This is a genomic window from Mesorhizobium sp. LSJC285A00, assembly GCF_000503155.1.
Classification (GTDB): domain Bacteria; phylum Pseudomonadota; class Alphaproteobacteria; order Rhizobiales; family Rhizobiaceae; genus Mesorhizobium.
Genome location: NZ_AYVK01000042.1, coordinates 1 through 52,246 on the forward strand (window position 1 = coordinate 1; position 52,246 = coordinate 52,246).

Below are 52,246 nucleotides of genomic sequence, written 5' to 3' on the forward strand. Positions count from 1 at the left end.
TGGCCGGCAGCCTCGCGGCTGCAGCCGAGGCGGCAAAGGCCGGCGCGGAGGCGACCAAGGCGATGATCGCCACCAAGGGCCGGGCCTCCCGCCTCGGCGAACGCTCGCTTGGCCATATGGATCCAGGCGCGGCGTCCGCCGTAACCGTCATCGAGGCGATGCGGATCGCCTTGACCGGCTAGGTCGGGAGCGGATCCTCAGCGCTTCGCGTCGAGCTTGTCGACAGCCTGCACGTTGGCGGCAGAGGGACCGTTCGGATCGAACTCCGAGGCCAGCCAGGCGTCGGCGATCGATTTGGCCAGTTCGGGGCCGATGACGCGCGCACCCATGGTGATGATCTGGGCATTGTTGGATTTCGCAGCGCGTTCCGCCGAATAGGTGTCGTGGGTTAGCGCGGCACGGATTCCGGGCACCTTGTTGGCCGAGATGCTGACGCCGATGCCGGTGCCGCAAAACAGGATGGCGCGGTCGTAATTGCCGTCGACAATTTCGTGGCCGACCGCAGCGGCAATATCGGCGTAGAATCCGGCCTGGCTGAGATCGACGACCTGCAGTTCTGGCTTGGTGGCGAGATGCTTGGCGATGACATCGAGCAGCGGCTTGCCGGCGCTGTCGGCTCCGAGTGCGATCTTCATGGCAATGAACTCCTTCGTTTTCGTGGTCAGCGCGCGATGGCGGCCGACGCCTTTTTGAGAATGTCGATATAGTCTTCCGCTTGCCATGCCGAGCGGCCGATGAACAGCCCATCGATACGCGGCTGGCCAATCAGTTCAGCCGCGTTGCCGGGATTGACGCTGCCGCCGTAGAGCACAAGCGGGGCGGTCGGCAACCGGGTTGCTGCGACCTGCTTGATCAGCGCCTGCTGCTTGTCGGCATAGTCGGCGCTGGCCGGAATGCCTTTCTCGCCGATCGCCCACACCGGTTCATAGGCAAAGAGTATCTCTGCCGACAACTCATTGTTTGCGAGACCCTGCAGCGCGCCCAAGACCTGCGCGGTCAGAATTTCGTCGGCGCGGCCGCCCTCGCGCTCGGCCAGCGTCTCGCCGACACAGATCAGCGGCACAAAGCCGTGCCTGACCGCCGCCGCCGTTTTCAGTCCTACGGTCCTGTCCGTCTCACCAAAATGCTCGCGGCGTTCGCTATGGCCTAGTTCGATCAGGTCGAGCCCGCAATCCCTCAGCATCACCGGCGAAATCTCGCCCGTCCAGGCACCGGCATCGGCCCAATGCATGTTCTGGGCGCCAACCTTGACGCGGGTGTTGGCGAGCGCCGCCTTGACCTGCCGCACCGCGGTGAAGGGCGGAATGACGAAAGGCTGTATCGCCGGATCGAAGCCGGGCACGAAGGCAGCCAATGCCTCGGCGAACTGCAGCGCCTCCGCCAGCGTCTTGTTCATCTTCCAGCTCGTGCCGACCCAATATGGGGCCATTCTTCTCTCCTTCGATCCGAAATTCGAATGATGCGTGTTTCCGGGTCTGCGCCGGCCTTCGGGCCGGCGGTTTGCCTCAAGCGCGAGGCTTGAGACTTTCGCGGCCGCTGTCGATGTAAGGCGCCCAGAAATCCACCGACTCACGGATCATTGCAATAACCTGATGATCGACCGGTTCCCTCTCCCGGAAGGAAAGTTCAAGGCAGATTTCATTGTCGGTTCCGCCACCCGCCCGCACGGCGTCGAGCAGCTTCTGCGGGATGATGCGGCCATCCTTGTTGTAGGCGGCGGTGAACGGCCAGTGCCCGCCCTTGTTCATCGACGATTGCTTGATGTGGATGATCGGCGATTGCAACGGGAACGCTTTCGCCCAGGCATAGGGATCAGTGTCGTCAGGATTGGGCGAGGTCACGTCGCCATGGTCGATGTCGACCATCATCTGCATCGGGATCGGCAGCTTGGCCGCATCGATGGCGCCCTGCAATTCGACGCAGCTTTCGATCGTGTGGCCAAACTCGCGGCCGACCGACATCGGTTCCCAGAAAAGGTAGGTCAGGCCCGCCGCCTTGGCGTGCTCGGCCACTTCGCGCCAGCATTCGAGCGCGATGTCGAGAAGCGCCGCGCGCCGCTGCGGATCGTCAAAATCCTTGTAGGTGAATATGGCGAACTGCGTGCCCATGCCCGACGCGCCGAGTTCGGCGGAGATGTCGGCGAAGGTCTTGAACCAATCGACATAATAGCGGCGCACATCCGCGTCCGGATGGCCGAAATGATTGAGCCGGCCATAGGGACCGGTCATACCCGAAGTGATCCGCACGCCGGTCCGCGCCAGGGCGCTGTTGAACAGGCGAACGAACTTGGCGATCGTTGCCGCCGGCCAGCCCGGATTGACGAATTCATGCGTCAGTTGCACGTCGCGGATGCCGATGCCATAGGCAATGGCGTCGATCAGATCGTCGGGATCGGCGAAGCGATTGACCAGCGGGTTGGTGTTCAGCGAAAGCGTGAAGGCCATCAGTTCACCGCCGCCATTGTCTTTGTGCACCAGTCTTCGAATGTTTTCCGCTCGGCCGCATTGATATGCAGCCCGTGTTTGGTCCGGCGTTCGAGAACGTCGGCGGCGGTCATCGCCCATTCGGTCTCGAACAGGAAGACAGCTTCGAGCTCATAGAAATCCGGGCCGAAACGACGGCCGAGATCGGCTTCGCCTTTTACGCCTTTCAGCAAGGCGCGCGTGCGCGTGCCGTAGCTGCGGGCATAGTGCTTCACCAGCGACGGGCTAAGCCACGAAAACTCGGCGTGCAGATCGCCCAGGAACTGCTCGAAATCCGCGTTGGGCAGGTCGCCTCCCGGCAGGGGAATTTTGGCTGTCCAGGCCTTCTTCATGGTCGGAAAGAAGGGCTGGATCTTTTCCAGCGCATGTTCGGACAGTTTGCGGAAGGTGGTGATCTTGCCGCCGAACACAGAAAGCAGCGGCGCGCCACCGTTCGGGGCGTCGAGTTCGAAGATGTAGTCGCGCGTCACCGCGCTCGGGTTGTCGGCATTGTCGTCATAGAGCGGCCGCACGCCCGAGAAACTGTAGACCACGTCCTGCGCGGTGAGTTGGCGCTTGAAGTAGCGGTTGACCACCTTGATCAGATAATCGATTTCGCTGGCTTCGGCCGCCACTAGCTCAGGCCTGCCTTCATAGGGTATGTCGGTGGTGCCGATCAGCGCCAGATCGTTCTCATACGGATTGACGAAAATCACCCGCTTGTCGTTGTTCTGGATCAGATAGGCCTGCCGTCCCTCCCAGAATTTTGGCACGACGATATGGCTTCCTTTTACCAGGCGAACGTTGCGGGTGGAATTCTGTCCGGCGACGCGGCTGACGATGTCATTCACCCATGGCCCGGCCGCGTTGACCAACCCGCGTGCGCGGACCCTCGTCACAGCGCCCGTGCGGCCGTCCTGCATGTCGATCGACCACAGGCCGTCTTCGCGCCAGGCAGCAATACAGGCAGTGCGAGTGAAGACTTTTGCGCCGCGCTGACTGGCATCGAGCGCATTGAGCAGCACCAGCCTGGCGTCATCGACCCAGCAGTCGGAATATTCGAAGCCACGCTTGAATTCGTCCCTGATCGGCGCCCCTTCCGGCGCCGTTCTCAGGTTCAGTGTCCTCGTTCCCGGCAGCCGCTTGCGGCCGCCAAGATGGTCGTAGAGAAACAGCCCGAGCCGCACCAGCCATGCCGGCCGGTCCTCGGGGCTGTGCGGCAGCACGAAACGCATTGGCCAGATGATGTGCGGCGCCGCCTCAAGCAGCACCTCGCGCTCGATCAGCGCTTCGCGCACCAGCCGGAACTCGTAATATTCGAGATAGCGCAGGCCGCCATGCACCAGCTTGCCGGAACGCGAGCTGGTGCCTTGCGCCAGATCGTCCTTCTCGCACAGGATGACCGACAGCCCGCGACCCGCGGCATCGCGCGCTATGCCGGCGCCGTTGACGCCACCGCCGATCACGAAGAGATCGACAATATCCGTTGTATCGCTCAAGACTTAGCTCCTGTGCGGTGCGCCATCGATTTCCACACCGGATGCAGCGCCTGACGCGCCGCGACAAAAGACGGAAACAGCGCATCGTAGGTTTGCGAAAGCGCCTCGTCATAGGCGTCGCATTCGCCCAGAAGCGGCGTCACCCATTCGGCGCAGCAATCATCCATCGAGCGATAAAAGCCGAGCCCGACCGCGGCCATCATCGCCGCACCCGCGGCACCTGCTTCTTGGCGGCTGCTGGTTCTGACCTGCGCGCGGGTTGCCGCGGCGATAATACGGCGCAGCGACGGACTGCGCGCCGCGCCGCCAGACAGGCGGATCTCGCTGGGCATGCTGCCCATGGCCTGGTAGCAATCGCGGGCCGCGAAGGCCAATCCCTCGAGAACGGCGCGCGCCAGATCGCCAAAACCGTGCTTGACCGAGAGGCCGATGAAGCCCGCGCGTGCGTCGGGGTCAACGAACGGTCCGCGTTCGCCGGCGAGCGAGATATAGGGCTGATAGACCAGCGATCCCGGCTCCGATCCTTCGACCCAGACATCGAGCGCTTTCAGCAGCTCGTCGCGCGAAGGTTTTGCGCCGCTGGCGGTCAGCACGTCGCGCGCCAGGCCAAGCAGCCAGTCGATGTTGAGCGTCGCCGCCATATTGGATTGCAGCTGCGCATAGGCGCCCGGAACCGGCATGGCGATCGTGTAGCCGGAGGCATTGTCGTTGAGGACGACATCATCAGGAGTGCGCGCTAGGCGTGTGTGGATGCCGGTCGAGCCGATGACCGTGCAGCCGACATTGCCGCTTGGATCATAGAGGCCGGCGCCGAGCGCGGTGCTGACCATGTCGACGTAGCCCAGCACCACCGGCGTGCCCGCAAGCAGGCCGGTCTCGCCTGCTGCCGACGCAGAAAGCGGATGATGGTCGGTCGTGCCTTCGAGCATGGGGGGCAGCAGGCGGCGGTGCGACGTCAGATCCAGAATGTCGAGCACCTCGTCGGAATAGCTGCGCGCGCGGAAATCGCCGAAGGTGAATGTTCCCTCCGAAGGATCGGTGGCGCGCTCGCCGGTCATCTTGAAATAGAGCCAGTCCTTGCAGTGAAAGGCAGTGGCGGCGCGCTCCAGGATTTCCGGGCTGTTTTTCTTCAGCCAGCTGAGCTGAGCGCCCTGCTGGCAGGCGTTGAGCCCGGTGCCGGTGATCTCGAACCGCGTGCGATCCCGGGGATCGCCGCGCATCTCGTCCACCAGATGTCCGGCGCGCGCATCGAGCCAGAGCCACGCGCGCCCGACCGGCATGCCGTCGCCATCGATCAGCCAGGTGCCGTCGCCCTGCCCGGTGACCGCGACGGCCGCGGTTCGCCGCGCGAGGTCTGGAATTTTCGTCGCCAGATCGAGAACGGTCAGCACCATGTCGCGCCAGGTCTGATTAAGGTCCTGTTCGGCGCCGCCGCCTTCCAGCGTGACGAAGCTGTTGGTCACCGATGCCATGGCGAGCTGCCGCCCCGATAGATCGAAAGCGACCGATTTGATCACGGACGTTCCCGCGTCGATCCCGATCAGCAGGTCTTTCATGCCGCAAGTTCCGGATGGTTATGAAGGCAAGTCACAAGGAGCAGTCTTTGTTGTCTCGAAGCCATGGAAGAGCCAGGGAGTGTCCGCGAAGGACACCCCCTGAGCAGGTTTTTATTCCGACAGCACGAAGGGTGCGGTGTACTTGTCCACATTGTCCTTGGTGATGAGCAGGCAATCGAACAGTTGCTTCTCGCTGGTGGCGCCGGTAGCGCCCGTCTTGATGAACGAGTCGGCCTGCTGCACGGCCTTGGCCGAGAAGATGGCCACCGGCTGAAGCACGGTGTACTGCAGTTCGCCGGACTTGATGGCCGCAACCGCATCCGGGGAGCCGTCAAAGCCGCCGACCTTGATGCCGGCGAGCTTGCCGGCTTCCTTCAGCGCCGCAACCGCGCCAAGCGCCATTTCGTCGTTGCCGCTGATCACCGCGATGATGTCGGGATTGGCCTGCAGCATGCTCTGCATCTTGTCGTGTCCCTGGGTACGATCCCAGTTGGCGACCTGCGAAGCGGCCTTTTCGAGATCCGGATACTGGCTCAGCACAGTCGCGTAGCCGTTCGAGCGCGTGGCGGCGTTGTTGTCCGAGGGGGCGCCGAGCAGTTCGACATACTTGCCCTTTTCACCGACCGCCTGCACCCACTGCTGGGCGCCGAGAGCCGCACCCTGGGCGTTGTTGGAGACGAGCTGTCCCTTGGCAAGACCTTCCTGGTTGATCTCGGCATTGACGAGGAAAACCGGGATGTTGGCGGCAATCGCCTTCTTCACCGCGCCGACCGAACCATCGGCATTGGCCGGGTCGAGGATGATCGCCACCGACTTGTTGGTGATGGCGGTGTCGATCAGATTGCTTTCGGTATTGGTGTCGCCCTTGTGGGCGGCGACGTTGGCTGTATAGCCAAGCTTTTCGGCTTCGGCCTTGGCGACGTTGCCTTCGGTCAGCCAGTAGGGGTTGGCCGGATCGTTGACGATGATCGAGATCAGGCCCGCGGCCGATGCGGCTGCGCTAAACCCGACCACCATCGCGGCGGCAAGCAAACTTCTAAGCACGATTTTCATGTACATTCCTCCAATGATTTTACGCGGTCTTGCTGCCAGTCAGCTGGCAGTCTTCCCTTGGGCAGGATTGGCCGGTTCGGCCTTCCCCCGTTTCTGAGAAGTCGGTTGGCCGCCCGTCGAAGCTGGAAGCTTGCTACGGCGGCGATACTGAACGGCATTGAGGAGCACGGCGAGCACGATGACGGCGCCGGTGAACACTGTCTGCCAGTAGGATGAGATGCCGATGATCACCAGACCATCGGATAGGAAGCCGATGACGAAGGCTCCGAGCAAGGTGCCGCGAATGTTGCCGCGCCCGCCGGTGAGTGCGGCGCCGCCGATGACCACGGCGGCGATGGCCGTCAGTTCGTAGGTGGTGCCGGCGGTCGGCCCGGCCGAGGTCAGCTGCGAGGACAGGATCAGGCCGGCAATGGCGGCGCAGATGCCCGACAGCACATAGACCGAAATCTGCACGGTCTTGACCGGAACGCCGGAGAGTTCGGCGGCGCGCTCATTGCCGCCCGAGGCGTAGAGCCAGCGTCCAAAGGCGGTGCGGTTCAGGACGATGCTGCCGATCAGCGCGATAACCGCCAGCACCACCACGCCGGTCGGCACGCCGAACAGGCGGTTGAAGCCGAGAGCATCGAAACCGGTGTTGCCCAACTCCGGCTTGCCGCCGAGATTGTTGTAGGTCAGGCCGCTGGTCATCAGCAGTGCCAGGCCGCGCGCCATGTACATGACGCCGAGCGTGGCGACGAAGGCCGGAACCTTGAACCGCGCGATCAGCACGCCGTTGATAAGCCCGACGGCCGCACCCAGCATGCAGGCCAGCACCGCGACCATCCAGACCGGCGGGTAGAGAACGACGCCCAGCCAGGTCAGCGTCACGCCCTGCATCAGAAACCCAGCGACGACGCCGGCAAGCCCGAGCGTCGACCCCACCGACAGGTCGATGCCGCCATTGAGGATGACCAGCAGCATGCCGACGGCGAGAATCCCGAAGATGGCGACATGCGAGGCCATGGTCAGGAAATTCGCCACCGAGAGGTAATAGGGCGACAGGATCGAGAAGACGACAATGATGACGATCAGGGCAAAGAAGGCCCGGCCTTCGAGCAGCAGCTTGGCCACGTCGAAGCCCTCGCCGCCCGCATTGGGGCTGGACTGTTTGCTGGCCTGGCTGACATCGCTCATGGGTCGGGGCTCCGAAATTCTATGGTCAGGCGACCACGGCTTCGCCGGAGGCGGCCATGATCTGCTCTTTGGTGGCGTTGGCGCCGAATTCGGCTGAAATCTTGCCGCGCCGCATCACGACGATGCGATGGGCGATGCTGAGGCACTCATTGACCTCCGAGGTCGAGAAGACGACCGCCAGGCCTTGCGCGGCACGCTCGCTGAGCAAGCGAAAGACTTCGGCCTTGGCGCCGACATCGATGCCGCGGCTCGGCTCGTCGAGAAGGATGACCTTGGGATCTGTCGTCAGCATCTTGCCGATGACGACCTTCTGCTGGTTGCCGCCCGACAGCGATCCGATCATGGCGTTGCCGCCCGCGGTCTTGATGGTCACCTTGCGGATCGAATCGTCGATCAGTGCGCGTTCCCTCGGCCGGGAGAGGAACAGGCCTTTCGCGAACGCCTCGATGCTGGCAAGCGACAGATTGCGGCCGACGGTCATGGTCTGAACCAGGCCGTCGCGCTGGCGATCCTCGGGGACCAGAACCAGACCTCGGGCGATGCGCTGGGCAATGGTCAGCCCCGAAACGTCCTCACCCTCCAGCAGCGCCCGCCCGCCCGCCATGGGCACACGGCCGGCGACGGCCTCCAGCAATTCCGTGCGGCCCGCGCCCATCAGCCCATAGATGCAGACGATCTCGCCCGCTTTGACATCCAGCGACAGATGATCGACGACGTAGCCTGAACCCGAAGCGTCGGTGACGCTGACATCCTCGATCGACAGCGCGACCTCACCAAACGCATGGCCGGTCGGCGGCGAGCCGAGGTCGAAATTCTCACCCACCATGTTGCGGACGATCCATTCGAGGTCGATGTCCTTGGCTTCGGCCGTCGCCGTGATCGCCCCGTCACGCAGCACGACGGCGTAGTCGGTGATCTGCAGCGCCTCTTCGAGGTGATGCGAGATGTAGACGATGGAGACACCGCGGCTGGTCAGATCGCGGATCACCTTGAACAGCACTTCGACCTCCGTGGCGCTCAGCGCGGAGGTCGGCTCGTCCATGATCAGGATGCGGCTGTCGACCGATAGCGCGCGTGCGATCTCGACGATCTGCTGCTGCCCCAGGCGCAGGTCCTCCACCAAGGTCATCGGATCGATGTCTTCTTCGAGGTCGGCCATCAGCGCCCGCGCCTGGCGCGACTCCTCGGCGAAGTCGAGGCCGGTTCTGGTGCGCAGTTCGCGGCCCATGAAGATGTTGTCGCGAACGCTCAGATTCGGCGCCAGGCTGAGCTCCTGGTGGATGATCGAAATGCCGCGGTCGCGCGCGTCCGAAGACGAGGAAAAGCTGACGAGATTGCCGTCGAGCACGATGTCGCCGGATGTCGGCGTGACCACGCCGGACAGGATCTTCATCAGCGTCGACTTGCCGGCGCCATTCTCTCCGAACAGGGTGGTGACCTTGCCGCGATGGATGTCGAAGTTGACGCCCTTGAGCGCGTGGACGCCGCCATACGACATGACGACATTGCGCGCCGAAAGCACGGCATCGCCAGTCGCGGGTTCTGTGCCGGCAGCCATTGTCATTTGACGTCCAGCCTCACCGGCGTGACCAGCCAGCTCTTCGGATTGACCAGCTTGAAGACGCCGACCACCGCTATTGTCTTGCCGGTCAAGTCACTGGTATCGACTTTCGCCAGCACCTCCTTCTTCATCTCGTTGTTCAGCGCCGAGCCGGCGTCCTGATACTCGATCTGGTTGGTGAACTGACCAAAGGTGATCTTGCCGGTGGCGTCGCGAAGCTCGGTGCCGTTGATCGCCGGCCCAGTCTGTACGCGGACGGTCAACGTGTCCGGCAAACCGTCGACCGCGACCTTGTAGATGCCCGATTTTCCCTCGCCGACGACGCCGGTGAACTTGACCGAGATGACCGGTCCGACTCCCGCCGGCACGCCATATTCCTTTTCGGCCGTCGCCCTGTCCTTGGCGATCGCCGTCGCCACCGTTGCGGCGTCGGCGGCACGCGCTTCGACATCGGCCTGCACCTTGGGAAATTCAGACTTGCCGTAGTCGGCGGCCGAAAACACCGCGTTGCGAACATCGCCGGCAGAGCCGATCTTGATCACCTTGGTATCGAGCGCCATGGCGCCGAGCAGAACCACAACCGCAGCGCCGGCAAGCACCCGGCGCAGGCCGGGCGAAGCTTGCCGGGCGGTGGCCTTCGCGCTCATGATGCAACCACCAGCGGTGCGGATTGTCCGTTGTCACGCATTCGAAGTTCCTCCGTTCACGCAGCGCTTCGCGGTCCCGGCTGCATCGTCGAGCTCGACCAGCGCGCGGGCCGTGCATTCGTCGGTGATCAGGCCGCTGAGATAACGGCTTTCGAGTACTGCCTTGATGGCGCGCACCTTCACCTTGCCGCCGGCGACGGCAACGATCCTGCGGCCCTTCAACTGATCGCGCGGAAGCGCCAGTATTCTTTCCGACAGCGCCGTTTCGACCGGACGCCCCTTGTCGTCGAAGAAATGCGCCAGCAATTCACCAACGCCGCCGTCACGCTTGACCTCGTCGATTTCGGAAGGCTCGATCATGCCGGTGGCGACCAGCGACGCCTCCCGCTCGGCCGTGCCTATTCCGACGAACATCAGGTCGGACCGGCTGGCGAGAGCGAACACATCGCTGATGCCGCGCTGGCCAAGCAGCACTTCGCGGTCCTCGGCGGTATTGGCGACAAAAGGCACCGGCATGACGAAAGCCTGCGCGCCGGTCCGCTCTGCCAGGCGATGCATGACGTCGTGCGGGTTGGCGGCGAATTTGCGCGTCACGCCGCCAAGCAGCGAGACGAAACGGATGTGAGCAGCAGTTGCGCGCGTCAGATATTCGACGCTGGCGGCAAGCGTGCGGCCATGGCCGACGCCGATCAGCATGTCTTCGCCGCGATCGATTTCGCGCTTCAGGAACTGGGCGCCGGCAATGCCCAGCCCCTTGAGCGGCAGTTCGTCCTGATCGAGATCGGGAACCACCTCGCAATAGTGGAGCCCATAGGCGGCGATCAGGCGCTGTTCCAGGTCGACGCATTCGGCGACGTCGCCGTCGATGAAGACCCTGACCAGACCTTCCTGGTTGGCCTTGGTGATCAGCCTATGCGCCTTGAGGCTGGTCAGGCCAAGCCGCTTGGCCACCTGGGCCTGGGTCAGACCACCGGCATAGTGCAGCCAGGCCGCGCGCGTGGCGAGGCTGGATTCATGGTCGCGGTTTGCGCTTCCGCCGGAATTCAAGCCATCCCCTCCCCAGGGTGATAATATTATCTTTGTGTGCAAAAATTTTCATACCTTTGCACCGCTGTCAATCCCTCCGCAGATGGTTGCCTCAGCCGACGTTCGGCAGCCAACGCGAGCCTATTAGAAGGTAAGCATACAATATGACCATACGGTAGTGTTAATTTAACGTCAATTTGTGTTACCGGATCCAGTGACGGCATGAGCCCGTAGGCGCCGGCAAATCCCAATCCGGGTGCAAAATGGGAAGGTTGATGCACAGGGCGCAACAAGGGCAAATCGATCGGATTGCCTCAGGAAAAGCTAGGCGTCGGCGATCAAGCGATCAGTCCAGCCGCATCAGGTTCCTGCCTTCGAGCTCGACAACAGCGGCTTCGACCTCCCGCGTGAGGCGCTCGGTGCTCCACCCCAACGCCCGCCCCGCGATCGCGGCAATCTCCTGCAGGTCGCGGCTCGTCAGCGAGCCGCCTATCGCCAACGTGCTGCGGCGCATAACGACATCGGCCAGATGTTCGACGAACTCGTTGCGCGCGATGTAGTCGATTTCCGCCTTGCCGTAGCCGCCGGAGTCCGGCAGGCAACCCTCATCATCCGACCCGTGCCTGGCGATCTCAACGGCTCTGGTCCCGTAGCGCGACAGCAATTGATCAAGGCGCCCTTCCCCGGCGCCCGTTGCCTGCTGTGCCTCAGCCAGCCAGTCCGCGCGCGCGGCGGCATTGGCCGGAAAATCCCGCCCACCGCCGATCGGCATCGACTGAGTCGACATCTTGCGGCTGCGCTGCAAGCGCTTGAGTACGGTATCAGTGACTTCCTCGGCAAAGCCGCGGAACGTCGTCCATTTGCCGCCGACCAGCGAAATGACTGCAAAGGGCCTGTTGCCGTCCGGCTCGGCAACGGGCGCCGAATGATCGCGGCTGATCAGTCCGGGCGTCGCTGCTTCAGACGTCGGCAGCGGCCGGATGCCGCTATAGGCGTAGACGATCTGGTCGCGCTCGAACGCCATGCCCGGCAGCAGCGTTCGCACGCTGTCGAGCAGATAGTCGACTTCTTCGGGTTCGCAGCGGACCGCGTCCGGATTGTCGGCCTTGATGTCGGTCGAGCCGACCAGCGCCAGGAGATCGGAAGAGCACACGTCTGAACTCNGGACCGCGTCCGGATTGTCGGCCTTGATGTCGGTCGAGCCGACCAGCGCCAGGCCGAGATAGTCGTAGACCAGGCAGATGCGGCCGTCATCGGCCTCGAAATAGAGCATGCGCCCGGCGAGGCTTTTGACCAGTTCGTCATGCCTTAAAAGGATATGCGAGCCCTTGGTGCCGCCGATCATCTTCGATGGAGCACCAAGCAGCGCGTTGACGTCGTCGATCCACGGACCGGCGGCGTTCACCACCAGCTTCGGCCGCACCGAAAAGGCCGCGCCGTTTTCCGGCTGGAAGGTGAGCACGCCATTGGCTGAAGCCGCCAGTGTCGTGTAGTTGGCACCGGCAGACGCCGCGTGAGCCTGCAAGCCGTCGAGGATCAGTTCCAGCACCAGCCTTTCCGGGTGACTTATCTTGGCGTCGTAGTAGGTGCCGGTGGCGACGATCGCCGGATTGAGCGCCGGCATCTCAACAAGCGCCTGCCGCCGCCCGACCATGCGGTGGCGCGGCATGACCTGGTTTCGTGAACCGTAGAAATCGTAGATCATCAAGCCGATCTTGATCAGTATGGCGCCGCGGCTGCGCGGCGCGCTGGTCGAGCCGAACAGCGTTCGCAACGCCGCGAGCATGCCCTTGCTCCACGAGAAGATCGGGATGACGGTCGGCAGCGGGCTGACATAGTGCGGCGCGTTTTGAAGAAGCAGATTGCGTTCGAGCGTCGACTGCGCCACCAGCCCGAACTCGCCGGTCTCGAGATATTTCAAGCCGCCGTGGATGAGCCTCGACGGCGCGGCACTGGTGCCCGAGCCGAAATCCGCCTTTTCGACGATCAGGCAGCTGACACCTTGCGCGCACAGATCGCGAAACAGCCCAGCCCCGTTGATGCCGGCGCCAAGAATGACGACGTCGACTTCGCCGGTCCCGGCCATCGCGGCGAGACGCCCTGCGGGATTGTCCGCCCCGGCTCCATCTGCTGGGTTCATGGCGCCTTCGTCTTGACGATGCGCAACTTCACCCCCGCCCGTTCGAGGCTCTGCGCCTGCGCATCGCCCAGGCCCTCGGTCACCAGCACGGCGTCGAAACTGGTCAGATCGTCGAAGACATGCAGCGCGATCCGGTCGAATTTTGCGTGGTCCACCAAAAGGATGCGCTTCACGGAGGCGGTCATCATCGCCTGCTTGACCCGCACGACATTCGGATCCTGGATGAAAGCAGTGGTTCCGGTGACGGCCGAAGCCGAACAGATCAGCACATTGGCGCGCAACTGCGCCACGGCGTTCTCGCAGACAATGCCGATATAGGCATTGTAAGTGGGATGATACTGGCCGCCGAGGCAGATGAAATCGATATCGTCCACATTGATCAATTGGCCCGCCGTCGAAACGCTGTTGGAAATGACGGTCAGCGGCTTGACGTCGAGCAGCAGCGTCGCGACCGCGTTTGCCGTCGATGAATCGTCCAGCATCACCACCTGGCCGGCCTCGATATAATCCAGTGCCGCCCGCGCCAGTGCATCCTTCTCGGCTCGATTGACGGTCACCCGGTAGCGGAAAGCGCTCTCGTAGAGGCCGGAAGGCTGGACCGTCACCGCACCATGCAGCTTGCGCAGCACGCCCTGCTGCGCCAGCCGGTCGATATGCCGGTGGATGGTCATGCGCGACACGCCGAAATGCTCGACCAGATCATCGATGCGCACCTGGCCGAGCTTGATCACATAATCGGCGATCTCTTCGCGTCGTTCGTCGGCCTTGATCATGCGTTTACCCCCGGCCGCGCCAGCCTTTCGATATCAGGCCAATGCCACTTCAGCTGCTCGGCTATGCGGCAGTAGAGCGAAAACCGCTCATTGAACACAGCACTGGAGGCGGGCACGGTTTGGTACGTCCGCTCCGTCATGCCGACCTGCCTGGCGCCCTCTTGCGGCGTCTTGAACAAGCCGACCGCAGCACCTGCGCAAAGCGCGGCACCGAGGGCCGCGGTCTCATCCGTCGAGGTGACGGTGACCGGGGCGTTCAGCACGTCGGCAAACATCTGGACGAAAGCAGGATTACGCGAGCCGCCCCCGGTCAGGCGGATCTCGCTGACGGCAAAGCCGTCGCGCAAGGCCTCGACATGGGTGCGGTGATTGAAGGCGATGCCTTCCAGAACCGCCTTCAGCATGTCGCCGCGATTGTGCCAGCCATGCAGGCCGACAAAGCTGCCGCTGGCCAAATCGCCATAGGGAGAGCCGAACAGATAGGGATGAAACAGGATGGTCGAAGGCTTCTTCAACGCCGCGTCGATCTCTCCCGCCAGCAATTCGTGGAGGGAGCCGCCATCCGCGTTTGTCATGTCTTGCTCCAAGCGACAGAAGGTGTCGAGAAACCAGTCGTAGTTCGCGGTCGAGGCCGGCGAGATCGACATGTTGTTCCAACGGCCCGCATCGATGGCGTTGCGGCAGAACCAACGTCGGTCGACGCGCGGTTGCGAAGAGACGACTTCGTTGATGGAATAGGTGCCGGCGACGATGGCGAGCACGCCCTCCTCATGGCCGCCCATGCCAAGCGCCGAGGCGGCCACGTCGTGCAGGCCGCAGGCGACCGGTGTTCCCTTGCGAAGGCCGGTCCTTTCGGCGGCATCGGCGGTGACTTGACCGGCGATTTCAGCGGAATGCGCCACCGGCGGCAGCGCGTCGAACAGATCCTCCAACCCGAAGATGCGCAGCGCTTCAGGCGCATAGGCTTGCGTGCGAAAATCCGTGAATGAGGTGCTTGCCTCCGTGCGGTCGGTGCCGATCGTGCCGCTCAGGCAAAAGCGCAGCCAGTCCTTGCAGGCCAGCACATGGCCGATGCGGCCATAGCGATCAGGATCGTTCTGCTTAAGCCACGCCAGCAGCGCCGACGGCGCCGAAACATGCGGCGTCTGGCCTGTCGTCGCCAGCGCATCGGTGAAAACGGTACCGGCGGACCACCTGTCGACAATGTCGCCGGCCCGGCTGTCGAGCGAAAGGATGCCTGGTCCCAAAGGCTGACGATCATGATCGAGCACATAGAGACCATCGCCATGCGCGGTCGCCGCCACCGCCTTGATGTCTTCCGCCGGCCTGCCGGAGAGCGCGATCGCCTCCTTGATGGCGTCGGCTGTTGCTTGCCACAGGCCTGACATGTCGCGCTCCACCCAGCGCGCGTGGGGCATCGATTGCGGCACCCGGCGACGCGCCACGGACAATTGCGTGCCGTCGGCATCGAAGATGACCGCCTTGGTGACCGTGAGGCCGTTATCGATTCCGAGCAGGCTGGGCATGATCACCGCCTCTTTCAGCAACTGGCGATTGCTACAGGGCGATCCTGCAGTCTGATGCAAGGGCGAAACACATGGCGACAACCCCGATTGAGCAAGGGGGACAAACGGCAAAAGCACCTCGCCGCAACAAAGAACTCATATCTTTATGTGAATTTAACGTCAACATGCGCGACAAACCGCTACGGCGCCGTTAGAGGTCATGAATGGATCTCGCGGTTGCCAGGCGACGCGTAATCAGCTGCTAAGGCCGTCGCGGATGGCGCTGAAATAGCGGTCGGTTCCGACCTGCCCGCCCTTGAGCGCCACCTCCAGCCCATCGATCGGCTCAATACGCGAGTGAGCTACGCAAAGCGGCGAGCCCGGCGATGCCGGCAGCGGCATTCGCACCGTCAGCGCATCGACACCCATCTCGCCGAGCGCGTGGCTCGACGTATCGCCGCCGGCAATGACCACGCGCTGCAACTTCTGCTCGATGGTCAGCGCGCGAAGCAGTTCGCCGAGGCCCCGCCCGAGCTTGTGGCGGGCGCCTTCCTGGCGGTCGATTTCGCCCCCCCTATCGGCCGCGGGTCCAAGGGCCGTGTAGAGAACGACGCTGCGCCCGGCTTCCAGACTGGCGCGACCGGCTGCCGTCGCGCGTGCGATCGCATCTCCGGAAGCTGCGGAGATCAGTTCGACGGGATCGACCTCGATGCCATCGAAGCCGTCGGTCAAAGCGTGCCGGATCTGTCGTTCGGTCGTCGGCGAACAACTGCCCGAGACGACCGCGATCCGGTCGGCAGCACCCGGCGGTGAAAATTTTGGTTCAGCTCTGACCGTCCCATTCGACACCCATTCGGCCAGCAGCGCATATTCGATTCCGGACGAACCGACGACGAACGAACCGCCCGGCGTGCGGGCGCGCCATATCTCCTTGCCGGCGAGCGCCTGCGTCTCCAGGCTGTCGACATCGACAAGTACGATGTCGGTGCCCTCGGCGAGCAAGCGGTCGAACGCTTTCGAGCGCGACGCCGACTGCAACGTCGCGAGATCGACCAGCCCCGACGTGAGCTCCGTCTGCCGCGACAGATGGATCAGCAGGTCGGATTCATCCATCGGCGTCGTCGGGTGGCGGCTCATCACCGGATGGCGGTCGATGCGGAAATACTTGTCACGATAGGCGGCGAACAGATGTCCAAAGGCGGTGTAACGCTTGAGCTGCGGCGCCCCAACCAGCAGCGGCACGCTGTCCTGAGCGAAGACCGAGCGGCCGATCTCGATGGCGCGACCGATGCTGCCGATCGTCGGACTGGAATCGAAGGTCGAGCAGACCTTGTAGTGACAGAGAGCTGCGTTGAGCGTCTTCAGCCAGACGAAGGCACTCTTGAGATGGGTGTCCATCCATTGCGGGGTTTCGCTGCGGCTGGTGCCGGCCAGGCCAACGGCTCGGCAATGTGCGAACTGCGCAAGCATGGCCGCGTCCGGCTGGCGCATGAACAGCACGGTCGGCACGCCGCCGAGTTCGAGCGCTTCCATGACGTCGGTCGAACCGGTGAGGTCATCGCCATAATAGCTGAGAAGCAGATCTTGCATCGCTTCAGGCCGCTTTGCCGTCGCCGAATTTTTCGATCGACCGCGCCAGTTCGGGATGGCTCAAGGCGAAATCCGCCAGCGGAATGCCGTCGACCGCAGCTTGCCAGGCCTGCTGCACGGCACGCACCCCGGCGCCCGGCCCGTCCGGATGGCTGACGATGCCGCCGCCGCACAGATAGAGCAGATCGACCGTCCGGCCGGTCCGTTCATAGGTCTCGGGCGCCTGCCCGCCCCATTGGCCGGAACCGGCGACCGGCAGAGCGCAATCCTCAGGCGCAAAGATCGGGGTCGTTACCGCCTTGAAGGACTCGACGAAAGACGCGTCCGGCTCCCAGTATTTCGATTGGATGCCGTTGATCTGGAACTGGTCGACGCCGAGCAGCCGCCAGAACTGTTGCCAGACCTTGAAGTCCATGCCGAGGCCGGGATGGCGAGTAAGAATGTCCCAGCCGTTGCGATGGGCATGCAGCACCAGGCTGGAGCGTTTTCTAAGAAACGCCATGCCACCGAAGCCTATCGAATTGATGTTGACCACCGCGCAATTGCCGCCCGCCTTGGCCACCAGATCGTGGTTGCGCATCATCTCGTCCGGGTCGGCATGCGAGATGCCGAAGGCATACATCACCTTCTTGCCGGTCCTCTGCTCGTGGTCGAGGATCAGCGGCATGATTGCCTTCACCCGCTCCGCCAGCGGCGAATAGGCCGGGCTCATCAGCTTCTCGTCGTCCTTGATGAAATCGACGCCGGCGGCGATCAGCTCCCCCACCATTGCGGCGGTCTCGTGTGGCCGAAGCCCCAGCGCCGGCTTGACGATGGTGCCGATAATCGGTCGGTCCGCAACACCTGTCAGCCTGCGGCTGCCGGCGACGCCGAACTGCGGACCCGGATGGGCGCCACTGAATTCCCCCGGCAATTTCATGTCGACGACGCGAATGCCGGACAGGCCCTTGATCGAATAGGCGCCGCCGATGGCAATCGTCATCAGCGCCGACAGGTCGGTCCCGATGGCATCGAATGGAAAGGCGATGTCGACATCCGCGCGCTTGAACGGCCCGTCACCGGCCTCGGGAAGCCATGGCCTGTCAGCCTCAGGCAAATGCCGAATGGTCAGGACACGCGCGGCCACCCGGGCTTTCAGTTCCTCGGTCTCACCGGGCAGCGCGACGAAGGTTCCAGTCGACTGGTCGCTGGCGATCTTGGTCGCCAGCGCCTCGATGCTACCTGACGTTTCGATGCGGTAGGTGAGCGTGATCATGGTTCGTTGTCTGAGGCCGCGGAGGTTCGAAATGAGTTCCTTGATCGTCAGAATCTGGTATAATGAGTACATAAGCTTTGCAAGCAATATCCTGTCTTGCGGCTATGGCCGATCGGGGCGACGGCCATTCCGGGAATGGCTGTGGCAATGCTAGATAGAGACAGGTCAAGGGAGTGATTCGCGACGATGAACCGTTCGGAGCCGATCGTCCGGCGCAAACTTTCCGACGAAGTGTTTTTGCGGCTGAAGCGCCTGATCACCAGCGGAGAATTGACGCCGGGCGACGACATGCCGTCGGAGCGCGAGTTGATGGAGCGCTTCGAGGTCGGCCGTCCCGCGATCCGCGAGGCGATGCAGGCGCTGAGCAATATGGGCCTCGTCGCGATCTCGCATGGGGAACGCGCCAAGGTGCTGCAGCTGACCGCCAAGTCGATCATCAAGCAGGTCGACGGCGCAGCCAAGATCATCCTGTCGTCGTCGAAGGACACGCTGGAGCACCTGAAAACGGCGCGCATCTTCTTCGAGCGCGGCATGGTCAGGGAAGCCGCCGAAAATGCCACTGCCGAGGACGTTGAGCAGCTGCGGGCCACAATTGCCGAACAGCGTGGCTTTCGCGGCGATTCCGAGGCTTTCATTTCAGCCGACATGAAGTTTCACACCCAGATCGCGGCCATTTCAGGCAACCCGATCTATATCGCCGTCAGCGAGGCGATGCTCGGTTGGCTGAAGGAATATCACACCGAAATGCTGATCTGGACCGGCAAGGAACAGTTCACGCTGACCGAGCATGAAGAGATCATCGGCCGCATCGAGAAGAAGGATGCCGACGGCGCCGAGAAGGCGATGATCAAGCACCTCGAGCGCTCGCGCGCGCTTTATGTGATGAACTCCGGCAACTGATTTCAGCCGATCCGCGTGATCGCGTAAGGGGTCATCACCAGTTGGCCTCGGCCAAGCGCTGAGATGTCGACCGTCACGTCGTCCGCCGTCAGGTTCGCCAGCCACGCCACGGTCTTGCCCGAAGCGGAGCGGCCGGCCAGCGCCAGCACCTTGGTCTCGTCGCTCGTTTTCGTCGCCACATACGTAAGGCCGGCCAGTTCGCAAAGCCCCTTGATGGCATCGAAGATCGGCCGAGGCGATCCTTCCGCGACGGGTTCGCCGGATGCTGCGAGCACGCCGAAGGGCCCGGCGAAGCCGGACAGCGTGAGCAGTTCCAGCCCGGCCGGCGCGACACGCGCGGCATAGCCGATCGTCCATGCGGCAGCGAACAGGCCGGCATGACGAGGGTCGCGATCGGCCATGGCGATGCGCTGTCCCCCGGGATTGCCCTTGGTCGCGCCGCCATAGGGGTTCTGGCGCATGGCGAGCGTCGACGGACCGATGCGGTAGGGCTTTGCCCCGAAGATCGCCCGCGTCGACGCGGTGATGAAGGGCAGCGCCTCCAGCGACTGCATGACGCTGAGATCGTCGGCAGCGTGCACGATCGGGCACGTGCAGTGGGTGACGAAATCGAGCAGGCCCCCCGGCACGCGCTTGCGGTTGAGCTCGGTGAAATAGCTGAACATGCCGCCACCAAGCCGGATATCGGGAAAGGCGCGCCGCGCCGCGTCATAGACGTCTTCGAGCGGCGGACAGTCCGGCCACGCACTGCCCGGCGGTGTCGACTGCCGGTCAACCGAAGGCGAGACGGCAATGGCCGAAAGCTTCAACCCGGCTTGACGCACAATGTCGGCAACGCCTGACAGCTCGGCATCGAGGTCGCCCGCGCAGGCAACGACGCATTCCAGCGTCGTCTGCACCGGATAGGCGGCGGTGAGCCTTGCATAAGACTGCAATGCTTCGAGACCGTGGCCGCGCGTCGGATCGTAGTGGAAGACAAGTTGCTGCGGGCCGAGCTCGGTCAATGTCGAAAGATTTGCGAGCGCTGCTTCGACCTCATCCGGGTAGATGATCACGCCGAGATCCGGCAGCCTCTGCCCGGTCTCGCCGAGTTCGACGCTGACCGGTTCGGCGGCAGATGCTGCGGCCGGCATTCCCCCCTCGCCGGTGATGCGAAGCCTGACCGTCTGGCTTACAGTTTGGCCGGCCGGCAGCACATAGGGCCAAGGCAGCGCCAGTGGCCGCACATAGGTCTTGTAGGACGCGTCCGACCAGTTACGCTGGTCCTCCATCTCGAAAGTGTCGCCCTCCATCCGGCATTCGGCAGTGATGCCCGGCCGGACCTCATGGGTGATCGCGCGCAAATCCTTGAAAGGCTGCCAGGGATCGATCAACAGCGGCAGTTTCGTCGCCACCACGCTGCCGTCGGTATGCTCGACCGTCACCGCACTGCCGGCGAGGCCGGCGATCGGATGCAGGATGCAGAAACCGCAACGGTTGGTCTCGAAATCGCTTTCAGGGACCGCGCAGACGTCGAACACCAGGTTACCGTTGGCGGAGCCCTTGATCGTAGCGCGAAAGTCTAGCCGGCTTCCGCCCGGCGCTAAGCAAGTTGCGGAGTAGCTGACGGAGAAGCTGTCGGCGTCCTGATCGACGGCAAGGTCCGTCAGCGCCGGTTCATAGGTGCCCCAGTCGCGGTCGCGCACGATGTAGGCGATGGCGCGCAGCACTTCGATGCCGCCGTAACGCATGGTGCGCAGGCTGCCGTTGACAAAGTCGGCGCTGAGCAAGCCCGCACTCAGCCTAACCGGCTCGGCCTCGACCACGCGTGTGCCGTATAGGAGGAAGGCGTCGGCTGTCATGTCAGCAAGCCATCCAGGTGGACAAGTTCGTGGCTCGCGGCGCCCAGATAGGCCGCCTCGACCAGCGCGAATGTCTTGAGATTGTCGGCGCCCGAGGTCGCCGGCTCGGTTCCCTTTGCCAGGCAGTCGACCCAGTGCTGCTGGATGGCGACGACGCTCTCCTGGATGTTGTGCCATGGGCGCGATGCCCAGGCGAGTACGGGCGGCGAAACGTCGGTGATCTTCGTGCCGCTCCTGCCGGTGACGGTGAGCCGATATCCCTGCGCCAAGCGGATCGTGCCGTCGCTGCCGTCGATCTCGATCAGCGTTTCGGGAAACGGTTCGGTGGCGAGCTTCGTCGCGTAGCTACAGTCGACCACTGACGTCGCCCCGCTCTTGTGGTCCATCAGCATCGTCGCGACATCTTCGCCCGCGATGCCGGGGTTGATGCGCGCGGTTCGCGTCGTGATCGTCGACACGTCGCCCAGTAGAAAACGGGCGATGTCGAGACTGTGGATACCGAGGTCCTCGATGATGAAGCGCTTTCCCTCGGCGAGATAGGGCTGGCCGGAAAACACGTCATAGGCAGAGCGGAAGGAGATGCGCCCGAAGAACGGCGTGCCGATCTCGCCGCTGTCGAGCACGGCACGCACCGCCTGGATCGCCGACTGCCAGCGAAAATTCTCATGCACCATCAGCGGTACGCCGGCTTCCACGCAGGCCCTCACCATCGCCTTGGCGTCGGCAAGCGTCGGCGCGAACGGCTTTTGGCAAATCACCGGCACACGGTGCAGCGCCGCCATCTCGACCAGCGGACGATGGCTGGGAACGGTGGTGGCGATATCGACGAAGTCGAGGCTTTCGCTTGCAAACATCTCTGCCGCGTCGGTGTAGCGCTTCGCAATGCCGAACTGGTCGCCGATGATGCGCAGCCGCTCCGGGTCGCGGTCGCAAATGGCGACCATCGCGGCGCCTTCAATGTCGCGCCAGGCATGCATCTGGTTGATGGCAAAGAAGCCGCAGCCGATGAGCCCTCCCCGCAACTCCGCCATGCTCAGCCTGCCTTTGCCATCTGCATCAGCGTCACCCGGCTCTGCAGCCGGCGCTGCGCCTGGTCGACGACGACGGCGACGATGATGACAAGGCCCTTGATCACCATCTGCCAGAAGGAACTCACGCCCATCATCACCAACCCGTCCGAAAGAATGCCGATGACGAAGGCGCCGACAATGGTGCCGCCGATCGTGCCGCGCCCACCCGACATCGAGGTGCCGCCGAGCACCGCCGCCGCAATGGCGTTGAGCTCGAAACTTTCGCCTGTTGCCGGGTGCGAGGCCATCAATTCGGACGAGATGATCAGGCCGACGATCGCCGCGCAGAAGCCGGAGAACATGTAGACGAACATTTTCACCATGTTGACACGAACGCCCGAAATTCGCGACGCCCGTTCATTGCCGCCGACGGCGAAGATGTGGCGGCCGAGCGGGGTGTATTTGGTGAGGTAGGCCGCCGCCAGCGCAACGACGATCAGTATCCAGATCGCCACCGGCAGGCCGAGCAGCCGCCCGGCGCCGAGGAAACCAAACCCGGTGGTGCCAAGCTCCGGCTTGCCGACGAGGTTGGGGAAGGTGCGGCCGTCCGACGACAGCAACGCCAGGCCGCGCGCGACATAGAGCACGCCGAGCGTGGCGATGAACGGCGCGACGTTCAGCCTGGTGATCAGCAGTCCGTTGACGGCGCCGATCAATATGCCAACCGCCAGCGTGATCAGCGCGATCTCGACGACGTTGAAATAGATGGTGTAGCCGAATTGCAGGTCGATGCCGTTGAGCACGAAATAGCCGGCGACCATGCCGCACAGGCCGACGATCGAGCCGACTGAGAGATCGATGCCGCCGGTGATGATGACGAAGGTCATGCCCATGGCGAGGAAGGCGTTCAGCGCCACATGTTTCGACATCAGGATCAGGTTGGCGGTCGACAGGAAATTCGGCGCCGCGATCGAGAAGAAGACCAAGACGGCGATCAGCGCGATGAAGGTCCTCGCCTTCATCAGCGTCAGCAGCAGCGAGCCGCTCGAGACGGAGGGGGCAGCCGCCTTGGCCGGGATGTCAGTCATGGGTTCTCCGTGTGCGGGGCCGGTCCGTGGCCAAGTGCCGAGGCGGCGACAAGGGCTGCCTCCGTCGCCTCGGCGCGATCGAACATGCCGGTCAGTTTTCCGTTGCTCATCACCGCGATGCGATCGGACAGCGCCATCACCTCATCGAGATCGGAGGTGGCGAACAGAATGCCGAGCCCGTCTCGCGACAGTTTGCGCATGGTGCGAAAGACGTCGGCCTTGGCGCCGACATCGATGCCGCGGCTGGGCTCGTCCATCAGCAGCACCTTCGGCCCGGTGAGCAGCGCCTTGCCGATTACCACCTTTTGCTGGTTGCCGCCCGACAGCGATGAGACCTCCTGCGCCGGGTCGGCGACCTTGATCGCCAGTTCCCGCACCATCTGCGTCACCGCCTGCTTCTCTTGGCCGCCGCGAATGTGAAACAGGCGGACAAAACGCGACAGGCTGGCCAGTGTCAGATTGCTGGCGACGGAGAGGATCGACACCAGCCCTTCGCGTTGGCGGTCTTCGGGGATCAGCGCCAGCCCGCGCCGGATACGCCGCGTCGTGTCGCGCTCCTTGACCTTTTTGCCGGCGATGAAGATCGCGCCGGTAGCCTGGCCATGGCGGCCCATGATGCAGTCGAACAGCTCGCTCCGCCCGGCGCCCATCAGGCCGTATATGCCGAGGATCTCGCCGGCGCGCAGCGACAGCGAGACGTGATCGACCGCCAGCCCGCCGGTGGCGCGCGGCAGGCAGATGTCCTCGGCGCGGAATATTTCTTCGCCGGGAACATGGCCGTCGGCCTTGGCGAAATCCTTGGCGTCGGAGCCGATCATCTGCCGCACGATCCACCGCGTGTCGACGTTTTTCATCTCTTCCTGGCCGGTGATGTGTCCATCGCGCAGCACCGTGATGTAGTCGCCGATGCGGATCAGCTCTTCCAGCCGGTGCGAGATGTAGACGATCGCCACGCCGCGCGCCTTGAGGTCGGCGATCACCTTGAACAGGATCTCGACTTCCGCCGCACTGAGCGCCGAGGTCGGCTCGTCCATGATCAGGATGCGCGCATCGAGCGAAACCGCCTTGGCGATCTCGACCAGCTGCTGCTGGCCGATGCGCAGATCCTCGACCAGCATGTCGGGCCTTATCCCGGCCTGCAGGCGTTCGAGAAATTGCGCCGCGCGACGCTCCTGCTCCTTGCGGTCGATCTTGCGGAACCGGTTGGTGATCTCGCGCGTGGCGAAGATGTTCTCGGCGACGGTCATATTGCCAAACAGGTTCAGCTCCTGGAACACCATGCCGATGCCGCGGTTCACCGCGTCGCCCGATGACGAGAAGGAGACCTCCTCCCCTTCCAGGAGGATCCGGCCGAGCGTCGGCTGTTCGACGCCGGCGATAATCTTCATCAGCGTCGATTTGCCGGCGCCGTTTTCGCCGACCAGCACATTGACGGCGCCCTTGCGCACCTCGAAATTCGCGCGCTTGACCGCGACGGTGCCGGAATAGACCTTGGAGACGTCCTCCAGCTTCAAGACGACATCGTGAGCAACCGCAGCGCTCATGGCTTCGGCCCGATTTCTGCCTCCGCCGGCGTCACCAGCGGCAGGTCCTGGCCGTTTTCGAGCGTATAGGCGCCGAGGACCTTGGCGGTCCGGCCTTCCAGCGCGTCACGTGGCAGTTTGGCAAGCACGGCCTTGACGGCATAGGCGTTGAACGCCTTGCCGAACTGGGCGAAGTCGATCTGGTTGGTAAAATCGTTGAACTGGATGAAATCGAGACTGTCGCGCAGCGCGGTTCCGCGCATCGCCGGTCCGATCTGTACCCGCGCATCGGCCTTGCCGTCGCCGTCGACATCGATATCCATGGTCGCGGCCCGCGACTGCGTGTTGGCTGCGATGATCTTGCCCTCGACGCGAACCGCGAAGGTCCAGGGCGAATTCGCCTGCTTGTTCGGATTGCCATATTTGGTGCCGGCGGAAGCAGGATCAGTTTTTGCCAGAGCGTGGACCTCGGCAAAAGGCCCGGCCTTCTGCTGGAGGTAAGGCACGACCTTCGCGGCCCAGATCTCCTCGACCATCTTGTCCGGATTGAAGGCGGCAGCGCTGCCGCTATCCCCCGAGGGAGTCGGCAAAATCTTGCAGGCGGTCAGGCTGATGCCGACTGCAACGACAAGCATCGGCCAGGTCGGCTTGTTGTTCAGCATGATGGCCTGTTGAGCATGGTGATTGGCACCCACGGAAAATGGCGGCGAGGGACGACCTTGATCGCCCCTCGCTATTCATGTCACGCCGGCTCAGTTGGTAAGCGCAAAAGTTTCCAGCTTGGAAGCATTGTCGCCATTGACCAACACGCAGTCCATCAGCTGCTTTTCCTTCTCGGGCGACTTCTTGTTCTTGATGAAGTCGTTGGCCTGCTCGACCGCCATCTGCGCCTGCGCATAGGCCGGCTGCAGCACGGTTGCCTTGATGCCGCCCGCGGTGATCGAATCGCGCACGTCGTTGGATCCGTCGAAACCGACGACGATGACGTCCTTGCGGTTCGCCGCAACCAGCGCCGCATACGCGCCCATGGCCATCGTGTCGTTGCCGGAGATGACGCCCTTGATATCCGGGTTGGCCTGCAGGATCGATTCCATCTTGGAATAGGCTTCCGTCTGGCTCCAGTTGGCCGATTGCTGGGCGACCATCTTCAGGTCCGGATAATCGTCGATGACGTCATGATAGCCCTTCGAGCGAATGCCGGCATTGGTATCGGATTCCTTGCCGACCAGCTCGACGAAATTGCCCTTCTCGCCCATCAGCTTGACGAACTCCTGCGCGCCGAGCTGGGCGCCCTGGTAGTTGTTGGAGACGATCTGAGCCACGGCGACGCCGGTGGCGTTGATCTCGCGATCGATCAGGAACGACGGCACGCCTGCGTCCTTGGCCTTCTGCACGGCAGCGACGGTGGCGTCGGCGCCGGCATTGTCGAGGATGATCGCCTTGGCGCCGCGACCGATCGCCGTGTCGATCAATTCGGACTGCTTGTTGGCATCGTCGTCATGGACGAGCACCAGCGCTTCGTAGCCGAGTTCCTTGGCCTTGGCTTCGGCGCCGACGGCTTCCGCCTTGAAGAACGGATTGTCATGCGAGGGCGTGATGATCGCAATGAGGTCGGCCGCATAGGCGGGCACCGCCGTGCCAAGCGCCAGCATGCCGGCGAACGCCGCAAGTGTCATTCTGCGTGTGAGTTTCATGATGTCCTCCCGTTTGAAAAATTGCCTTGATCAATCAAGGCCCCTGCATTCGAATTCGTCGCGCAAAGCGGGCCGCCGATCGGTTCAGGCTGAATGCCGGTGCCGGCTTCCCAAACGATCGCTGCTCCCTCGCCGTCCCTCCACTCGCCCAGGCTTCGTACTTCCCGCGAACCCTTGCCCAAGCCATCAACAGCTAAGCCAACTGGTATGATGAGTCAATCACTAATTGAGGTGACATGTCCCCACTGAGCAAAAACAGTTGGGTGTCATGGCGGGTGTGTCGAGCCACCGAGGCGCTCCGGCAAGCCCCCGACTCGGCCTTTCTCAGGTAATGCGCCGAATGCTCGCGGCGATCTCTTCCGGCTCGAACACCCGCTTCCAGTCGTCGCGCATCAGCACCGGCTTGCCGAATTCGATCGCCTTGTTGCAGGCGTCGGAGAACACACCCTTGGTCTCGCCGAAAATGACGGCGCCGAGCACGTTCATATGGCCGAGCAGGAAATCGAGCGCCGCCTGTTGGTCGACGCCACGCGCGACGACCTCGTCGACGGCTTCCTTCATGACGACAAGCAGTGAGGCGCACACCGTCTCCGATAGACCGGGCTCCAGCAGCGCCATCTGCTCGACGGTGACACGGTGCGAGCGCATGACCGGCGCCCAGATGATTTTCGCGACCGCCTCGCCCTTGGCGTAGTCCGCTTCCGGCCCCTGCATCAGCGCGCTGACCATATGCTGCTTGGCCTTGACGCCGCCAAAATAATCCTTCTTGGCCGCCATGTCGGTCTCGTCGTTGAAGATCGGCGGATGACAGGGATGGGTGACGAAATAGGTCAGGTCCGGCCGCTTGGGCAGATGGCCGGCGAAGGGTGCGGCCGCGTCGAGCACTATCACCATCGTGCCAGGCGCGAGCTTGCTCTCGATATCAGCCGCCACTTTGCCGATATGCGTGTCGGGAACGGCCAGGATGACGATATCCGCCCCGTCGAGCGCCGCATCGGCACTGACCGCGTCGAAGCCCAGTCCGGTCTTCAGCCGCTCGCGGCCGGCCTCGCTGACCTCGACATGGCGTACCGTGTAGGGCGATCCGCGAAAATTGGTCGACAGGCGGTAACCCATTTTGCCGCCGGCACCGAACAGCGCAATCGTCGTCATCTATCCCTACTCCCGCATTAAACGACGGCCGCGCCGATCGTCATGTTATTAACTGGTATAATCACCTTACCACGAATTGAGGGGTTGAACAGGGCTTTGATGAGGCCATGCGGTCGTCTGTTTGGCATTCCGCTCGCACGTGGCGGGCCTATAGCTGCCTGGGTCCCTGGTCTTCCCAGCCCGAAAACGATCCCTGCGCTGCGATTCCTGGTAGCGCCTTCAGGATCCAGTCACGCGCCGGCGTCGTTCTTCAACCAAATGAAACCGGTAGCGATCGCGTATGAACTCGTTGAAAAATTGCCCTTTCGAGAAGGCGGCGCGGAACGCCGCGTAGGTCTCGGGCTCGACCTCCTCGTAGTCGTAGCGGGCTCCGCTCGGGACGAACCAGACCGAGAGGATTTTCGTCGACGGGTCGTAGTGGGTATTGCGGATGGCAGTGGACGGCATGTCGAAAATCCCGCTTCGTCCCCAAATCTTCTCCAAATCCTGCTTCGAACATGCGTAATGCCGCAACGATGCGGAGGTTCCGACAGGGAGGCGCACCACAACGCCGAAAATCTTGCCCGGGTGGCGAGGCTTCCTATCTCTCCGTCAGATGGCACAGACGAAATCCAGTACAACAGCGTATGCCAGCCAGGGCGATCTCTTCGGCGCGGCCGACACGCTGCCGGAAGGATTTTCTTACCGGCCTAGCCTGATCACAACGGACGAAGAGGCGGAACTGGTCCGTCACCTCAATGAACTGTCCTTCAAGCCGTTCGATTTCCACGGCCACCTTGCCAACCGGCAGGTCGCCGGCTTCGGCTGGCGCTACGACTACGACCGGCGCCAGGTCGTCGAAGCGCCGCCCATCCCGAAATTCCTGCTGCCGCTTCGCGACAAGGTCGCGGATTTTGCCGGCAGGCAGGCCACGGAATTCGCGCAAGTGCTCATCAACGAGTATCGGCCGGGCGCGGGCATAGGTTGGCATCGCGACAAGCCGCATTTCGATCTCGTCGCCGGCGTCTCGCTGCTGGCGCCCTGCAGCTTTCGGCTGCGCCGAAAAAACGGCTCGAAATGGGATCGCAAGACGATCGAGGTTCAGCCGAGATCTGTCTATCTCATTGACGGCCCGGCGCGCCACGAGTGGGAGCACAGCATTCCGCCGGTCGCCGGGCACCGCTATTCGATCACGCTGCGCACTCTGAAATAGGCCACACTCCAAGCCACGCAGCAGCCGCTCTGGAAGACCGAGCGCAGTTGTGCTTCGATCGCACATGAGCGTGGATCGCAGCAGAGTTTTGGTTACCCGCGTGGCGCTCTTTCTGGCGGCATGCCTGTCCTGCGTTCTGGCTCTGCAGTGGCTCGTCGACCTTGGCATGGTCGGCTTTCCCGACGGATACATAACGCCCTATGCCCAAGCAACGAGCACGCTGTTGCATGTCCTTGTCTGGGCATGCCTGGCTCAAAGTCTCTACTTCGCTTGCCGAGCCTTGTTTGGCAAACGCTTCGAGCCTGCTCCTCTCTTCCTGCAAATCCTGATCGCCGCCGCACTGACTGTCGTGCCGGTATTCATCGTAAAACACTGTCCGCGGTCCCAGGTATGCAGCAACATCTATGAAGCGCTCACGAATACGATGATGGACGACGGCACCGGCGGATGACGTTGTGTCTCCAGTAACTGACGAGAGATAGAAGTTTGGCGTCGCGCCCGCGCGGTGGCGGTAAAACCTGGAGGAACCATGCGAAAGATCCTGGCATCGATGCTGCTGTTCGCGGCGGCGCTATCTGCAAACCCCGCTCGGGCGCTGGACAGTACCAGCCCGCCGGTTGTCGTCACGCCGCTTGCCGATCGCAGCCAGACGGCGTCCGGCCAGCCGATCGTGCTGCCGCAGAAAAATGTCCAAGTGCTGGTTTCAACCTATGACATTGCGGTCGGCGCCACTCTGCCGGTGCACAAGCACCCGTTTGCCCGCTACGCCTATGTCGAGGCCGGGACACTCAAAGTGACGAATGTCGAGACCGGCAACAGCAACACCTACAAGACGGGCGATTTCATCATCGAGATGATCGGCCAATGGCACCAGGCCACCAACATCGGCGACGCCCCGGTCAAGCTGCTGGTCATCGACCAGGCCGAACGAGGCGCCAAGAACACGGTGCTGCAGAAACAATAGATCTCTCGCTACGGACCTAGGCAGGGTTGCCGGGCTGGCCCAAGCAGCGACTGGCTGTTCCGGCTTCCCCGGGAACCGAGCCGATGCTAGGGCTGGCCATCTGCAATCATGAAGGATCGCCCCTTGGCCGGAAATGCTCGCCCCCTGATCGAAATCTGCGTCGAAGGCATCGATGGACTGCTGGCTGCGCAGGCCGCCGGCGCCGACCGGGTCGAGCTCTGCGCCAGCCTGGTCGAAGGCGGCATCACGCCCAGCCTCGGCACGGTGCGCGCCGCACTCGAGAGCGCGACAATTCCCTTCCATGTCATCGTGCGGCCGCGCGGCGGCGATTTCCTCTACAGCGAGGCCGAATACAGCTCGATGCTCGCCGATGTCGCAGCGCTTCGTGACCTCGGCGTCGCCGGCGTCGTCGTCGGTTGCCTCAATGCCGACGGCACCATCGACGAAACCCGCATGGGCGCGCTGGTCGATGCCGCCGGTCCGCTCGCCGTCACCTGCCACCGCGCCTTCGACATGACGCGCGACCCGGCCGAGGCGCTGGAAGCGCTGATCCGCTGCAAGGTCGGCCGCGTGCTGACCAGCGGCCAGAGGGACACCGCGGTGGAAGGCGCCGGCCTGTTGGCGGATCTCGTCCGCCAGGCCGACGGCCGCATCATCATCCTCGGCTGTGGCGCGCTGGACCCCGAAAACATCGCCGGGGTGCTGGCATCAACCGGGCTGACGGAAATGCACTTCGCCGCGCTCAAGGATGTACCGAGCGCCATGGCCTACCGCAACCCGCAAGTCGGCATGGGCGGCGGCGATCTCGACCGCGAATACCGCACCACAGTCACCGATGGGGCGCTGGTTGCCGCGACGATTGCGGCGGCCAGAGCATGATGAGCGAAGCCGTGACTGGGCCGTCGCCGATCAGCCGTGTCTCGCCTCAGGACGAAGCGGCCATCCTCGCACTCAACAATGAGCACGCCGCCGAACTGTCATGGCTCGAGCTGGAACGGCTGTCCTTCCTGCTTGGCGAAGCGTTTTACGTCAGGCGCATCGGCACGCTCGAAGCCTTCATCATGACCTTCGACCAGAATGCGGCCTACGACAGCCCGAATTTCCTCTGGTTCCGCGAGCGCTATCCACGCTTCGTCTATGTCGACCGCGTCGTCGTCGCGGCGCAAGCGCGCGGCCGCGGCCATGCCCGCCGGCTCTACGAGGATCTGTTCGGGGAAGTCGCCCGCGCGGGCCACAGCATCGTCACCTGCGAGGTCAATGTCGAACCGCCCAATCCGGCTTCGGACGCCTTCCATGCCGCGCTTGGCTTCGCCGAGGTCGGCGACGCGGTGATCCATGGCGGCAAGAAGACCGTGCGCTACTACCTCAGGCAGATTGCGGGCTGACGCATCGCTGGCTGATGATCGGCAAGCAGATCGCCACGGCAGCATAAGATTAGGAGTCCGTAGCCCTCACCAATTCCGGTTCAGCCAGGCCCGCGCGGGCTTCTCGACCAGATAGTAGCTGCATAATGCACAGGCGAAGACAGCCGCCAGCATCGGGATCGGCGCACTGCCCTGCTCGGCGACGAATTTGTAGAAGGGCTGTTGCCAGAGATAGAGCGAGTACGACCATAGCCCGATCATCACCATCGGCCTGGATGAAAGCAGGCCGGTAAGATGCCAGTTGCTGGTGTCCAGCGTATTGACGGCAAGCGCCAGCAACGGCACCGCCAGTAGGTAATGGATCGGCGTCGGCACCGGATCGAGGAACAGCAATATAGCCGCCGCCGACACGAGGCTGACATAGGGGCTCGTCAGGAATGCCGGCAGCCGGTCATCGTGCTTGAGCAGGCAGATCGATGCCGACAGCAGGATCGAGGCGATATGCACATCGGTGCGCCAATAGCTGTGCTCGTAATCCATGCCGAGTGCCCAGTACGAAATGGCGCCATTGGCCATCGCCAGCAGCGACAGCGTCACCAGCAGCCGAACGACATTACCCCGCCCGGTCACCACCACGCTGATCAGCGCCAGGATGATGTAGGCATGCTCTTCCACGCATAGCGACCAGATGTGGTCGAGCGCGCCGGCGCGGGTGATGAGAATTCCGGCATAGTTGTAGGTGAATGTCAGCGCCGTCAGCGCCGCCTTCCATTTGAAGCCGATAAAGGTGCCGGAGAGCCCGATCATGGCTGATGTCACGAACACCAAAAGCGCGGGATAGATGCGCGAAAAGCGGCGCTTGAAGAATTTTTTCAGCGGAAAGCGTTCGATGAACAGTATCTCGCCCATCAGCCGGCCTGAGAGCACGAAGAAGAACTCGACGCCGAGCACGCCGAGATTGATCCCGGGAACGGGGAAGAAATGGCCGATCAGCACCAGTGCGATCGAAAGCCCGCGCCAACCATCGAGATAGGCCAGTCTTGCTCTGGCTGCTTTGTCGGCTGTGGCCCGCGGCAGGGCAACAGACGCTGCGGAGATGTCGGCCATGCCGATCCTCTACGACGCAAGATCTTGGCGCAGCTCACACCGCCGCGCGCAGAATCCACCCCGTGTTCCGCCAAGCTATACATATTGCAGTGCAATATCAGATTGTGCAAGTGCGAGAATGGGGCTGGGCAGTCCCTTGGGAAGTATGCGCCTGTTCTTCCACGGGAATTACCTGAAACAACGGATTTGCGCGTGGCAGCGAACCCGCAAGGACTGGGCAGTTACAGCCCGCCACAGACGAACAAAGGGGCCGCGATGGCCCCTTTCCTTGTCAGTAGCTTTATGATGTCAGGCGTTGGCTGCCGCCACCGCGCGCTTGGCCATCACGGCGATCAAATTGGCACGGTATTCGGCCGAAGCGTGGAGGTCGGTCATCAAATTCTTCGCCGGCACTTTCACGCCGTCGAGCGCCGATGCGGCAAAATTCTTCGCCAGTGCTGCTTCGATCTCCTTCGAGCGGAACACACCGTCATCGCCGGCGCCGGTAACGGCAACGCTGACCCCGTCCTTGCCCTTTGCCACGAACACGCCGACGATCGCATAGCGCGAGGCCGGGTTGCGGAATTTTTCGTAAGCAGCCTTGGCCGGCGCGGTAAAACTCACCGCGGTGATGATCTCGCCTTCTTTCAGCGCCGTTTCGAACAGGCCGGTGAAGAATTTCGCGGCTGAAATCTCGCGCTTGTTGGTGACGATGGTGGCGCCCAGCGCCAAGAGCGCCGCCGGATAATCGGCGGCTGGGTCGTTGTTGGCGACCGAGCCGCCGATCGTGCCCTTGTGGCGCACCGCCGGATCGCCAATCAGCGACGCAAGGTGCGCAAGCGCCGGACAGGCCTTCCGCAGCTTCTCGTCATTGGCGACGTCGTAATGGGTTGTGGCGGCGCCGATGGTGACGGTCTTGCCCGACACCTTGACGCCTTGCAGTTCCTTGATCCGCGACAGGTCGATCAGGTCGGAGGGTGCGGCGAGCCGCGTCTTCATCGCCGGGATCAGCGTCATGCCGCCTGACAAAAGCCTGGCGTCGCCGCTCTTCACCAGCTTGGCGGCGTCGGCGACCGAGGCGGCGCGGTGGTAGTTGACTGCGTACATGGGATCCTCCCCTGAAGTGGTTAGGCAGTAGTGAGTAGGGAGTAGGGAATAGGGACGCTGTCATCTCCGGTAATGCCCATTCCCTACTCACTACTCCCTACTCACTCATTTCTTCGCCCTAATCGCCGCCCACACCGTCGACGGCGAGGCCGGCATGGCGATGTCCACAATCCCCAAAGCGTCGGTGATGGCGTTGATGACCGCCGGCGGCGAGCCGATGGCGCCGGCCTCGCCACAGCCCTTGATGCCGAGCGGATTGCTCGGACACGGCGTGTTCGAGGTCGACACCTTGAATGACGGCAAGTCGTCCGCGCGCGGCATGGTGTAGTCCATGTAGCTCGCCGTCAGCAGCTGCCCGCTATCGTCATAGTGCGCGCCTTCCAGCAGCGCCTGGCCGATACCCTGGGCGATGCCGCCATGCACCTGACCCTCGACGATCATCGGGTTGATGATGTTGCCGAAATCGTCCGCCGCGACGAACTGGACGATCTCGGTCGTGCCGGTTTCCGGATCGATCTCGACCTCGCAGATGTAGCAGCCCGCCGGGAAAGTGAAGTTCGCCGGATCGTAGAAGGCTGTTTCCTTCAGTCCCGGCTCCATGCCTGCCGGCAGATTGTGAGCGGTGTAGGCGGCAAGCGCCACCTGGAACCAGGGCAGGCTCTTGTCGGTGCCGGCAACCTTGACCTCGCCATTCTCGATGACGATGTCGCCCTCGTCGGCCTCGAGCAGATGGGCGGCGATTTTCTTGGCCTTGGCCTCGACCTTGTCGAGCGCCTTGGCAATTGCCGACATGCCGACCGCGCCCGAGCGCGAGCCGTAGGTGCCCATACCCATCTGCACCTTGTCGGTATCTCCATGGACGATCGAGACCGAGTCCAGTGGCACGCCAAAACGCTGGTTGACGAGTTGCGCGAAGGTCGTCTCATGGCCCTGGCCATGGCTGTGCGAGCCGGTCAGCACCTCGATCGTGCCGACGGCATTGACCCGCACTTCGGCCGATTCCCACAGACCGACGCCGGCGCCGAGCGAACCGACCGCCGCCGACGGCGCGATGCCGCAGGCCTCGATATAGCAGCTCATGCCGATGCCGCGCAGTCTGCCCTGGCTGGCGGCCGCCGCTTTGCGCTTGGCAAAGCCGGCATAGTCGGACGCCTGTGTCGCCGCATCGAGCGAAGCGCCGTAATCGCCGGCGTCATAATTCATGATGACCGGCGTCTGGTGCGGAAACTCGGTGATGAAATTGATGCGCCGCAACTCCGCCGGCGAGACCCCAAGTTCACGCGCGGCCGTCTCCATTGTCCGTTCGAGCAGATACGTGGCTTCCGGCCGCCCTGCCCCGCGATAGGCGTCGACGGGTGCCGTGTTGGTGTAGACGGTGCGCACATTGGCGTGGATCGTCGGGATGTTGTACTGGCCCGACAGCAGCGTCGCGTAGAGATAGGTCGGCACGCAAGACGAGAACAGCGACATGTAGGCGCCGAGATTGGCGATGGTGTCTACCTTGAAGCCGGTGATCCGGTTGTTCTTGTCGAACGCCATTTCGACTGTCGAGACATGGTCGCGGCCATGCGCGTCGGTGAGAAAGCTTTCGGTACGGTCGGCAACCCATTTGACCGGCACGCCGGTCTTCTTCGACGCCCAAAGGCAGACGATCTCTTCGGGATAGATGTAGATCTTCGAGCCGAAGCCGCCGCCGACATCGGGCGCAATGACGCGCAGCTTGTTTTCCGGCGCGACATTGTAGAAGGCGCTCATCACCAGCCGCGCGACATGCGGGTTCTGCGACGTCGTCCAGCAGGTGAAATGGTCCTCGGCCTTGTCGTAATGGCCAAGGGCCGCGCGCGGCTCCATGGCGTTGGGAACCAGCCGGTTGTTGACGATCTTCATGCGGGTGACATGGGCCGCCGCCTGGATCGCCGCGTCGGTCGCCTTGGCATCGCCGATCTCCCAGTCGAAGATAAGATTGTCCTCGGCTTCGGCATGGACCTGCGGCGCACCTTTTTGCAGCGCCTTGGTGGCATCGACCACCGCCTTCAATTCCTTGTAGGTGATCTCGACCGCTTCGGCCGCGTCGCGGGCCTGGCCCTTGGTTTCCGCCACCACGATGACGACCGCATCGCCGACATAGCGCACCTTGTCGACCGCCAGCGGCGACCACGCGCCCATCTTCATCGGCGAGCCGTCCTTGGAATGGATCATCCAGCCGCAGATCAGGTTGCCGATGCCGTCGGCCTTGAGCTCCTTGCCGGTCAAGACGCCGATGACGCCGGGCATCGCCTGCGCTCGTCTGACGTCGATCTTCTTGATCTGAGCATGCGCGTGCGGGCTGCGCACGAAAGCGGCATGCTTCATGCCGGGAACCACCATGTCGTCGACATAGCGGCCGGCGCCGGTGATGAACCGTTTGTCTTCCTTGCGCACGACCCGAGCGCCGATGCCTTCAATGCCCATAGGAATTCCTCCGGAATAGCGAATAGTGAGTAGCGAATAGTGAACAGTGAGTAGGGAATTGTGCTCGGAGCGGTTCGGCTAAACCGACTACTCGCTATTCACTATTCACTACTCGCTTCTTTCTACGCCGCTTGTTTCACCCTGCCCTTCGGCGCCTTCGCCATCGTTTGCGATGCGGCAAGGATCGCCTTGACGATATTGTGGTAGCCGGTGCAGCGGCAGATGTTGCCTTCGAGCTCGGCGCGCACCGTCGCCTCGTCAAGGCCTTCGGGATGGCGCGCGATCATGTCGGTCGCGGTCATGATCATGCCCGGCGTGCAGAAGCCGCATTGTAGCCCATGATGTTCCTTGAACGCGGCCTGCATCGGATGCAGGTCGCCGCCATTGGCAAGCCCTTCGATCGTCACCACGGTCGACCCGGAGGCCTGCACAGCCAGCATCGAACAGGACTTCACTGCCCTGCCGTCGACATGCACGACGCAGGCGCCGCATTGAGAGGTGTCACAACCGACATGCGTTCCGGTGAGACCAAGATTTTCGCGCAGGAAATGAACCAGAAGCGTTCGGTCCTCGGCAGCGCCGCTGATCCGTTTTCCGTTCACGACAAACGAAACGTCCGACATGCATCCTCCCTGGGTATGACCTTGGTAGTCATGCTGCCGATGCGGCTTTGGCGCTCGGCCATGCGCTATTGGTACACTGCACAAAGCGCAAAAAACACACGGCGCTCATTGTACTTTCGGTCATGGAGAAAACGAAAATCATGGGCCTGTCCGCCCCATTGCCAAAGAGCGAATAGGGGGCAACAATGCCCTCGACGCCAGCGCGCCGAGAGACATAAAACGGGCGCGCGCAGGAAGCGTCGGAGGATATCGGGAGGAAGCCTCTGGCCAGTTCACGGACGAGCTATGCATCCGGTCTGTCGGCGCTCACCACCGACGAGCCCGACGCCGATGCATTCGCCCTGGCGGTCNCAGACGTGTGCTCTTCCGATCTCTTCTCCCAGAGCCTGTTTGACGCGAGCGTCCTTTCGCAAGGGCTGAAGACCCACGCGCCGACGCTGGCCTACGCCGCCTGCTCGACCGCCGGCGAGATTACCCCCCAGGGCCTGGAGGAAGGCCATGTGCTGGCGCTGCTCTTTCCCTCCGCGTCGTTTTCGGCGGTCAGCACCATGGTCGACAATCTCTCCTCGTCGGGCATGGACAGGATCACTGATGAAGTCGAGGCCCTGCGGCGCCTACTGCGCGGGCGCCTCGGCTGTTGCCATACCAAAAGCACCTTCGCGCTCTGCTTCATCGACGGCCTGTCCTTTGCCGAGGAAGCGGTGACCTCGGCCATCCATTGGGGGCTGGACGACATCCCGCTGCTCGGCGGTTCGGCGGGCGACGACCTCAAATTCGAAACCACCAGTCTGATTTCGAACGGCAAGGTGGCGTCAGACAGCGCCATCATCGTGTTGATTGCTACCGAAATTCCCTTCCACGTCTTCAAGACCGACAATTTCATCCCCACCGACGAAAAGCTGGTGGTGACGGCATCCGACCCGGACCACCGCACCGTGCGCGAGTTCAACGCCACCAATGCGGCCGAGGAATATGCAGCCTCGGTCGGCATCGTTGCGCAGAACCTGACGCCGCTGAGCTTCGCCTCTCACCCCGTTGTGGTGAAGGTGGGCGGCGAATACTACTGCCGCTCGATCCAGAAGATGCATCCCGACGGCTCGCTGTCGTTCTTCTGCGCCATCGACGACGGCGTCGTGCTGTCCATCGCCCAGCCCAAGGACATGGTGGAATCGACGCGCGCCGCACTGCGCGACGTCGAGGAGCGGCTCGGCGGCATCGACATGATCCTCGGCTTCGATTGCGTGCTGCGCCGGCTCGACGCCCGCAACCGCCAGGTGTTCCGCGACATTTCGGAGCTTTACCGGGTCAACAATGTCATCGGCTTCGGCACCTATGGCGAACAGTATCGTTCGATGCACCTCAACCAGACTTTCACCGGCATCGCCTTCGGCGAACGCCAGGCGGCGGAATAGCCCATGCCGCTCAGGGACATCGACGACGTCGACAGGCTGAAGAAGATCAACGCCGCTCTGGTCAGCCGCGTCGAGCGCTCGATGGACCAGCAGGGCAATGCCTTCTCGCTGTTCCAGACTGCAATTTCACTGGAAAACCGGGTGCGCATGCGCACCGAGGAACTGCACTCGACCTTGCGCCGGCTGGAACAGTCGAACATCGACCTCAGCGCCGCCAAGGAAAACGCCGAGCTGGCGAACCTGTCCAAGACCAGGTTCCTGGCCGCCGCCAGCCATGACGTGCTGCAGCCGCTGAACGCCGCCCACCTCTCGGTCTCGGCACTGGCCGAAGTGCAGACCAGCGACGAGGGCAAGAAACTCGTCCGTCAGGTCGAGCGCTCGCTGGAGACGATGGAAGACCTGTTGCGCACGCTGCTCGACATTTCCAAGCTCGACGCCGGCGTGGTCCAGCCCGACATTGGCGACGTCAATCTGGAGACGTTGTTTTCGTCGCTGCGCTCGGATTTCAAGCCGGTTGCCAAGCTGAAGGGGCTGACACTGAAATTCCGCCCGGTCAGCGCCGTGGTGCGTTCGGACCGCACGCTTTTGCGCCGCATCCTGCAGAACATCCTGTCCAATGCGCTGCGCTATACCCGCTCGGGCGGCGTGCTGGTCGGCACCAGGCATCGCGGCGACACCATCCGCATCGATGTCGCCGACACCGGCTGCGGCATTCCCGACGACCAGCGCGAGGCGGTGTTCGAGGAATTCCATCGCGGCTCCGCCATTCCGGCCGATACCGGAATTTCCGGCGGCGGGCTGGGGCTGGGCCTTGCCATCGTGCGGCGCATGGCCGCCGCGCTCGGCCACCCCGTGACGTTTTCGTCGAAAGTCGGGCGCGGCACCATCTTCCACATCGATGTGCCGGTCGGCATCGGCGCCAGCGCCGACGCCATCGCCAGCCTTGCCGAGATGGAGCGGCCGCGCGGCTACGGCCTGTTCGGCACCAAGGTGCTGCTGGTCGAAAACGACGCCGATGTGTTGCAGGCGATGACCTTCCTGCTCGAGCGCTGGCAGTGCCTGGTGCGTGCCGCGACCTCGACCGAGGATGCGCTCAGCCTGCTCGGCGACACCGACTGGGTGCCCGACATCGTCATTGCCGACCAGCATCTCGACGACGGCGACCTCGGCACCGCAACAATAGCCGAAGTGCGCGATTATCTCGGCCGCGCCGTGCCGGCGCTGATCGTCACCGCCGACGGATCGGAGGCCGTCGCCAAAGCCGCCCGCGCCGCCGGCATCGAACTGATGCGCAAGCCGCTGAAACCGGCGCAGCTAAGGGCGCTGCTGGCGCATCTGCTGGCTTGAGCCCCATACCCTCCCCTTGATGGGGAGGGTCGGCGCGCAACGCCGGGGCGGGGTGCAGCGCCAAGGTCCCCCACCCCGCTCCGCTTCGCGGATCGACCCTCCCAACAAGGGGGAGGGTAAAGATCAAAACCCGGCCTGATCGCGAAACAGCTCCGCATTGTCCAGCTTCGACACCTCGATCACCGCTTGCGTGCGGCTGTAGACGTTGAGCTTGCGCAGGATCTCCGAGACATGCGCCTTGACCGTGGTCTCGCCGACCTGCAGCTCGTAGGCGATCTGCTTGTTGAGCAGGCCTTGGCGCAGCATCTGCAGCACGCGCAGCTGCTGCGGCGTCAGTTTGGCCAGCCGCTGCACCATGTCGGCGCGGTCGGCGCTGTCGGCGTCGGGCGGCTGTCCCTCATAGGTCTCCGGCACATAGATCGCGCCCTCCATCACCGAGCGGATTGCGGCCGCAAGATCGCTCTTGCGCGCCGATTTCGGGATGAAGCCGGCAGCGCCATAGGACAACGCCTCGGAGATGATCTTCGGCTCCTCATAGCCCGAGACGACGACCACCGGCAGCCGCGGATGGCGGGTCCTCAGCTGCAGCAACCCGTCAAAGCCATGCACATCGGGCATGTTGAGATCGAGCAGCGCCAGATCGAACGGTTTTATCCCACCCAGGAGATCGAGCGCTTCGGCAATCGAGCGCGCCTCCACCGTGTCGACTTCCGGGTACGCCATCTGCACGGCGCTGTGCAGCGCCTCGCGAAACAGCGGATGGTCGTCGATGATCAGAAACCGGGCGCGATCGTTGATTGCGGTCATGGTGTTTGTTTCAGTTCTCCGTGGGCACGATACTCCCGCTGGTATGGCCAGCTTATTGGCAAATAGTCTATCGCCATCTTAACCCCCGGAGGCGAAGCCGACTTTATCCGACAATCAAGGCGCAGCTCGTGCTTTTGCGGACGCTGATGCCTTGCCCGGGGGTTCAAATCGGTCAAATGTGCCGTCAAGATCCCAAGCAGAGACCCGCGCATGACAGACTTCGTCCTTCCCCTGCCCGCAACACCATCGGTCGCCGTCGCCGGCTCGGCCGAGCGTTTTGCGGTGCGCCGCATCTTCTGCGTCGGCCGCAACTATGCCGCTCACGCGCGCGAACTCGGCAATGACGAGCGCGACCCGCCCTTCTTCTTCACCAAGCCGGCCGATGCGGTGGTCGATAGCGGCACCACGGTCCCCTACCCGCCTTTGACCCAAAACCTGCACCATGAGATCGAGCTGGTGGCGGCGATCGGCAAGGCCGGCTTCCGCATCCCCCGCGCTGAAGCCCTCGAGCATGTCTGGGGCTACGGCGTCGGCATCGACCTCACCCGCCGCGACCTGCAGGACGAGGCCAAGAAAGCGGCGCGGCCCTGGGACTGGTCGAAGGCCTTCGACCGATCGGCGCCCTGCGGCCCGTTGGTATCAGCCGCCAAATCCGGCCACCCGCAAAAGGGCCGCATCTGGCTCGCCGTCGACGGCACGGTGAAACAGGAGGGCGACCTCGCCGAACTGATCTGGCCGATCGCCGATATCGTTTCGATCTGCAGCGGTGCGGTTGTACTACAACCGGGCGACCTGATCTTCACCGGCACGCCGGCCGGCGTCGGCGCGGTGGCGCCGGGTCAGACGATGACCGGCGGTGTCGACGGCATCGGCACCATCGAGATCACTGTCGGCCAAGATTCGATCGGCCAAAATTCCACCGACAAACCGTGATCCAATGAGCGACCTCGTCCTCCACAACTACTACCGCTCCTCCACCTCCTACCGCGTGCGCATCGCGCTCGAGATGAAGGGGCTGGGCTACGACTACGTGCCGCATCATCTGCGGCATGGCGACCATCTGGAGCCGGCCTATCGCGCGGTCAATCCGCAGGGGCTGGTGCCGGCGCTGATCCTGGGCGACGGCACGCTTTTGACGCAGTCGCTGGCAATCATCGAATATCTCGACGAGACCCACCCCGAACCGTCGCTGCTGCCGAAGGACGCGCTCGGCCGGGCGCGCGTGCGAATGCTGGCGCAGATGATCGCCTGCGACATCCACCCGGTGAACAATCTGCGCGTGCTGACCTCGCTGCGCACTTTGTTCGGCGCCGGCGACCAGGATGTCATCCACTGGTTTCGCCACTGGGTGAACGAAGGGTTCCAGCCGCTTGAAAAGATTCTGGCTTCATCGGATGAGACCGGCACATTTTGCCATGGCGACGCACCGGGCCTCGCCGACATCTGCTTGGTCGCCCAGATCGCCAGCAACGCCCGCTTCGGCGTCGACCTGACACCCTACCCCGAGATCTCGCGCATCCACGCCGCCTGCATGGCGCTGCCGGCCTTTCAGAAGGCGGCGCCGGAGAATCAGATAGATGCCGAATAGGCTCACAATGCCGGAGCAGAGCACGGGGAGTTGCCGATGAAAGCCGTCGTCTTCGAAAAATTCGGTGAGACGCCGAGAATCCTGACCGTGCCGGATCCGAAACCGGCTGCCGACGGCGTCGTCATCAAGGTCGAGGCGACCGGGCTCTGCCGTAGCGACTGGCATGGCTGGATGGGTCATGATGACGGCATCACGCTGCCGCATGTGCCGGGCCATGAACTGGCCGGCATCGTCGTCGCCGTCGGCAAGCAGGTGACCCGCTGGAAGGCCGGCGAACGCGTCACCGTGCCGTTCTGCGTCGGCTGCGGCCGCTGCTTCGAATGCAATTCGGGCAATCATCAGGTCTGCGAACAACAAACGCAGCCGGGATTCACCGCCTGGGGATCGTTTGCCGAATATGTCAGATCGGAAGAGCACACGTCTGAACTNCCATCGAGCATGCCGACACCAATCTCGTGCGCCTGCCCGAGGAGATGGAGTTCGCCACCGCCGCCAGCCTCGGCTGCCGCTTCGTCACCTCGTTTCGCGCCATTGTCGACCAGGGCCGGGTGACGCCGGGGGAATGGGTGGCGGTGCATGGCTGCGGCGGCGTCGGCCTGTCGGCGATCATGATCGCCAGTTCCATGGGCGCCAATGTCATCGCCATCGACCTCACCGACGAGAAACTGGACTTCGCCAAAAAGATCGGCGCCGTGGCGACCATCAACGCCTCGACCACGCCGAACGTGGTCAAGGCGGTCAAGCAGATCACCAATGGCGGGGCGCATATGTCTATGGACGCGCTCGGCCACCCCACGACATCCTTCAACTCGATTGCCAATCTGCGCCGGCGCGGCCGCCACGTGCAGGTCGGCCTGATGCTGGGCGAACATGCCCGCCCGCAAGTGCCGATGGACAAGGTGATCGCCTTCGAGCTGGAAATCCTCGGCAGCCACGGCATGCAGGCCTACCGCTACCCCGCCATGATGGAGATGATCCGCACCGGCAAGCTCAAGCCCGAACTGCTGGTCGGCAACAAGATCAGCCTTGATGAGGCGCCGGCGGCGCTGATGGCAATGGGCGGGTTCGAGGGGATTGGCATTGGGGTGGTGACGAAGTTCTAGGGCGGAGTCGCCCTCCACCACCAAACTCCTAGCGTGCAAATTTCTTCGCCCCGAACACGCAGGCCACCACGCCGAGCGTGACAACAATCATCAGCGGGCTGACCTGCTCGTGCAGCAGAGACGCTGCCAGCGCCAGGCCGAAAAAGGGCTGCAGTAGCTGCAACTGCCCGACGGCAGCGATGCCGCCTTGGGCGAGGCCGCGGTACCAGAACACGAAGCCGATCAGCATGCTGAACAGCGAGACATAGGCGAGACCCATCCAGGCGCCGGAGCCGACGCCGGCGAAGGACGACGGCAGCGTCGCGAACGTCAGCACCAGCATGATCGGAAGCGAGATCGCCAGCGCCCAGCAGATCACCTGCCAGCCGCCCAGCCTGCGCGACAATGCCGCCCCCTCGGCATAGCCCAGGCCGCAGACGATGATGGCGGCCAGCATCAGGCCGTCGCCGACAGGTGAGGCCGTCACGCCTTGCATCAGGGCAAAACCGGCGACCAGCGCGCTGCCGATGCAGGAAAACAGCCAGAAGGCCGGGCGCGGACGCTCGCCACCGCGCAGCACGCCGAAGATCGCGGTGGCCAGCGGCAGCAGGCCGACGAAGATGATGGAATGGGCGGAGGTGACGTGCTTCAGCGCCAGCGCGGTGAGCAAGGGAAAGCCGACAACCACGCCAAGGGCGACGATCACCAGCGACAGAAAATCGCCGCGCTCCGGGCGTTTCTGCCGAAACAGCATCAGCATGGCGAGACCGAGAAGTCCGGCAATCGCGGCGCGGGCCGAAGTCAGGAATATCGGATCGAAATCGGCCACGGCCACGCGCGTTGCCGGCAGCGAGCCTGAGAAGATCAGCACGCCGATGAATCCGTTCATCCAGCCGCTCGCGGTTTTGTCCATTCCAGGCTCCATTGCTTTCGCCCTCTATCGGGCAAGTGCCTATGGTGCAGCCAGAGACAATGCAGTACAATTCCGCAAAACTGTAATGGCTATCAGAGCAATACAGATGACCGAACTCATTTTGGAAACCGGCAATGCGCACCCTCCTGTCGCGACCACGCTTGTGGAAACTGTCATGGCGACCATCCGCCAGCGGATATCGGCGCGCAGCCTGACGCCAGGCGCGCGGCTACCTTCGATCCGCGCCTTTGCCAAGGCCATGCAGGTGTCCAAGTCGACCGTGGTCGAAGCCTATGAGCGGCTCGCTGCCGAAGGCGCGATACGCTCACGGCCGGGCTCGGGTTTCTATGCCGCCGGATCGCTGGCGCCACTGTCGCTGGCCGAGATAGGCCCGCGGCTCGACCGCGCTGTCGATCCGCTGTGGGTCTCGCGCCAGTCGCTGGAAGCCGGCGACGAGATGCTGAAACCAGGCTGCGGCTGGATGCCGGCCTCGTGGATGCCGCAGTCGGCCTTGCGCCGGGCGCTGCGCACCTTGGCGCGCGCCGACGATGTCGACCTAGCCGATTACGGCACGCCGCTCGGCCTGCCGCCGCTCAGGCAATTGCTCGCGCGGCGCATGGCCGGCCACGGCATCGAGGTCTCGCCCGAACAGATCATGCTGACCGAATCGGGCACGCAGGCCATCGATCTTCTGTGCCGCTTCCTGATCGAACCCGGCGATACCGTGCTGGTCGACGACCCCTGCTATTTCAATTTTCACGCGCTGCTGCGCGCCCACCGCGCCAAGGTCGTCAGCGTGCCCTACACGCCATCCGGGCCTGATATCGAGCTGTTCGCCCAGGCACTGGCCGAGCACAGGCCGCGCCTCTACATCACCAATTCCGCCATCCACAACCCGACCGGCGCGATCCTGTCGCCGGTCACCGCGCACCGGCTGCTGAAACTCGCCGACCAGTCGGACCTGACCATCATCGAGGACGATATCTTCGCCGGTTTCGAGCACAGCCCAGCGCCTCGGCTGGCGGCGTTCGACGGCCTCAACCGCGTCGTCCATATCGGCAGCTTCTCCAAGACGCTATCGGCGTCGGTTCGCTGCGGCTTCATCGCGGCACCGCGCGACTGGATCGAGCAACTCACCGACCTCAAGATTGCCACCACCTTCGGCGGCGGCCGGCTGGCGGCCGAACTGGTGCTGGCGCTGCTTAGGGACGGCAGCTACCGCAAGCACATGGAATTGCTGCGCGCGCGGCTTTCCCGCGCCATGGGCGAGACGGGCGCGCGCCTGAAGGCGATCGGCATCACGCCCTGGATCGACCAACCGGCCGGCTTGTTCCTATGGTGCAGCCTGCCCGATGGCGTGGATGCGGCCGAAATCGCCCGCCGCGCGCTGGCCGACAACATCGTGCTGGCGCCCGGCAACGCATTCAGTCTGTCGGGAACCGCCAGCCGCTTCCTGCGCTTCAACGTTGCCCAGTGCCAGGACGAGCGGATTTTCAGGGTGCTCAAGGCGGCAATGGCGCGCTGAGCGCTCAGCGGGAGGCCGCGCAGACATCCCGAACGCAATCTCGCAGCCAGCGTTGCGCCGGATCGGCATCGAGCCGTGGATGCCAGAGCATCGAGATGGTGACCTCCACCGTGGCGACCGGCAGCGGAAAGCTGACCATGCCGGCGCGTGCGCCTTGCGTGTGCCGTTCGGGCACGCTGGCAATAAGGTCCGAAGCGCGCGCCATGGCGAGTGCAGCCGAAAAGCCGGAGACCATGCACGCCACGGTTCGCTGCAGGCCGAGCAGCGCCAAAGTCTGATCGATCGGCCCTCTTTCCCGACCCCGCCGTGAAACGCTGATGTGGCGGCCGGCCGCGTAGCGTTCAGGCGTTACCGCGCCTTCACTCAAAGGGTGGCCGGCTCGCACAGCACCCACGAAGCGGTCGCGAAACAGCGCCTGTATCAGCACTTCAGGTCCGGCCTCGCCGGCAACGCCGATTTCGAGGTCGATGTCGGCGTCGCGCAACGAGGCGACATCCTTGTCGGCTTTCGGCGCAAATCGCAGCCGCACGCCCGGCGCCTCGGCCTGTATGCGAGCGACAAGACGCGGCCCGAACTCCTCGACGAACCCTTCATTGGTGCGCAGCGTGAAGATCTGGTTCAGCTTCGCGAGATCGAGAGGCCTGGCAGGGCGCAGCAACGTTTCTGCTTCCTGGACGACACGGCCGGTCTGCTGCCGCAATGCCTCCGCGCGCGGCGTCGGCACAAGGCCTCGACCGGCCCGAACCAGCAGCGGGTCGCCGGTCGCTTCGCGCAGTCGCGCCAGGGTGCGACTCATCGCCGAAGGGCTGAGCCGCAGCCGGGTTGCCGCGCGAGCCACGCTACCTTCGGTCAGCAGGACGTCGAGAGCGAACAGCAGATTGAGGTCGGGCGATGTCATTGGCGGATTGTAGCACATGCCATGGCGTTTGGTGCACGAATAAGATGCAAATGCTGCGCCTTCCGCCACTCCACCCTGACGACTAGATCTCCGACAGGTCCGGTTGCGGGACTGACAAGGAGGAAATCGCCATGGCAATTGCTGAGCAGAACGAGTGCACATCGGCGCCGCAGAAAACCCGGTCCGCAGGCCTGGCCCACTCTCCTGTCTTGGCATTGGCCAGCCTGTCGCTCGCCACGCTGCTGTCGTCGCTTGGAACCAGCATTGCCAGCGTCGGACTGCCTTCCCTCATGCAGGCGTTCGGTGCGCCGTTCCAGTCCGTGCAATGGGTGGTTCTCGCCTATCTGCTCGCCATCACGGCCCTGATCGTCAGCGCCGGTCGGCTGGCCGATATGGTCGGCCGCCGGCCGTTGCTGCTCGGCGGCATCGCGCTGTTCACACTGGCCTCGGTGCTCTGCGGCCTGGCGCCGACGCTCTGGCTGCTGATCGCGGCGCGCGCCGTGCAAGGGCTGGGTGCCGCGCTGATGATGGCGCTGACGCTGGCCTTTGTCGCGGAGACCGTAGCCAAGGAGAGAACCGGCAGCGCCATGGGTCTGCTCGGCGCCATGTCGGCGATCGGCACGACGCTCGGCCCCTCGCTCGGCGGCTTTCTGATTGCCGGCTTTGGCTGGCGGGCGATCTTCCTCGTCAATGTGCCGCTCGGCGTCGCGGCCTTCGCTATCGCCTGGCTGGCCCTGCCCGCCCGCGGCAAGGCTGCGGGCGTTCAAGGCGGGTTCGACGCGATCGGGACGGTCTTGCTCGCCTTGACGCTCACTGCCTATGCATTGGCCATGACGCTCGGCCACGGCCATTTCGGCGCCCTCAACACCGGCCTGCTGGTTGCCGCCGGCATCGGCGTCGTTCTGTTCGGCGTCGCGCAGAAGAGGGCGAAGAATCCCTTGATCCGGCTTGCCCGGTTGTACGACATCCGGCTCAGCGCCAGCCTCGCCACGAACCTCGTTGTCGCCACAGTGATGATGGCGACCCTGGTGGTCGCTCCGTTCTATTTGTCGCGAGGGCTGGGGCTCAATGCTGCGATGGTCGGCGTGGTCCTGTCGACAGGTCCGCTGGTCTCCGCGCTCTCGGCACTTATCGCCGGCCGCCTCACCGATCGCTTCGGCGCGCACAGGATGATGGTCGTCGGACTGTTCAGTCTTGCCGTCGGAACCTCATTGTTGTCGCTCGCCGCAACAAAACTCGGCATTGCCAGCTATATCGTGCCGATCGCCGTCACCTGCTTCGGGTACGCCCTGTTCCAGACATCCAACAATGCCGCCGTCATGAGCGGTGTCGCTGCCGGCGAGCGCGGCGTGGTGTCCGGCCTGCTCAATCTGTCGCGCAATCTCGGCCTGATCACCGGCGCATCGCTTATGGGCGCCATTTTTGCGGCTGCCTCGACGGGAGAACGGCAAAGCCAGGACATGCTGACCTCAGCGGCAGCCGCGCACGGCATGCAGGTTACCTTTCAGACGGCAACGGTCCTGGCGGTGGCTGCGCTGTTGCTGGCACTGCTCTCGACCCGCGCCGGCGGCAGGCTGTCGGTGCGGCAACAGCCATCATGACCGAAGATAGGGAGCTTACGCTCCCGCCCGCTTGCGCCGCTCATAAAGCATGACCAGCGTTTCGGCGGTCAGAGCCGGCCTCTGTTCGCCCTCGATCTCGACCGTGTTGGCGGCCTTCATCAGATACTGGCCCGGCCCCTTGTCCTCCACCGACAACAGCGTCGTGCGCAGCCGGATGCGTGCGCCGACCCTGACAGGCGCCAAGAACCGCACCTTGTCGAAGCCGTAATTGAAGGCGGCTTGCGTGTTTTCGGGGACGATGCCCATACCCAGCGCCAGCGCGCCGATGATCGACAGCGTCAGATAGCCATGCGCGATCGTGGTGCGAAATGGGCTCTGCCGCTTCGCCCGCTCCGGATCGACGTGGATCCACTGATGGTCGCCTGTGCATTCGGCAAACTGGTTGATGCGGTTCTGGTCGACGGTCGTCCATTCCGACACGCCGAGCTCCTGCCCGGCCATCGCCCTTAACTGCTCGAAGGTCGGCGGCGTTTTCGGCCGTAGTTCCGTCATTCCTGCTTTCCCGGTGGCTCCCAGTGCCTCGGACCACGAACGGACGGCTCCTGTCAATTCGCCCGTTGCGATTCCGTTCCGCCATTTTCCGCCAAACAGCGTCCCTCGTCCATGCTCATGCGCCGCAACCAGCCCACTCCTCTCATGGTTGCGTTGAGAGTCACTTCTTGTCATAGCCCGAGCGGATTTCCTCCATCGCTTCCTTGATGCGGCTGCGCAGGATTTCGATCGATTCGGTGCCGGATTTCTTGACCAGCTCGGCCACTTCGCCGGCATTTTTCAGGGCGGCTTCGAAGGATTTCCTGGCGAACTCCGCCTGTTTTGTCATCAGTTCCTGGGGATTGCCCGGCGCCTTGTAGCTCTGCGCCATGTCGCTGACTTCACGCAGCGTGTCCTGCAGCATCTCGCGCTGTCTGGACAACAATGAGGTCGCGCCGGCAGCTCCCGCCCGCGCCGATCTTTCCAGGGCCTCGAGGTTCTTGCGATGATGCGCGAGGATCGCCTCGACATTCGGCACCTTCAGGTCACGGCCGAACCGGCTGAACATGTCAAGGAACGAATCGGAGTCGGGTTGTTTGGCCATTGCTCGTGCTCCCCAGTGTCGCAAATGCTGAACCCTGTTCTGGACAATAGCACTCGCGCGCCGTGTGTCCATTCGGACGCCCAAGCAATTCAGCGGCAATGCAGCATCAGCCAGCGAGAAACAGCCTCTCCGCCGTGTAGAGCACGAGACCGGCCAGGCCGCCAATAATCATGCCATTGAAGCGGATATATTGCAGGTCCTTGCCGATGTTCATCTCGATCAGCCTCGTCAGCTGGGCGAGGTCCCAGCGCTTGACCTGGTCGGCGATGAATGTCGACACACCGCTCTTCTGGCTCTCCACGAACGACGACAGCGCCACGACAAAGCCCCGGTTCATGTCGGCCCGGATCTGCGGATCGCCCGAGAGATGGCGGCCGACCTCGACGAACATGTTGGCGAGATGCGCGCGAACAATCGAATTCTCCGCCTTGGCGTCCTGTTCGATGAACACGCTGAGGCTCTGCCACATGTCGCCGGCGAGCGACTTCACTTCCGGCCGCGCCAGGAAATCGCGCTTCAGCTTCTCGGCCCGTTTGGCGTATTGCTTCGAGGTTCTGAGCCGCTCGATGAAGCTGTGAGCGAAACGGTCGAATTCGGCGCGCATCGGATGGTCGGGATCGGCGCGCACCTCGTCAAGCAGCGAACCGGCGGAAGCGACGATCTTTTTCAGCAGATAGGCGTCGGCTCTGAACAGGTTGAACAGCGACGGCAATTCCTCGCGGATTTTCTCGCGCATGGTCGCCAGCGCCTCTTCATCGTTCAGGAACCGGCCGATCACCCTGGTGAATTCGTCGAAGAGTTTCTGGTGGCGGCGGTCGTCGGTCAGTGCCGACAGCAATTCGGCCGCGAGCGGCGCCAGCGGCACCTTGTCGATCTGCTCCAGCATGCGGCTGGTGACGAAGCCGCGCAGGCCGGATTGCTCGATCGCCGCAAGCGTCTGCGGGACCAGCCGTACGACGAAGCGTGACAGGCCGGCAGAGCGTTCGGCGTCAGTCAGCCAGTCGGCGACGAGTGCTGCAAAATCGACCTCGGCCAGCTTTTCCCGCACCGGCTCCGGCGCCAGAAAATTGACCTCGATGAAGCGGCCCAGATTATCGGCGATGCGGTTCTGGTTCGCTGGGATGATGGCGGTGTGCGGGATCGGCAGGCCCAGCGGCCGCTTGAACAGCGCCACCACCGCGTACCAGTCGGCCAGGCCGCCAATGGTCGCCGCCTCGGCGAAGGCCGCCACGAAGCCCAGCCACGGATACTTGGCCTCGGACGATTTGGCCACGGCAAAAACCACGACGCAAAGCACCAGCGCAGCCGTGGCGAGGAACTTTGTCCGCCGCAACGCGAAAAGCTTGGCGCCCGTCTCGGCATCAAAACCGCCAGGCGCCAGGGACGAAGCCGATTGGGACATGATACGCCGCTCCTCATCGATCTCTTGGCTATCTGGCATGGGCTATTTAGGGGGTGTTTGGGCCCGTAGCATGATCGGATGGGCCGATTTCGTTCGGGAATTGCCGGTTTCGCACGCAAAGTTGACAAGAATGTTCATCTATCATGCAATCCCAGTCTGGAATTGTTCCAAGGTATAGGCCATATTCCGATCAGGCCAGTGTGGGCGAATCCGAAACTCCGGGTGAGAAAGCCGCACCAGCACAATCTAAAATCTGGTGCAGTTCCAGCGCGCCAGCACTCGGGTGAGGAATTAAATGCGGCTGACGCGCCAGACCAACTACGCCATGCGCATCCTGATGTATTGCGCCGCCAACAACGATCGCCTGAGCCGCATCCCCGAGATTGCGGCCGCCTATTCGGTGTCGGAGCTTTTCCTGTTCAAGATCCTGCAGCCGCTGGTCGAGCATGGCCTGGTCGAGACGGTGCGCGGCAGGAATGGCGGCGTGAGGATCGGCCGCCCCGCCGAGCAGATCAGCCTGTTCGACGTCGTACGGGTGACCGAAGAGAGCTTCGCCATGGCCGAGTGCTTCGAAAACGACGCCGCCGAATGCCCGCTGGTCGACAGCTGCCAGCTGAATTCGGCGCTGCGCGAGGCGCTCAACGCCTTCTTTGCCGTGCTTTCCCGTTACACTATCGCCGATATGGTGGCGGCGCGCCCGAATGTGCGTCATTTGCTCGGCATCGACATGCTGGTCCAGCGAGCTCCGGCCGCCTGAGTTTCTAGTGCATGTCGCTCAAAAGTGGCCCCGGTTTTGAGACAACGACATGCATAAAGACAAAGACCTAAAGCGCGTCGCCTGAGTCCGTTCAAACGCGACGCGCTTTTAGGCGGCTGACTGCGGCAAGACGAACGGCATGTTCGCCGCCGGCAACACACCGACCCTTAGCCGACAATCGAACACCTTTTCGATCAGATCGTCGCTCAGCACCTCCTGCGGTGAACCGTCGGCGGCGAGCCGGCCGCGATGCATCACGAAAATCCGGTCGGCATACATGGCCGTCAGATTGAGGTCGTGCAGGATGGCGATCACACCGCCGCCGCGCCGGGCGAAATCGCGGGCGATGTTCATGATGATCAGCTGGTGCTTGATATCGAGGCTGGAGACCGGCTCGTCGAGATAGAGATAGCGCGGCTTGCCGTCCAGCACCGGCGCCCAGACCTGGCACAGCACGCGCGCCAGCTGCACACGCTGTTGTTCGCCGCCCGAAAGCTCCTGATAGAACCGGCCGGCAAAGCCGTCGAGGTCGACCCGCGCCAGCGCCCGCTCGGGCAGACGATCATCTTCGCCCGGCAGAACGCCGGAACGGCCGCCGATAAGGCCGAGCCTGACCACTTCGTGCACGGTGAAGGGAAAGGACAGCGTCGCGGCCTGCGGCAGCACGGCACGCACGGTCGCGGCCTCCACCGGCTTCATCGCGGAGAGGTCGCGCCCGTTGACGGCCACTGTCCCCGCAAACGCCAGATCGCCCGACAACGCCTTCAAGAAAGTCGTCTTGCCCGAGCCGTTCGGTCCGACGATGGCGGCGATCTCGCCCGGCCGTGCGACAAAATCGACATTAGCGACGATGCGTTTGCCGCCCATCGCCACCGAGACATCGCGTGCTTCGATCATGACGGCCTCATAGGTTTCAAATCTCACAAGTCGATTACGCCGCGCTTGCGCAGCAGGATCCAGAGGAAGAACGGTGCGCCGGCGATCGCCGTGACGATGCCGATCGGCAGTTCGGCCGGCGCCACGATGACGCGGGCGACGGCATCGGCAATCAGCAGCATCGAGGCGCCGAGCAGCGCCGAAGCCGGCAAGAGATAGCGATTGTCCGGACCGATCAGCAGCCGCAGCAGATGCGGCACGACGATGCCGACAAAACCGATGCCTCCGCTGACTGCGACAGAGGCGCCGACCGCTGCCGAGACGCCGACGATCGCGGTGTATTTCAGCCGCTGTACCGGGATGCCGAGATGTCCGGCCGTCGCCTCGCCGAGCGCCAGGGCGTTGAGGCCTTTGGCCAGGAACGGCATTGCCGCAAGCGGCAGCACGATGATCGGCCCGACGGAAGCGATCTTCGGCCAGGTCGCGCCGCCAAGCGAGCCCAGCTGCCAGAAGGTCAGGTCGCGCAACTGCCGGTCGTCGGCCATGAAAATCAGGATACCGGTCAGCGCCATGGCAAGGGCTGCGAGCGCAATGCCGGCAAGCAGCATGGTGGCAACCGATGTGCGACCCTGCCGCGTGGCGACGCGGTAGAGCACCAGCGTGACCGCAAGGCCGCCGCAGAAAGCGGCGAGCGGCAAGGCCAGCCC

Annotated in this window: 48 protein-coding genes; 14 read left to right on the forward strand and 34 right to left on the reverse strand. The window is 63.4% G+C overall.

Annotated elements, in window-relative coordinates:
- Positions 1-182 (forward strand): DAK2 domain-containing protein (locus X726_RS0136360; RefSeq protein ID WP_031215418.1); only part of this gene is annotated, 182 nt, incomplete at its 5' end.
- Between the two features lie 15 nt (positions 183-197).
- Here X726_RS0136360 and X726_RS143095 read toward each other — a convergent pair.
- The 14 genes from X726_RS143095 to oiaX all read right to left on the reverse strand — a co-directional run bounded on the left by X726_RS143095 (position 198) and on the right by oiaX (position 18,240).
- The gene (locus X726_RS143095; protein ID WP_023672592.1) at positions 198-635 is read right to left on the reverse strand and encodes an RpiB/LacA/LacB family sugar-phosphate isomerase; all 438 of its coding nucleotides are present in this window, start codon (positions 633-635) and stop codon (positions 198-200) included.
- 26 nt (positions 636-661) lie between these two features.
- On the reverse strand, positions 662-1,429 hold the full coding sequence (locus X726_RS143090; RefSeq protein ID WP_023672593.1) for a triose-phosphate isomerase: 768 nt from the start codon (positions 1,427-1,429) through the stop codon (positions 662-664).
- Positions 1,430-1,505: 76 nt separating this feature from the next.
- The gene (locus X726_RS143085) at positions 1,506-2,444 is read right to left on the reverse strand and encodes a TIM barrel protein (RefSeq protein WP_023710712.1); all 939 of its coding nucleotides are present in this window, start codon (positions 2,442-2,444) and stop codon (positions 1,506-1,508) included.
- A complete protein-coding gene (locus X726_RS143080; protein WP_023672595.1) occupies positions 2,444-3,961 on the reverse strand; it encodes a glycerol-3-phosphate dehydrogenase in 1,518 nt (505 codons plus the stop codon). Before X726_RS143080 ends, X726_RS143085 begins: the two co-directional genes overlap by 1 nt.
- Complete coding sequence (locus X726_RS143075; protein WP_023672596.1) at positions 3,958-5,517, reverse strand: FGGY-family carbohydrate kinase; 1,560 nt, start codon at positions 5,515-5,517, stop codon at positions 3,958-3,960. The genes X726_RS143080 and X726_RS143075 overlap by 4 nt, the downstream gene beginning before the upstream one ends.
- A gap of 111 nt (positions 5,518-5,628) precedes the next feature.
- Positions 5,629-6,576, reverse strand: a complete 948-nt coding sequence (locus X726_RS143070; RefSeq protein WP_023672597.1) for a D-ribose ABC transporter substrate-binding protein — start codon at positions 6,574-6,576, stop codon at positions 5,629-5,631.
- A gap of 33 nt (positions 6,577-6,609) precedes the next feature.
- Entirely contained in the window at positions 6,610-7,743 is a 1,134-nt protein-coding gene (locus tag X726_RS143065) for an ABC transporter permease (RefSeq protein ID WP_023672598.1), read from the reverse strand.
- A 25-nt stretch (positions 7,744-7,768) separates the two neighbouring features.
- Complete coding sequence (locus X726_RS143060; RefSeq protein WP_023818099.1) at positions 7,769-9,307, reverse strand: sugar ABC transporter ATP-binding protein; 1,539 nt, start codon at positions 9,305-9,307, stop codon at positions 7,769-7,771.
- The gene (locus X726_RS143055; RefSeq protein ID WP_245261881.1) at positions 9,304-9,864 is read right to left on the reverse strand and encodes a DUF2291 domain-containing protein; all 561 of its coding nucleotides are present in this window, start codon (positions 9,862-9,864) and stop codon (positions 9,304-9,306) included. The genes X726_RS143060 and X726_RS143055 overlap by 4 nt, the downstream gene beginning before the upstream one ends.
- 120 nt (positions 9,865-9,984) lie before the next feature.
- Positions 9,985-10,998: a sugar-binding transcriptional regulator gene (locus tag X726_RS143050; protein WP_023672601.1), complete on the reverse strand. Its 1,014-nt coding sequence runs from the start codon at positions 10,996-10,998 to the stop codon at positions 9,985-9,987.
- A 2,115-nt stretch (positions 10,999-13,113) separates the two neighbouring features.
- Positions 13,114-13,890: a DeoR/GlpR family DNA-binding transcription regulator gene (locus X726_RS143040; RefSeq protein ID WP_023672603.1), complete on the reverse strand. Its 777-nt coding sequence runs from the start codon at positions 13,888-13,890 to the stop codon at positions 13,114-13,116.
- On the reverse strand, positions 13,887-15,416 hold the full coding sequence (locus tag X726_RS143035; protein WP_031215420.1) for an FGGY-family carbohydrate kinase: 1,530 nt from the start codon (positions 15,414-15,416) through the stop codon (positions 13,887-13,889). The genes X726_RS143040 and X726_RS143035 overlap by 4 nt, the downstream gene beginning before the upstream one ends.
- A gap of 234 nt (positions 15,417-15,650) precedes the next feature.
- Positions 15,651-16,985 carry a four-carbon acid sugar kinase family protein gene (locus tag X726_RS143030; RefSeq protein ID WP_023672605.1) on the reverse strand — a complete coding sequence of 445 codons (1,335 nt, stop codon included), beginning with the start codon at positions 16,983-16,985 and terminating at the stop codon, positions 15,651-15,653.
- A gap of 4 nt (positions 16,986-16,989) precedes the next feature.
- A complete protein-coding gene (oiaX, locus tag X726_RS143025; protein WP_023672606.1) occupies positions 16,990-18,240 on the reverse strand; it encodes a 3-oxo-isoapionate-4-phosphate decarboxylase OiaX in 1,251 nt (416 codons plus the stop codon).
- Between the two features lie 186 nt (positions 18,241-18,426).
- Between oiaX and X726_RS143020 the strand changes: the two genes are divergently transcribed.
- The gene (locus X726_RS143020; RefSeq protein WP_023672607.1) at positions 18,427-19,140 is read left to right on the forward strand and encodes a transcriptional regulator NanR; all 714 of its coding nucleotides are present in this window, start codon (positions 18,427-18,429) and stop codon (positions 19,138-19,140) included.
- Positions 19,141-19,142: 2 nt separating this feature from the next.
- Here the strand turns inward: X726_RS143020 and X726_RS143015 are convergent, their stop codons facing one another.
- The 8 genes from X726_RS143015 to X726_RS142980 all read right to left on the reverse strand — a co-directional run bounded on the left by X726_RS143015 (position 19,143) and on the right by X726_RS142980 (position 27,895).
- A complete protein-coding gene (locus X726_RS143015) occupies positions 19,143-20,981 on the reverse strand; it encodes a hypothetical protein (protein WP_023672608.1) in 1,839 nt (612 codons plus the stop codon).
- Positions 20,978-22,012, reverse strand: coding sequence for a Gfo/Idh/MocA family oxidoreductase (locus X726_RS143010; RefSeq protein WP_023672609.1), 1,035 nt, complete (start codon positions 22,010-22,012; stop codon positions 20,978-20,980). Before X726_RS143010 ends, X726_RS143015 begins: the two co-directional genes overlap by 4 nt.
- A gap of 2 nt (positions 22,013-22,014) precedes the next feature.
- Positions 22,015-23,079: an ABC transporter permease gene (locus tag X726_RS143005; RefSeq protein ID WP_023672610.1), complete on the reverse strand. Its 1,065-nt coding sequence runs from the start codon at positions 23,077-23,079 to the stop codon at positions 22,015-22,017.
- Positions 23,076-24,623, reverse strand: a complete 1,548-nt coding sequence (locus X726_RS143000) for a sugar ABC transporter ATP-binding protein (RefSeq protein ID WP_023672611.1) — start codon at positions 24,621-24,623, stop codon at positions 23,076-23,078. Before X726_RS143000 ends, X726_RS143005 begins: the two co-directional genes overlap by 4 nt.
- Positions 24,620-25,264 (reverse strand): DUF2291 family protein, encoded by a 645-nt coding sequence (locus tag X726_RS142995; RefSeq protein WP_023672612.1) that lies wholly within the window; start codon positions 25,262-25,264, stop codon positions 24,620-24,622. The genes X726_RS143000 and X726_RS142995 overlap by 4 nt, the downstream gene beginning before the upstream one ends.
- A 90-nt stretch (positions 25,265-25,354) precedes the next feature.
- On the reverse strand, positions 25,355-26,296 hold the full coding sequence (locus X726_RS142990) for a D-ribose ABC transporter substrate-binding protein (protein ID WP_023701699.1): 942 nt from the start codon (positions 26,294-26,296) through the stop codon (positions 25,355-25,357).
- 324 nt (positions 26,297-26,620) lie between these two features.
- Complete coding sequence (locus tag X726_RS142985) at positions 26,621-27,448, reverse strand: phosphogluconate dehydrogenase C-terminal domain-containing protein (RefSeq protein WP_023672614.1); 828 nt, start codon at positions 27,446-27,448, stop codon at positions 26,621-26,623.
- Between the two features lie 219 nt (positions 27,449-27,667).
- Entirely contained in the window at positions 27,668-27,895 is a 228-nt protein-coding gene (locus tag X726_RS142980; protein WP_023672615.1) for a KTSC domain-containing protein, read from the reverse strand.
- A 148-nt stretch (positions 27,896-28,043) separates the two neighbouring features.
- Here X726_RS142980 and X726_RS142975 point away from each other — a divergent pair, with 148 nt between their 5' ends.
- The 5 genes from X726_RS142975 to X726_RS142955 all read left to right on the forward strand — a co-directional run bounded on the left by X726_RS142975 (position 28,044) and on the right by X726_RS142955 (position 30,989).
- Complete coding sequence (locus X726_RS142975; RefSeq protein WP_023672616.1) at positions 28,044-28,640, forward strand: alpha-ketoglutarate-dependent dioxygenase AlkB; 597 nt, start codon at positions 28,044-28,046, stop codon at positions 28,638-28,640.
- Between the two features lie 64 nt (positions 28,641-28,704).
- Positions 28,705-29,091 (forward strand): hypothetical protein, encoded by a 387-nt coding sequence (locus X726_RS142970; RefSeq protein WP_023672617.1) that lies wholly within the window; start codon positions 28,705-28,707, stop codon positions 29,089-29,091.
- Positions 29,092-29,169: 78 nt separating this feature from the next.
- Positions 29,170-29,604, forward strand: a complete 435-nt coding sequence (locus X726_RS142965) for a cupin domain-containing protein (RefSeq protein ID WP_023672618.1) — start codon at positions 29,170-29,172, stop codon at positions 29,602-29,604.
- A 123-nt stretch (positions 29,605-29,727) separates the two neighbouring features.
- Positions 29,728-30,483: a copper homeostasis protein CutC gene (locus X726_RS142960; protein ID WP_023825740.1), complete on the forward strand. Its 756-nt coding sequence runs from the start codon at positions 29,728-29,730 to the stop codon at positions 30,481-30,483.
- Positions 30,483-30,989, forward strand: coding sequence for a GNAT family N-acetyltransferase (locus tag X726_RS142955; protein ID WP_023672620.1), 507 nt, complete (start codon positions 30,483-30,485; stop codon positions 30,987-30,989). Before X726_RS142960 ends, X726_RS142955 begins: the two co-directional genes overlap by 1 nt.
- 66 nt (positions 30,990-31,055) lie before the next feature.
- Here X726_RS142955 and X726_RS142950 read toward each other — a convergent pair whose 3' ends face one another.
- The 4 genes from X726_RS142950 to X726_RS142935 form a co-directional block, all read right to left on the reverse strand.
- Complete coding sequence (locus X726_RS142950; protein ID WP_023672621.1) at positions 31,056-32,075, reverse strand: acyltransferase; 1,020 nt, start codon at positions 32,073-32,075, stop codon at positions 31,056-31,058.
- Positions 32,076-32,363: 288 nt separating this feature from the next.
- On the reverse strand, positions 32,364-33,161 hold the full coding sequence (locus tag X726_RS142945; RefSeq protein ID WP_023672622.1) for a xanthine dehydrogenase family protein subunit M: 798 nt from the start codon (positions 33,159-33,161) through the stop codon (positions 32,364-32,366).
- Between the two features lie 105 nt (positions 33,162-33,266).
- Positions 33,267-35,612: a xanthine dehydrogenase family protein molybdopterin-binding subunit gene (locus X726_RS142940; RefSeq protein WP_023672623.1), complete on the reverse strand. Its 2,346-nt coding sequence runs from the start codon at positions 35,610-35,612 to the stop codon at positions 33,267-33,269.
- 122 nt (positions 35,613-35,734) lie between these two features.
- Positions 35,735-36,235, reverse strand: coding sequence for a (2Fe-2S)-binding protein (locus X726_RS142935; RefSeq protein WP_023672624.1), 501 nt, complete (start codon positions 36,233-36,235; stop codon positions 35,735-35,737).
- Between the two features lie 296 nt (positions 36,236-36,531).
- On the opposite strand from X726_RS142935, the gene X726_RS142930 reads away from it, so the two are divergent.
- Together X726_RS142930 and X726_RS142925 are read left to right on the forward strand one after the other, a co-directional pair.
- Positions 36,532-37,647, forward strand: a complete 1,116-nt coding sequence (locus X726_RS142930) for an FIST N-terminal domain-containing protein (RefSeq protein ID WP_031215421.1) — start codon at positions 36,532-36,534, stop codon at positions 37,645-37,647.
- 3 nt (positions 37,648-37,650) lie between these two features.
- Positions 37,651-38,994 (forward strand): hybrid sensor histidine kinase/response regulator, encoded by a 1,344-nt coding sequence (locus X726_RS142925; protein WP_023672626.1) that lies wholly within the window; start codon positions 37,651-37,653, stop codon positions 38,992-38,994.
- A gap of 123 nt (positions 38,995-39,117) precedes the next feature.
- On the opposite strand, the gene X726_RS142920 is transcribed toward X726_RS142925, so the two are convergent.
- The gene (locus X726_RS142920) at positions 39,118-39,801 is read right to left on the reverse strand and encodes a response regulator transcription factor (RefSeq protein WP_023672627.1); all 684 of its coding nucleotides are present in this window, start codon (positions 39,799-39,801) and stop codon (positions 39,118-39,120) included.
- 210 nt (positions 39,802-40,011) lie between these two features.
- Between X726_RS142920 and X726_RS142915 the strand changes: the two genes are divergently transcribed.
- Positions 40,012-40,734 (forward strand): fumarylacetoacetate hydrolase family protein, encoded by a 723-nt coding sequence (locus X726_RS142915; protein WP_023672628.1) that lies wholly within the window; start codon positions 40,012-40,014, stop codon positions 40,732-40,734.
- Between the two features lie 4 nt (positions 40,735-40,738).
- Positions 40,739-41,389 (forward strand): maleylacetoacetate isomerase, encoded by a 651-nt coding sequence (gene maiA / locus X726_RS142910; RefSeq protein WP_023672629.1) that lies wholly within the window; start codon positions 40,739-40,741, stop codon positions 41,387-41,389.
- A gap of 1,131 nt (positions 41,390-42,520) precedes the next feature.
- Here maiA and X726_RS142905 read toward each other — a convergent pair.
- Positions 42,521-43,384, reverse strand: a complete 864-nt coding sequence (locus X726_RS142905) for a DMT family transporter (protein WP_023672632.1) — start codon at positions 43,382-43,384, stop codon at positions 42,521-42,523.
- A 106-nt stretch (positions 43,385-43,490) separates the two neighbouring features.
- Here X726_RS142905 and X726_RS142900 point away from each other — a divergent pair, with 106 nt between their 5' ends.
- Complete coding sequence (locus X726_RS142900) at positions 43,491-44,909, forward strand: PLP-dependent aminotransferase family protein (protein ID WP_023672633.1); 1,419 nt, start codon at positions 43,491-43,493, stop codon at positions 44,907-44,909.
- 4 nt (positions 44,910-44,913) lie between these two features.
- Here the strand turns inward: X726_RS142900 and X726_RS142895 are convergent, their stop codons facing one another.
- Entirely contained in the window at positions 44,914-45,807 is an 894-nt protein-coding gene (locus tag X726_RS142895) for a LysR family transcriptional regulator (protein ID WP_023697654.1), read from the reverse strand.
- Positions 45,808-45,938: 131 nt separating this feature from the next.
- On the opposite strand from X726_RS142895, the gene X726_RS142890 reads away from it, so the two are divergent.
- Positions 45,939-47,408 carry an MFS transporter gene (locus X726_RS142890; RefSeq protein WP_031215422.1) on the forward strand — a complete coding sequence of 490 codons (1,470 nt, stop codon included), beginning with the start codon at positions 45,939-45,941 and terminating at the stop codon, positions 47,406-47,408.
- Positions 47,409-47,423: 15 nt separating this feature from the next.
- On the opposite strand, the gene X726_RS142885 is transcribed toward X726_RS142890, so the two are convergent.
- The 3 genes from X726_RS142885 to X726_RS142875 all read right to left on the reverse strand — a co-directional run bounded on the left by X726_RS142885 (position 47,424) and on the right by X726_RS142875 (position 49,906).
- A complete protein-coding gene (locus X726_RS142885) occupies positions 47,424-47,921 on the reverse strand; it encodes a MaoC family dehydratase (protein WP_023681725.1) in 498 nt (165 codons plus the stop codon).
- A 160-nt stretch (positions 47,922-48,081) separates the two neighbouring features.
- Entirely contained in the window at positions 48,082-48,504 is a 423-nt protein-coding gene (locus X726_RS142880) for a phasin family protein (RefSeq protein WP_023672638.1), read from the reverse strand.
- 106 nt (positions 48,505-48,610) lie between these two features.
- Positions 48,611-49,906, reverse strand: a complete 1,296-nt coding sequence (locus tag X726_RS142875; protein WP_023672639.1) for a DUF445 domain-containing protein — start codon at positions 49,904-49,906, stop codon at positions 48,611-48,613.
- A 295-nt stretch (positions 49,907-50,201) separates the two neighbouring features.
- Between X726_RS142875 and rirA the strand changes: the two genes are divergently transcribed.
- Positions 50,202-50,663, forward strand: coding sequence for an iron-responsive transcriptional regulator RirA (rirA, locus tag X726_RS142870; RefSeq protein WP_023672640.1), 462 nt, complete (start codon positions 50,202-50,204; stop codon positions 50,661-50,663).
- A 108-nt stretch (positions 50,664-50,771) separates the two neighbouring features.
- On the opposite strand, the gene X726_RS142865 is transcribed toward rirA, so the two are convergent.
- Both X726_RS142865 and X726_RS142860 read right to left on the reverse strand, forming a co-directional pair.
- Positions 50,772-51,560 carry a heme ABC transporter ATP-binding protein gene (locus tag X726_RS142865; protein ID WP_023672641.1) on the reverse strand — a complete coding sequence of 263 codons (789 nt, stop codon included), beginning with the start codon at positions 51,558-51,560 and terminating at the stop codon, positions 50,772-50,774.
- A 23-nt stretch (positions 51,561-51,583) separates the two neighbouring features.
- The coding region (locus X726_RS142860; RefSeq protein ID WP_023672642.1) for an iron ABC transporter permease at positions 51,584-52,246 on the reverse strand (663 nt) is incomplete at its 5' end.

Excerpts from the sequence above, each read along its gene's own strand:
- X726_RS143095 (WP_023672592.1), bottom strand. The coding sequence starts at position 635 with ATGAAGATCGCACTCGGAGCCGACAGCGCCGGCAAGCCGCTGCTCGAT.
- X726_RS143090 (WP_023672593.1), bottom strand. The coding sequence starts at position 1,429 with ATGGCCCCATATTGGGTCGGCACGAGCTGGAAGATGAACAAGACGCTG.
- X726_RS143085 (WP_023710712.1), bottom strand. The coding sequence starts at position 2,444 with ATGGCCTTCACGCTTTCGCTGAACACCAACCCGCTGGTCAATCGCTTC.
- X726_RS143075 (WP_023672596.1), bottom strand. The coding sequence starts at position 5,517 with ATGAAAGACCTGCTGATCGGGATCGACGCGGGAACGTCCGTGATCAAA.
- X726_RS143070 (WP_023672597.1), bottom strand. The coding sequence starts at position 6,576 with ATGTACATGAAAATCGTGCTTAGAAGTTTGCTTGCCGCCGCGATGGTG.
- X726_RS143065 (WP_023672598.1), bottom strand. The coding sequence starts at position 7,743 with ATGAGCGATGTCAGCCAGGCCAGCAAACAGTCCAGCCCCAATGCGGGC.
- X726_RS143060 (WP_023818099.1), bottom strand. The coding sequence starts at position 9,307 with ATGACAATGGCTGCCGGCACAGAACCCGCGACTGGCGATGCCGTGCTT.
- X726_RS143055 (WP_245261881.1), bottom strand. The coding sequence starts at position 9,864 with ATGGCGCTCGATACCAAGGTGATCAAGATCGGCTCTGCCGGCGATGTT.
- X726_RS143040 (WP_023672603.1), bottom strand. The coding sequence starts at position 13,890 with ATGATCAAGGCCGACGAACGACGCGAAGAGATCGCCGATTATGTGATC.
- X726_RS143035 (WP_031215420.1), bottom strand. The coding sequence starts at position 15,416 with ATGCCCAGCCTGCTCGGAATCGATAACGGCCTCACGGTCACCAAGGCG.
- X726_RS143030 (WP_023672605.1), bottom strand. The coding sequence starts at position 16,985 with ATGCAAGATCTGCTTCTCAGCTATTATGGCGATGACCTCACCGGTTCG.
- oiaX (WP_023672606.1), bottom strand. The coding sequence starts at position 18,240 with ATGATCACGCTCACCTACCGCATCGAAACGTCAGGTAGCATCGAGGCG.
- X726_RS143020 (WP_023672607.1), top strand. The coding sequence starts at position 18,427 with ATGAACCGTTCGGAGCCGATCGTCCGGCGCAAACTTTCCGACGAAGTG.
- X726_RS143015 (WP_023672608.1), bottom strand. The coding sequence starts at position 20,981 with ATGACAGCCGACGCCTTCCTCCTATACGGCACACGCGTGGTCGAGGCC.
- X726_RS143010 (WP_023672609.1), bottom strand. The coding sequence starts at position 22,012 with ATGGCGGAGTTGCGGGGAGGGCTCATCGGCTGCGGCTTCTTTGCCATC.
- X726_RS143005 (WP_023672610.1), bottom strand. The coding sequence starts at position 23,079 with ATGACTGACATCCCGGCCAAGGCGGCTGCCCCCTCCGTCTCGAGCGGC.
- X726_RS143000 (WP_023672611.1), bottom strand. The coding sequence starts at position 24,623 with ATGAGCGCTGCGGTTGCTCACGATGTCGTCTTGAAGCTGGAGGACGTC.
- X726_RS142995 (WP_023672612.1), bottom strand. The coding sequence starts at position 25,264 with ATGCTGAACAACAAGCCGACCTGGCCGATGCTTGTCGTTGCAGTCGGC.
- X726_RS142990 (WP_023701699.1), bottom strand. The coding sequence starts at position 26,296 with ATGAAACTCACACGCAGAATGACACTTGCGGCGTTCGCCGGCATGCTG.
- X726_RS142985 (WP_023672614.1), bottom strand. The coding sequence starts at position 27,448 with ATGACGACGATTGCGCTGTTCGGTGCCGGCGGCAAAATGGGTTACCGC.
- X726_RS142980 (WP_023672615.1), bottom strand. The coding sequence starts at position 27,895 with ATGCCGTCCACTGCCATCCGCAATACCCACTACGACCCGTCGACGAAA.
- X726_RS142975 (WP_023672616.1), top strand. The coding sequence starts at position 28,044 with ATGGCACAGACGAAATCCAGTACAACAGCGTATGCCAGCCAGGGCGAT.
- X726_RS142970 (WP_023672617.1), top strand. The coding sequence starts at position 28,705 with ATGAGCGTGGATCGCAGCAGAGTTTTGGTTACCCGCGTGGCGCTCTTT.
- X726_RS142965 (WP_023672618.1), top strand. The coding sequence starts at position 29,170 with ATGCGAAAGATCCTGGCATCGATGCTGCTGTTCGCGGCGGCGCTATCT.
- X726_RS142955 (WP_023672620.1), top strand. The coding sequence starts at position 30,483 with ATGAGCGAAGCCGTGACTGGGCCGTCGCCGATCAGCCGTGTCTCGCCT.
- X726_RS142950 (WP_023672621.1), bottom strand. The coding sequence starts at position 32,075 with ATGGCCGACATCTCCGCAGCGTCTGTTGCCCTGCCGCGGGCCACAGCC.
- X726_RS142945 (WP_023672622.1), bottom strand. The coding sequence starts at position 33,161 with ATGTACGCAGTCAACTACCACCGCGCCGCCTCGGTCGCCGACGCCGCC.
- X726_RS142940 (WP_023672623.1), bottom strand. The coding sequence starts at position 35,612 with ATGGGCATTGAAGGCATCGGCGCTCGGGTCGTGCGCAAGGAAGACAAA.
- X726_RS142935 (WP_023672624.1), bottom strand. The coding sequence starts at position 36,235 with ATGTCGGACGTTTCGTTTGTCGTGAACGGAAAACGGATCAGCGGCGCT.
- X726_RS142925 (WP_023672626.1), top strand. The coding sequence starts at position 37,651 with ATGCCGCTCAGGGACATCGACGACGTCGACAGGCTGAAGAAGATCAAC.
- X726_RS142920 (WP_023672627.1), bottom strand. The coding sequence starts at position 39,801 with ATGACCGCAATCAACGATCGCGCCCGGTTTCTGATCATCGACGACCAT.
- X726_RS142915 (WP_023672628.1), top strand. The coding sequence starts at position 40,012 with ATGACAGACTTCGTCCTTCCCCTGCCCGCAACACCATCGGTCGCCGTC.
- maiA (WP_023672629.1), top strand. The coding sequence starts at position 40,739 with ATGAGCGACCTCGTCCTCCACAACTACTACCGCTCCTCCACCTCCTAC.
- X726_RS142905 (WP_023672632.1), bottom strand. The coding sequence starts at position 43,384 with ATGGACAAAACCGCGAGCGGCTGGATGAACGGATTCATCGGCGTGCTG.
- X726_RS142900 (WP_023672633.1), top strand. The coding sequence starts at position 43,491 with ATGACCGAACTCATTTTGGAAACCGGCAATGCGCACCCTCCTGTCGCG.
- X726_RS142895 (WP_023697654.1), bottom strand. The coding sequence starts at position 45,807 with ATGACATCGCCCGACCTCAATCTGCTGTTCGCTCTCGACGTCCTGCTG.
- X726_RS142890 (WP_031215422.1), top strand. The coding sequence starts at position 45,939 with ATGGCAATTGCTGAGCAGAACGAGTGCACATCGGCGCCGCAGAAAACC.
- X726_RS142885 (WP_023681725.1), bottom strand. The coding sequence starts at position 47,921 with ATGACGGAACTACGGCCGAAAACGCCGCCGACCTTCGAGCAGTTAAGG.
- X726_RS142880 (WP_023672638.1), bottom strand. The coding sequence starts at position 48,504 with ATGGCCAAACAACCCGACTCCGATTCGTTCCTTGACATGTTCAGCCGG.
- X726_RS142875 (WP_023672639.1), bottom strand. The coding sequence starts at position 49,906 with ATGTCCCAATCGGCTTCGTCCCTGGCGCCTGGCGGTTTTGATGCCGAG.
- rirA (WP_023672640.1), top strand. The coding sequence starts at position 50,202 with ATGCGGCTGACGCGCCAGACCAACTACGCCATGCGCATCCTGATGTAT.
- X726_RS142865 (WP_023672641.1), bottom strand. The coding sequence starts at position 51,560 with ATGATCGAAGCACGCGATGTCTCGGTGGCGATGGGCGGCAAACGCATC.